Origin of the sequence: Rickettsiella grylli (assembly GCF_000168295.1) — a bacterium.
Taxonomy (GTDB): Bacteria; Pseudomonadota; Gammaproteobacteria; order Diplorickettsiales; family Diplorickettsiaceae; genus Aquirickettsiella; species Aquirickettsiella grylli.
The window spans coordinates 1-57,671 of record NZ_AAQJ02000001.1 but is presented as its reverse complement, the minus strand read 5'-3'; the positions used below and the strand labels follow the sequence as shown (position 1 = coordinate 57,671).

The 57,671-nt window shown below is 37.3% G+C and carries 62 protein-coding genes, 1 tRNA gene and 1 pseudogene (1 of these 64 running past the window's edge); 26 read left to right on the top strand and 38 right to left on the bottom strand.

The window, feature by feature from the left end:
* On the bottom strand, window positions 1-422 hold the beginning of the coding sequence (dapA, locus tag RICGR_RS00300) for a 4-hydroxy-tetrahydrodipicolinate synthase (RefSeq protein ID WP_006034661.1). Its footprint begins 466 nt before the window's first position; only the first 422 of its 888 coding nucleotides appear in the window; its start codon is at window positions 420-422; the stop codon falls past the left edge of the window.
* A 411-nt stretch (window positions 423-833) separates the two neighbouring features.
* On the opposite strand from dapA, the gene RICGR_RS00295 reads away from it, so the two are divergent.
* From RICGR_RS00295 to RICGR_RS07795, 4 genes are read left to right on the top strand one after another with little or no spacing between them, the layout of a single operon-like run.
* On the top strand, window positions 834-1,856 hold the full coding sequence (locus RICGR_RS00295; RefSeq protein ID WP_006034864.1) for an aminoglycoside phosphotransferase family protein: 1,023 nt from the start codon (window positions 834-836) through the stop codon (window positions 1,854-1,856).
* Window positions 1,853-2,527, top strand: a complete 675-nt coding sequence (gene murU, locus RICGR_RS00290; RefSeq protein ID WP_006035245.1) for an N-acetylmuramate alpha-1-phosphate uridylyltransferase MurU — start codon at window positions 1,853-1,855, stop codon at window positions 2,525-2,527. Before RICGR_RS00295 ends, murU begins: the two co-directional genes overlap by 4 nt.
* A 6-nt stretch (window positions 2,528-2,533) precedes the next feature.
* Complete coding sequence (locus tag RICGR_RS07800; RefSeq protein ID WP_050763943.1) at window positions 2,534-2,950, top strand: pyrroline-5-carboxylate reductase family protein; 417 nt, start codon at window positions 2,534-2,536, stop codon at window positions 2,948-2,950.
* 21 nt (window positions 2,951-2,971) lie between these two features.
* Window positions 2,972-3,352 carry a pyrroline-5-carboxylate reductase family protein gene (locus RICGR_RS07795; RefSeq protein WP_338049519.1) on the top strand — a complete coding sequence of 127 codons (381 nt, stop codon included), beginning with the start codon at window positions 2,972-2,974 and terminating at the stop codon, window positions 3,350-3,352.
* Between the two features lie 21 nt (window positions 3,353-3,373).
* Here RICGR_RS07795 and RICGR_RS00280 read toward each other — a convergent pair whose 3' ends face one another.
* Window positions 3,374-4,951, bottom strand: a complete 1,578-nt coding sequence (locus tag RICGR_RS00280) for a phosphoenolpyruvate carboxykinase (RefSeq protein WP_006035893.1) — start codon at window positions 4,949-4,951, stop codon at window positions 3,374-3,376.
* 82 nt (window positions 4,952-5,033) lie between these two features.
* Window positions 5,034-6,101 carry a hypothetical protein gene (locus RICGR_RS00275; RefSeq protein WP_006035597.1) on the bottom strand — a complete coding sequence of 356 codons (1,068 nt, stop codon included), beginning with the start codon at window positions 6,099-6,101 and terminating at the stop codon, window positions 5,034-5,036.
* A gap of 130 nt (window positions 6,102-6,231) precedes the next feature.
* Here RICGR_RS00275 and trpS point away from each other — a divergent pair, with 130 nt between their 5' ends.
* The gene (gene trpS / locus RICGR_RS00270) at window positions 6,232-7,329 is read left to right on the top strand and encodes a tryptophan--tRNA ligase (RefSeq protein ID WP_006035831.1); all 1,098 of its coding nucleotides are present in this window, start codon (window positions 6,232-6,234) and stop codon (window positions 7,327-7,329) included.
* A 4-nt stretch (window positions 7,330-7,333) separates the two neighbouring features.
* Here trpS and dcd read toward each other — a convergent pair whose 3' ends face one another.
* Both dcd and apbC read right to left on the bottom strand, forming a co-directional pair.
* Window positions 7,334-7,900: a dCTP deaminase gene (gene dcd, locus RICGR_RS00265; protein ID WP_006035424.1), complete on the bottom strand. Its 567-nt coding sequence runs from the start codon at window positions 7,898-7,900 to the stop codon at window positions 7,334-7,336.
* Between the two features lie 15 nt (window positions 7,901-7,915).
* Window positions 7,916-8,737: an iron-sulfur cluster carrier protein ApbC gene (apbC, locus tag RICGR_RS00260; RefSeq protein ID WP_006034990.1), complete on the bottom strand. Its 822-nt coding sequence runs from the start codon at window positions 8,735-8,737 to the stop codon at window positions 7,916-7,918.
* Between the two features lie 81 nt (window positions 8,738-8,818).
* Here apbC and metG point away from each other — a divergent pair, with 81 nt between their 5' ends.
* A complete protein-coding gene (gene metG / locus RICGR_RS00255; protein WP_006035957.1) occupies window positions 8,819-10,480 on the top strand; it encodes a methionine--tRNA ligase in 1,662 nt (553 codons plus the stop codon).
* A 29-nt stretch (window positions 10,481-10,509) separates the two neighbouring features.
* Window positions 10,510-11,163: an RnfABCDGE type electron transport complex subunit B gene (locus RICGR_RS00250; protein ID WP_006035786.1), complete on the top strand. Its 654-nt coding sequence runs from the start codon at window positions 10,510-10,512 to the stop codon at window positions 11,161-11,163.
* Here RICGR_RS00250 and RICGR_RS00245 read toward each other — a convergent pair.
* On the bottom strand, window positions 11,160-11,768 hold the full coding sequence (locus RICGR_RS00245; RefSeq protein ID WP_006035184.1) for a carbonic anhydrase: 609 nt from the start codon (window positions 11,766-11,768) through the stop codon (window positions 11,160-11,162). The two genes, RICGR_RS00250 and RICGR_RS00245, sit on opposite strands and share 4 nt — an antisense overlap.
* Window positions 11,769-11,980: 212 nt before the next feature.
* Window positions 11,981-12,056 (bottom strand) — tRNA-Glu (locus tag RICGR_RS00240).
* 136 nt (window positions 12,057-12,192) lie between these two features.
* Between RICGR_RS00240 and RICGR_RS00235 the strand changes: the two genes are divergently transcribed.
* Window positions 12,193-12,855 (top strand): class I SAM-dependent methyltransferase, encoded by a 663-nt coding sequence (locus tag RICGR_RS00235; RefSeq protein WP_006035005.1) that lies wholly within the window; start codon window positions 12,193-12,195, stop codon window positions 12,853-12,855.
* Window positions 12,856-12,873: 18 nt separating this feature from the next.
* Here RICGR_RS00235 and parE read toward each other — a convergent pair whose 3' ends face one another.
* The 7 genes from parE to RICGR_RS00200 form a co-directional block, all read right to left on the bottom strand.
* Window positions 12,874-14,766: a DNA topoisomerase IV subunit B gene (gene parE / locus RICGR_RS00230; protein ID WP_006034957.1), complete on the bottom strand. Its 1,893-nt coding sequence runs from the start codon at window positions 14,764-14,766 to the stop codon at window positions 12,874-12,876.
* Window positions 14,763-15,389: an NUDIX domain-containing protein gene (locus tag RICGR_RS00225; protein ID WP_006035108.1), complete on the bottom strand. Its 627-nt coding sequence runs from the start codon at window positions 15,387-15,389 to the stop codon at window positions 14,763-14,765. Before RICGR_RS00225 ends, parE begins: the two co-directional genes overlap by 4 nt.
* Before the next feature lie 168 nt (window positions 15,390-15,557).
* Window positions 15,558-17,669 (bottom strand): hypothetical protein, encoded by a 2,112-nt coding sequence (locus RICGR_RS00220; protein ID WP_006035509.1) that lies wholly within the window; start codon window positions 17,667-17,669, stop codon window positions 15,558-15,560.
* A gap of 124 nt (window positions 17,670-17,793) precedes the next feature.
* On the bottom strand, window positions 17,794-18,480 hold the full coding sequence (gene coaE, locus RICGR_RS00215; RefSeq protein ID WP_006035276.1) for a dephospho-CoA kinase: 687 nt from the start codon (window positions 18,478-18,480) through the stop codon (window positions 17,794-17,796).
* An 8-nt stretch (window positions 18,481-18,488) separates the two neighbouring features.
* Window positions 18,489-18,989: a protein-export chaperone SecB gene (secB, locus tag RICGR_RS00210; RefSeq protein WP_006034932.1), complete on the bottom strand. Its 501-nt coding sequence runs from the start codon at window positions 18,987-18,989 to the stop codon at window positions 18,489-18,491.
* Window positions 18,990-18,992: 3 nt separating this feature from the next.
* The gene (gene grxC / locus RICGR_RS00205) at window positions 18,993-19,250 is read right to left on the bottom strand and encodes a glutaredoxin 3 (RefSeq protein WP_006035515.1); all 258 of its coding nucleotides are present in this window, start codon (window positions 19,248-19,250) and stop codon (window positions 18,993-18,995) included.
* Between the two features lie 36 nt (window positions 19,251-19,286).
* Window positions 19,287-19,712 carry a rhodanese-like domain-containing protein gene (locus RICGR_RS00200; protein WP_006035798.1) on the bottom strand — a complete coding sequence of 142 codons (426 nt, stop codon included), beginning with the start codon at window positions 19,710-19,712 and terminating at the stop codon, window positions 19,287-19,289.
* A 114-nt stretch (window positions 19,713-19,826) separates the two neighbouring features.
* Between RICGR_RS00200 and pmbA the strand changes: the two genes are divergently transcribed.
* Window positions 19,827-21,188, top strand: coding sequence for a metalloprotease PmbA (pmbA, locus tag RICGR_RS00195; protein WP_006035519.1), 1,362 nt, complete (start codon window positions 19,827-19,829; stop codon window positions 21,186-21,188).
* A gap of 28 nt (window positions 21,189-21,216) precedes the next feature.
* Here pmbA and RICGR_RS00190 read toward each other — a convergent pair whose 3' ends face one another.
* Genes RICGR_RS00190 through RICGR_RS00180 form a run of 3 tightly spaced genes read right to left on the bottom strand, consistent with a single transcriptional unit; the run spans window position 21,217 to window position 22,808 of the window.
* Window positions 21,217-22,131: an N-acetylmuramoyl-L-alanine amidase-like domain-containing protein gene (locus RICGR_RS00190; RefSeq protein WP_006035006.1), complete on the bottom strand. Its 915-nt coding sequence runs from the start codon at window positions 22,129-22,131 to the stop codon at window positions 21,217-21,219.
* A gap of 7 nt (window positions 22,132-22,138) precedes the next feature.
* Entirely contained in the window at window positions 22,139-22,408 is a 270-nt protein-coding gene (locus RICGR_RS00185; protein WP_040615037.1) for an HPr family phosphocarrier protein, read from the bottom strand.
* A gap of 19 nt (window positions 22,409-22,427) precedes the next feature.
* Window positions 22,428-22,808 carry a HesB/IscA family protein gene (locus tag RICGR_RS00180; RefSeq protein ID WP_006035187.1) on the bottom strand — a complete coding sequence of 127 codons (381 nt, stop codon included), beginning with the start codon at window positions 22,806-22,808 and terminating at the stop codon, window positions 22,428-22,430.
* Window positions 22,809-23,159: 351 nt separating this feature from the next.
* Here RICGR_RS00180 and RICGR_RS00175 point away from each other — a divergent pair, with 351 nt between their 5' ends.
* The 3 genes from RICGR_RS00175 (at window position 23,160) to htpG (ending at window position 26,981) form a co-directional block, all read left to right on the top strand.
* Window positions 23,160-24,371: an amino acid permease gene (locus tag RICGR_RS00175; RefSeq protein ID WP_006035086.1), complete on the top strand. Its 1,212-nt coding sequence runs from the start codon at window positions 23,160-23,162 to the stop codon at window positions 24,369-24,371.
* 221 nt (window positions 24,372-24,592) lie between these two features.
* On the top strand, window positions 24,593-24,763 hold the full coding sequence (locus RICGR_RS07790) for a hypothetical protein (RefSeq protein WP_006035999.1): 171 nt from the start codon (window positions 24,593-24,595) through the stop codon (window positions 24,761-24,763).
* 271 nt (window positions 24,764-25,034) lie between these two features.
* Window positions 25,035-26,981, top strand: coding sequence for a molecular chaperone HtpG (gene htpG / locus RICGR_RS00170; protein WP_006035238.1), 1,947 nt, complete (start codon window positions 25,035-25,037; stop codon window positions 26,979-26,981).
* A gap of 67 nt (window positions 26,982-27,048) precedes the next feature.
* Here htpG and manD read toward each other — a convergent pair whose 3' ends face one another.
* The 5 genes from manD to RICGR_RS00145 form a co-directional block, all read right to left on the bottom strand.
* Window positions 27,049-28,257, bottom strand: a complete 1,209-nt coding sequence (gene manD / locus RICGR_RS00165) for a D-mannonate dehydratase ManD (RefSeq protein ID WP_006035499.1) — start codon at window positions 28,255-28,257, stop codon at window positions 27,049-27,051.
* Between the two features lie 62 nt (window positions 28,258-28,319).
* Window positions 28,320-29,108, bottom strand: coding sequence for an SDR family NAD(P)-dependent oxidoreductase (locus tag RICGR_RS00160; protein ID WP_006034652.1), 789 nt, complete (start codon window positions 29,106-29,108; stop codon window positions 28,320-28,322).
* Window positions 29,109-29,133: 25 nt separating this feature from the next.
* Complete coding sequence (locus RICGR_RS00155) at window positions 29,134-30,555, bottom strand: sugar porter family MFS transporter (protein ID WP_006035617.1); 1,422 nt, start codon at window positions 30,553-30,555, stop codon at window positions 29,134-29,136.
* Between the two features lie 102 nt (window positions 30,556-30,657).
* Window positions 30,658-31,521, bottom strand: coding sequence for an SMP-30/gluconolactonase/LRE family protein (locus tag RICGR_RS00150; RefSeq protein WP_006035865.1), 864 nt, complete (start codon window positions 31,519-31,521; stop codon window positions 30,658-30,660).
* A gap of 193 nt (window positions 31,522-31,714) precedes the next feature.
* Window positions 31,715-32,650, bottom strand: a complete 936-nt coding sequence (locus RICGR_RS00145) for a sugar kinase (protein ID WP_006035275.1) — start codon at window positions 32,648-32,650, stop codon at window positions 31,715-31,717.
* A 100-nt stretch (window positions 32,651-32,750) separates the two neighbouring features.
* Here RICGR_RS00145 and eda point away from each other — a divergent pair, with 100 nt between their 5' ends.
* Together eda and RICGR_RS00135 are read left to right on the top strand one after the other, a co-directional pair.
* Complete coding sequence (gene eda, locus RICGR_RS00140) at window positions 32,751-33,392, top strand: bifunctional 4-hydroxy-2-oxoglutarate aldolase/2-dehydro-3-deoxy-phosphogluconate aldolase (RefSeq protein ID WP_006035729.1); 642 nt, start codon at window positions 32,751-32,753, stop codon at window positions 33,390-33,392.
* A gap of 243 nt (window positions 33,393-33,635) precedes the next feature.
* Window positions 33,636-34,367, top strand: a complete 732-nt coding sequence (locus RICGR_RS00135) for a CADD family putative folate metabolism protein (RefSeq protein WP_006035132.1) — start codon at window positions 33,636-33,638, stop codon at window positions 34,365-34,367.
* Between the two features lie 92 nt (window positions 34,368-34,459).
* Here the strand turns inward: RICGR_RS00135 and murA are convergent, their stop codons facing one another.
* The 9 genes from murA to RICGR_RS00090 all read right to left on the bottom strand — a co-directional run bounded on the left by murA (window position 34,460) and on the right by RICGR_RS00090 (window position 40,743).
* On the bottom strand, window positions 34,460-35,722 hold the full coding sequence (gene murA, locus RICGR_RS00130) for a UDP-N-acetylglucosamine 1-carboxyvinyltransferase (protein ID WP_040615269.1): 1,263 nt from the start codon (window positions 35,720-35,722) through the stop codon (window positions 34,460-34,462).
* 136 nt (window positions 35,723-35,858) lie between these two features.
* Window positions 35,859-36,167, bottom strand: a complete 309-nt coding sequence (locus RICGR_RS07345) for an STAS domain-containing protein (RefSeq protein ID WP_006034997.1) — start codon at window positions 36,165-36,167, stop codon at window positions 35,859-35,861.
* Window positions 36,168-36,172: 5 nt separating this feature from the next.
* Window positions 36,173-36,781 (bottom strand): MlaC/ttg2D family ABC transporter substrate-binding protein, encoded by a 609-nt coding sequence (locus tag RICGR_RS00120; RefSeq protein ID WP_006035350.1) that lies wholly within the window; start codon window positions 36,779-36,781, stop codon window positions 36,173-36,175.
* Entirely contained in the window at window positions 36,778-37,248 is a 471-nt protein-coding gene (gene mlaD / locus RICGR_RS00115; RefSeq protein ID WP_006034756.1) for an outer membrane lipid asymmetry maintenance protein MlaD, read from the bottom strand. Before mlaD ends, RICGR_RS00120 begins: the two co-directional genes overlap by 4 nt.
* Complete coding sequence (gene mlaE, locus RICGR_RS00110) at window positions 37,249-38,031, bottom strand: lipid asymmetry maintenance ABC transporter permease subunit MlaE (RefSeq protein WP_040615265.1); 783 nt, start codon at window positions 38,029-38,031, stop codon at window positions 37,249-37,251.
* A gap of 10 nt (window positions 38,032-38,041) precedes the next feature.
* The gene (locus RICGR_RS00105; RefSeq protein WP_006035765.1) at window positions 38,042-38,833 is read right to left on the bottom strand and encodes an ATP-binding cassette domain-containing protein; all 792 of its coding nucleotides are present in this window, start codon (window positions 38,831-38,833) and stop codon (window positions 38,042-38,044) included.
* A gap of 1 nt (window position 38,834) precedes the next feature.
* On the bottom strand, window positions 38,835-39,512 hold the full coding sequence (locus RICGR_RS00100) for a thiol:disulfide interchange protein DsbA/DsbL (protein WP_006035097.1): 678 nt from the start codon (window positions 39,510-39,512) through the stop codon (window positions 38,835-38,837).
* Window positions 39,513-39,804: 292 nt separating this feature from the next.
* Window positions 39,805-39,963, bottom strand: a complete 159-nt coding sequence (locus RICGR_RS07785; protein ID WP_240992163.1) for a transposase — start codon at window positions 39,961-39,963, stop codon at window positions 39,805-39,807.
* A 243-nt stretch (window positions 39,964-40,206) separates the two neighbouring features.
* A complete protein-coding gene (locus tag RICGR_RS00090; RefSeq protein WP_081441646.1) occupies window positions 40,207-40,743 on the bottom strand; it encodes a thioesterase domain-containing protein in 537 nt (178 codons plus the stop codon).
* 5 nt (window positions 40,744-40,748) lie between these two features.
* Between RICGR_RS00090 and RICGR_RS08005 the strand changes: the two genes are divergently transcribed.
* From RICGR_RS08005 to RICGR_RS00060, 8 genes are all read left to right on the top strand, one after another.
* Window positions 40,749-41,093: a VUT family protein gene (locus RICGR_RS08005; protein WP_040615035.1), complete on the top strand. Its 345-nt coding sequence runs from the start codon at window positions 40,749-40,751 to the stop codon at window positions 41,091-41,093.
* Window positions 41,087-41,494, top strand: a complete 408-nt coding sequence (locus RICGR_RS08100; RefSeq protein WP_081441645.1) for a VUT family protein — start codon at window positions 41,087-41,089, stop codon at window positions 41,492-41,494. Before RICGR_RS08005 ends, RICGR_RS08100 begins: the two co-directional genes overlap by 7 nt.
* A complete protein-coding gene (locus RICGR_RS00075; RefSeq protein WP_006035460.1) occupies window positions 41,475-42,092 on the top strand; it encodes a DUF1045 domain-containing protein in 618 nt (205 codons plus the stop codon). The genes RICGR_RS08100 and RICGR_RS00075 overlap by 20 nt, the downstream gene beginning before the upstream one ends.
* The gene (locus RICGR_RS00070; protein WP_050763939.1) at window positions 42,089-42,511 is read left to right on the top strand and encodes a GrpB family protein; all 423 of its coding nucleotides are present in this window, start codon (window positions 42,089-42,091) and stop codon (window positions 42,509-42,511) included. Before RICGR_RS00075 ends, RICGR_RS00070 begins: the two co-directional genes overlap by 4 nt.
* Before the next feature lie 74 nt (window positions 42,512-42,585).
* Complete coding sequence (locus RICGR_RS07340) at window positions 42,586-42,822, top strand: hypothetical protein (protein WP_006035606.1); 237 nt, start codon at window positions 42,586-42,588, stop codon at window positions 42,820-42,822.
* The gene (locus RICGR_RS08095) at window positions 42,792-42,977 is read left to right on the top strand and encodes a GrpB family protein (RefSeq protein ID WP_081441718.1); all 186 of its coding nucleotides are present in this window, start codon (window positions 42,792-42,794) and stop codon (window positions 42,975-42,977) included. The genes RICGR_RS07340 and RICGR_RS08095 overlap by 31 nt, the downstream gene beginning before the upstream one ends.
* Window positions 42,978-43,070: 93 nt before the next feature.
* Window positions 43,071-43,319: a hypothetical protein gene (locus RICGR_RS00065; protein ID WP_040615032.1), complete on the top strand. Its 249-nt coding sequence runs from the start codon at window positions 43,071-43,073 to the stop codon at window positions 43,317-43,319.
* A gap of 138 nt (window positions 43,320-43,457) precedes the next feature.
* Entirely contained in the window at window positions 43,458-44,681 is a 1,224-nt protein-coding gene (locus tag RICGR_RS00060; RefSeq protein WP_006034850.1) for an IS256 family transposase, read from the top strand.
* A gap of 103 nt (window positions 44,682-44,784) precedes the next feature.
* Here the strand turns inward: RICGR_RS00060 and RICGR_RS00055 are convergent, their stop codons facing one another.
* The 6 genes from RICGR_RS00055 to RICGR_RS07775 form a co-directional block, all read right to left on the bottom strand.
* Window positions 44,785-45,327, bottom strand: coding sequence for an Hpt domain-containing protein (locus RICGR_RS00055; RefSeq protein WP_040615031.1), 543 nt, complete (start codon window positions 45,325-45,327; stop codon window positions 44,785-44,787).
* Window positions 45,288-45,623 (bottom strand): response regulator, encoded by a 336-nt coding sequence (locus tag RICGR_RS00050; protein ID WP_040615030.1) that lies wholly within the window; start codon window positions 45,621-45,623, stop codon window positions 45,288-45,290. Before RICGR_RS00050 ends, RICGR_RS00055 begins: the two co-directional genes overlap by 40 nt.
* 21 nt (window positions 45,624-45,644) lie before the next feature.
* The gene (locus tag RICGR_RS00045; protein ID WP_006034785.1) at window positions 45,645-46,865 is read right to left on the bottom strand and encodes an IS256 family transposase; all 1,221 of its coding nucleotides are present in this window, start codon (window positions 46,863-46,865) and stop codon (window positions 45,645-45,647) included.
* Between the two features lie 437 nt (window positions 46,866-47,302).
* Window positions 47,303-50,239, bottom strand: a complete 2,937-nt coding sequence (locus tag RICGR_RS00040) for an inverse autotransporter beta-barrel domain-containing protein (RefSeq protein WP_006035127.1) — start codon at window positions 50,237-50,239, stop codon at window positions 47,303-47,305.
* A 206-nt stretch (window positions 50,240-50,445) separates the two neighbouring features.
* Window positions 50,446-53,082: a beta strand repeat-containing protein gene (locus tag RICGR_RS00035; protein ID WP_006034817.1), complete on the bottom strand. Its 2,637-nt coding sequence runs from the start codon at window positions 53,080-53,082 to the stop codon at window positions 50,446-50,448.
* Window positions 53,060-53,962, bottom strand: coding sequence for an inverse autotransporter beta-barrel domain-containing protein (locus RICGR_RS07775; RefSeq protein WP_006035246.1), 903 nt, complete (start codon window positions 53,960-53,962; stop codon window positions 53,060-53,062). Before RICGR_RS07775 ends, RICGR_RS00035 begins: the two co-directional genes overlap by 23 nt.
* A gap of 851 nt (window positions 53,963-54,813) precedes the next feature.
* On the opposite strand from RICGR_RS07775, the gene RICGR_RS00025 reads away from it, so the two are divergent.
* A complete protein-coding gene (locus RICGR_RS00025; RefSeq protein WP_006035382.1) occupies window positions 54,814-56,151 on the top strand; it encodes a hypothetical protein in 1,338 nt (445 codons plus the stop codon).
* 34 nt (window positions 56,152-56,185) lie between these two features.
* Here the strand turns inward: RICGR_RS00025 and RICGR_RS00020 are convergent.
* Window positions 56,186-56,491: pseudogene (locus tag RICGR_RS00020) on the bottom strand (integrase core domain-containing protein); the annotation flags it as partial.
* Between the two features lie 69 nt (window positions 56,492-56,560).
* Between RICGR_RS00020 and RICGR_RS00015 the strand changes: the two are divergent.
* From RICGR_RS00015 to RICGR_RS08090, 3 genes are all read left to right on the top strand, one after another.
* Window positions 56,561-56,863, top strand: a complete 303-nt coding sequence (locus RICGR_RS00015; protein ID WP_006035826.1) for a transposase — start codon at window positions 56,561-56,563, stop codon at window positions 56,861-56,863.
* Entirely contained in the window at window positions 56,863-57,471 is a 609-nt protein-coding gene (locus RICGR_RS00010; RefSeq protein WP_006035121.1) for a DDE-type integrase/transposase/recombinase, read from the top strand. Before RICGR_RS00015 ends, RICGR_RS00010 begins: the two co-directional genes overlap by 1 nt.
* Before the next feature lie 73 nt (window positions 57,472-57,544).
* Window positions 57,545-57,671, top strand: a 127-nt coding sequence (locus RICGR_RS08090; RefSeq protein WP_040615021.1) for a transposase, incomplete at its 3' end; no start/stop codon positions are given.

The window sequence follows — 57,671 nt, the reverse complement described above, 5'->3', positions numbered from 1 at the left end:
TTGGGTACATTATAAAGAATGATTGGGATAGGTACTTTGTTTGCTATCACACTAAAATGCTTGTAAAGCCCATCCTGTGTAGGACAGTTATAATAGGGCGTGACTAACAAACAGGCATTAACACCCGCTTTCATCGCTAATTGTGTCTTTTCAATCGTGTTTTGTGTCGATTGAGTTCCTGTGCCTGCAATAATGGGAACATGTCGATGCGTGTTTTGATTGGCTTGTTCAACAACCGTTTTAATCACATTAACGTGCTCTTCTGAAGTGAGCGTTGAAGCTTCCCCAGTGGTTCCCATAACAACAATACCATCGGTGCCTTGTGCAATATGCCAATCGACTAGCTTACGTAAGCTTGCATAATCTATAGAGCCACTTTCTTGCATGGGCGTAACCAATGCGACTATACTGCCATGGAACATCGTTTTTTTCCTCGTTATCAATACGATAGAGACTTCCGAAGATAGTTTTCAATTGCCGACAAAATATAACAGGCTGAAAAAATAAATTCACCCCTTTCTAATGGGAGTTCTTTTTAAACATCCATGAACAGAGAATTTTGTGCTATTTGTTCCCTATTTTTATAAGCGCCAATCATCAAACTAAAAATTCCTGAAAGAATTATTAAGTATAGAGGATACTCACAATCTATACTACATTGGGATTGGTAGATTAGCCCGTTCATTCCGGTGTAAGATAGCACTCGAAAATAAAAAACTGATTTTCCTTTCTACTTTCTAAAGACTAGTGAGCCTCTTCCAGAGAATTTTTAGTACTAAACAGTAACGATAATCTTTAGAATGACATTATTCAAGTGAAGAATAGGGGTATATATGTCTATTTTTGAACAATCGCCACAATTAACACCGTTAAAAAATTGGTTGAAAGAATCGTGCGCTCTGGCATGCTCCACTTTTAAATTACAACCTTTGGCAAATGACGCGAGCTTTCGCCAATATTTTCGTTTGCAACAAGATGATATGAGTCGCATTGTCATGATAGCACCTCCTGATAAAGAAAATATTATCGCTTTTGTTACGATTGCGAGAAATTTTGCGCGTCAAGGAATTTATACGCCAGAAATACTTGCCTATAATCTTAAACAAGGCTTTATGTTGCTAAGCGATTTAGGAAATAATTTATACTTAGATAGACTCAACCCCAAGACCGTTGACGATTTATATCATCGAGCGCTTTCAGTTATTTATCAAATTCAGATTTGTCACCCTAAATTTCCAAATGACAAATCGCTCGGTCTGTTTAATGAAAAACTGATTCGATTCGAATTAGGGTTGTTCATTGATTGGTTCATCAAAAAACATTTAGGGCTAACCCTAACCCCTGAAATCAATGCTATATTAGAAAATACGTTTAAAATTTTGATAAACGCTCTTCTTGAACAACCTCAAGTGTGTATTCATCGTGATTATCATTCGCGCAATTTGGTTTTATTAGAAAATAAAAATGTGGGGGTTTTAGATTTTCAAGACGCATTATATGGACCCATTACTTATGATGTGGCTTCATTATTGCGTGATGCTTATGTTGATTGGCCCACTTGTCATGTTTATCAATGGGCTTTAAAATTTTACACTACCCTCAACATAAAACATCAATTTTCTAAAGAAAAATTCATTCGCTGGTTTGATCTCACGAGTCTTCAACGACATTTAAAAATATTGGGTATTTTTTCACGACTTAATTATCGAGATAACAAGCCCCATTATCTATCCACAGTAACGCGCTTGTTCAATTATATGAATAAGACATGCGAAAACTATGCTGAACTTTTACCGTTTAAAACATTATTACAAACAAAAATTCAACCAAAACTTTATGAGAAAGAAAAAAAATGAAAGCGATGATACTTGCTGCGGGTCGTGGTTCACGGCTGCGTCCTTTAACTGATAAAAAGCCTAAGCCCTTGATTTCGGTGAATAACCAACCACTTATTGTTCATCAAGTCATGAAACTAGCTAACATCGGCATAAAAACGATAGTCGTTAATGTTTCTTATCAAGCTAAACAAATTATCGAAACCTTAGGCGATGGAAAAGCGTATGGCGTTAACATTGAATATTCTTTTGAACCGACTGCGCTGGAAACAGGTGGGGGAATTTGTCAAGCATTAACCCTTTTAGGAAGGGATCCCTTTATGGTAATAAGCGCTGATATTTGGACCGATTTCCCCTTAAAAAAACTGTTATCTCATCGTTTAGAGACTGGTGCGCTCGCCCATCTTATTTTAGTTGATAATCCACGTTTTCATCCTCAAGGCGATTTTCACCTTACTCACACGGGTTTACTCGATTTAAATCCCTCCAATAAGTTAACCTTCGCTAATCTTGGAATTTACCATCCGAATCTATTTCAAGGGAAATCAGGCATTTTTCCATTATCATCACTTCTGTATCAATCGATTGCAGAAAAAAAAATAACGGGAGAATATTACAAAGGTTTATGGTTTAACATAGGAACACCCACTGAATTAGAACATCTCAATGACTATTTGAGGCAAAAGAAGTAACGAAATATGCAAAACTTAACGATCAGTTTCATTGGTGCCGGTAATATGGCCACTAGCATTATCAACGGTTTATTGAAAAAAAACTTCCCTGCCAAAAACATATGGGCTACGAATAATAATAGTGAGCAATTAAATCAACTAAAAAGCTTAAATATTAATCTGACCACCGATAATAAAACCGCAGTACGCCGATCAACAGTTGTCGTTCTCGCTGTAAAGCCACAAATTTTAAAATCGGTTGCCCTTGAAATCGCAAAATGTATGCAAGAAAGAAATCCTCTCGTTATTTCAATTGCAGTAGGTATTCGTTTAAATCATTTAGAAAATTACCTACTTAATCAAAATTTAGCCCTGATCCGTTGTATGCCTAATACACCTGCTTTAATTGGCTGTGCAGCAACTGCTTTATTTGCAAATCCATAGTGTTCTCTCTCTCAAAAGAAAATCGCTGAATTTATTTTCAATGCCATTGGTACGGTCGTTTGGTTAAGTAACGAAGAACAGGTTGATCTTGTTGCTGCTTTAACGGGAAGTGGTCCTGCTTATTTCTTTTTATGGATGGAAACCTTAGAAAATGCCGCAAATGAATTAGGTTTATCTAAAGAAATGGCTCACGCACTCACGTTGCAAACTGCTTTAGGTTCTGCTCGGATGGCCATTGAAACTAAAAAAAATTTAACCCAATTAAGACAGCAGGTAACCTCACCGGGCGGGACAACTGAAAAGGCCATAGAAAGTTTAAACGCTGCGCACTTAGACGACATTATAAAAAAAGCGCTTACAGCGGCTCAAAATCGCGCAAAAGAACTTGCTCAAACTTTTTAATAATGAACCAAAAATTCTTCTTTATTCTTTATAGGGAGTCGGTCCGGCATTTCGAATCGTTAAACTGACATCAAACTGTTTAAAATTATTAACAAATTTATTGATGAGCTCATGCGCTTTATGATCATATTCTGCGGGATCTTTCCATGTCTTTTTAGGATTTAATAGATTGCTCGCTATACCTGGCAACGCGTTAGGAATAGCCAAATCAAACCCTGGCAATCGTTCGGATTCTGACTTGGAAATCTCATCATTTAAAATAGCCTTTATAACAGCACGGGTGACAGGAATAGAAAAGCGTTGTCCTCCACTCACCCCATAAGCTCCTCCCGTCCAACCTGTATTGACTAAATAAACTTTCGCATGACTCTCTTTTAACCGTTTAATTAATAGTTCAGCATAGACTTTTGCAGGTCGTGGAAAAAAAGGTGCGCCAAAACAGGTGCTAAATGTTGTTTTGATAGGTTCAGTTTGACCCACTTCCGTACTCCCAACTAATGCCGTGTAACCGCTTAGAAAGTAATAGGCTGCCTGTTCATGATTCAAATAAGCAACAGGGGGCAATACACCATACAAATCACAACACAAAAAAATGATAGCGTCTGGCGCGCGATCAACTCGGTTGGGAAAAACCCGTGAGTCAATAAAATCTAAAGGATAAGCGACGCGTGTATTTTGAGTCCGTGTTGAATCGTTATAATTGGGTTCTAACGTTTTAGGGTTAAGCACCACGTTTTCCATGACGGCCCCATGACGAATCGCTTTCCAGATTAAAGGTTCGCGTTCCTTGGATAAATCAATGCATTTGGCATAACAACCGCCCTCAAAATTAAACACACCTGTTTTACTCCAGCCGTGTTCATCATCACCAATCAAAAAACGGCTGGGATCAGCAGACAACGTGGTTTTCCCCGTTCCCGATAAACCAAAAAATAAAGCCACATCCCCTTTTTCGCCAACATTAGCAGAGCAATGCATCGGTAAAACATCAACGTGAGGCAGTAAATAATTCATAACCGAAAACATGGCCTTTTTGATTTCGCCCGCATAACGATGTCCACATAATAAAACCCTACGCTGAGCTAAATGGATGATTAAAGCGGCGTCACTATTAACGCCATCTCGTTCTGGGTCTGTTTTCAACCCTGGAAGACTTAAAATGGTCCACTCCGGATGAGCAACTTTTCCATAAAAATGAGCTGGACGAATAAAAAGCTGTCGTGCAAATAAGTTATGCCACGCGTATTCTGTTATTACTTTAACGGGTAAAAAATAAGTAGGATCAGCACCCACTTGTAAATTAGAAATAAACAAATCGATTTTTTTCGCATATTGTTCGGCACGTTGCCACAAAACATGGAAACGATCTTCTGAAAAAGCTTGGTTAATAGAATCCCAATCAATATTATTTTCACTTGTGGGTTCTGTGACAATAAATTTATCTTTAGGGGATCGCCCTGTCCGTTGGCCAGTAACAACCGATAAAGCACCATTCGCAGCGATGACCCCTTCTCTTCGCTCTACGGCATAATTAATTAACGCATCAACTGGTAAATCGATAAAAAGCCTCGATGAATTTTTAGATTGAACCGCTGACATAGCCTACGCTCCTTAGCTTACAGATGTCGAAATGTTAACACAGATGAAAAAGCAATAATATTCCAAAAAATATTTTTTAACGTTAAGGACGCATTCTATAGGGGAAGCTATTCTGTGGCTCATAGACTTCAAAAGATGAAAATAAGAACGTTTTTTTTTGCGGAATAACAATTGGAGAAGAAATTAAATGAATAATTATATTAAACAATATTAATATAAAGTCTCGATACGCCTTCAATATCAATTCATTCATTTTATTCCGATGCGATTTTTCAAAAAAACTCGGTAATGCACAAGGGAAATCTAAAGACAATAATTTAGAAAATGTAAATTTTGATGATTTCGGATGCAAATCATGAAATTGAGATTGTATTTTAAAGCTTACATCTTCTTCAGATAATTTTTTTATATTAATTTCCATCGATTTTGGATCTAAAGTAATCGTATGCTTTACGGTAAACTCTATTAGATTTTCACCTTGTTCCGTGCCAAAAACAAAAGGCATTGCTTTTTGATCAATGGGACGCAAACCTATTTTTTGACGGTTGTTTTCCCCCAGCTTTGTTCTAATATAGTTTTGAATATAAACAATTTTTTCTTTTTCAGATGGGTCTAAATCAAAAGATAACAATTCTCCCGCTTGAGCAAAAACCTTCTGTAACATATCGACGGGCAAAAAACCTAATTTTTTTACACTAAATTTCTCTGTAACGACCAATTTCTCAGAACCAAACTCACAGATAATATGATGTTTATGCCCTTGATTAACGTTTGGGGTAAAACCCAATGAATTGATATGGAATGTTAAAAACTGCCTCGCCGTATAAAACATTCCCCCTTGATGAAAATTCTGCAATAATAATCGCTTAAATTTTTCATTCAGCTTTCCTATTCTAAATAAAAAAACTTCGTCCGGATCAGGACCTATCCCTGTTTTTCTTTGTAATAATTGGGCATCGGTATTGAAATCCTGATCGTGCTTTATATAAGACCATTCGCCTGACTCATCTTTAATGGTTAAGCCATACATCCTTTTCAAATCTTCGACAACTTGTACGCGATCTTCTACATGACTTGGGTAGGCAAACTCTTGTAATGCGTTAAGCCATTCAGTTTCAAAACTTAATTCGAGTAATTGACCTTTTAACATCGGATGACCGTTATTTTTTTTTAGGTTAAAGGTTGTAAACTGTTAATCTATTCTCTCTCTATAAATATACACTAAAAAGTGTAAATTAATCATGTTATATTAGCAAAATAATCTTAATTTTAAATTAATTATGGCTATAATCCGTTCTAAACCTCGTTTGCTGACAGGCGACACCCCCACAGGGAGGCTCCATCTTGGTCATTGGGTAGGATCTTTAGCTTTGCGTGTGGACTTGCAAAAAACTTATGACTGTTATTTCATTATCGCTAATGTTCATGCATTTACCACACGCGCCGAATCTCCTGAAGAAATCCGTCAAAATACGTTTGACATCGCCTTAGATTATCTTGCTTCTGGCATCGATCCAACACAAAGTCATATTTTTATTCAGTCAGAAATTCCGGCTATAGCTGAACTCACTTCCTTTTTTAGTATGCTCATTTCTTTTCCCAGAGTCATGCGTAATCCAACCATAAAAGAGGAAATTCGGCAAAAAAACCTAGGCGATAACTATCCGTTTGGTTTCTTACTTTATCCTATAGGGCAAGTCGCAGATATTCTTAGTTTTCGACCTAACATTGTGCCTGTGGGGGAAGATCAAATAGCGCACTTAGAATTAGCCCGTGAAGCTGCACGTCGTTTTAACCAAATTTATTGCGGTGTCGATCCACACACAAAAGATGAAGATTATATCGCTAAAGGGGGGTTATTCCCTATTATTCAAGCAAAACTTAGCCCTGTACGTCGATTAGTTGGAACAGGCCCTCCGAATGCAGAAGGGGTATTGCCCAAAATGAGTAAATCGTTAAACAATGCCATTTATCTGAGTGATGACGTTGACACCATTAAGAAAAAGGTAATGGGCATGTATACCGACCCCAACCGGTTGCGCGCAACTGATAAAGGAACTATAGAAAATAATCCTTTATGGATATTTCATGATGTTTTTAACCCTGATAAAAAATGGGTTAGCGAAGCAAAAGATAAATATCGAAAAGGTCAAATCAAGGATGTGGAATGCAAACGCGTACTCGTCGACAGAATCGTCGAACTGACTCAACCCATACGTGAACGTAGAAAACGCTATGAAAAGGATCCCGGTGCGGTTTTACACATTTTAAAACAAGGGACCGCACAAGCCAATCAAATTGCAGAAGAAACACTGAGTAAAGCTAAAGCATGTATGAAACAAGATTATTTTAAACGGTTGGTCACATTAATCGAATAAAACACTAGGTGACCGGCAACGTTACTCCACGCTGACCTTGATATTTGCCCCGACGATCGCAATAGGATACTTGGCAAACCTCGTCAGACTCTAAAAATAGCATCTGTGCTACGCCCTCATTGGCGTATATTTTAGCGGGTAGAGGCGTCGTATTGGAAAACTCAAGTGTAACCTGGCCTTCCCATTCGGGCTCCAACGGAGTGACATTGACGATAATTCCGCAACGTGCATACGTTGATTTACCGACACAAATAGTAAGAATATTCCTTGGAATCCGAAAATATTCGACCGTATGTGCTAAAGCAAAAGAATTAGGCGGGATAATACAAACATCATTTTTTACATCAACAAAACTATCTTCTGAAAAATTTTTAGGATCAACAATCGCAGAATTAATATTCGTAAACACGCGAAACGCGTTAGCACAACGCACATCGTATCCATAACTGGAAACACCATAAGAAATAATGCGCCCATCCCCCGTTTGGCGCATTTGATGAGGTTCGAAAGGCGTTATCATTCTATATTCTTTTGCCATACGGCAAATCCATGCATCAGATTTAATCGACATATTTATTTCCTAATACTATTCTTTATCGATAACTATTTTCGGAAATCGAAAAGTTTTTGTTTTTGGATGGTTCAGTTGTTCTGTTATTTCGCGTGCTATCTTTCGATAAATATCAGCAATAGCACCTTGTGGCTCTGCAAGAAAAATAGGTGTCCCGACATCCGCTTGCTCGCGAATTTTTCCGTCTAAAGGTAAAGTACCGAGCAACCTCATATCATAGGCTTTAGCAAGCCGCTCCCCTCCACCATGGCCAAAAATAGGTTCTTTATGACCGCAATTTCTACAGGCATACATACACATATTTTCAACAATGCCTAACAAAGGTACTTTAACCTTGTTAAACATCCCGATGGCCTTGCGTACATCCAACAACGCAATATCCTGCGGCGTTGTCACAATGACAGCGCCTGATAAAGGGATTTTTTGGGTTAAGGTTAGTTGGATATCTCCTGTGCCGGGTGGCAAATCAACGACCAAATAATCAAGATTATTCCAGTGCGTATCATTTAATAATTGCTGTAAGGCCCCTGTCGCCATAGGACCACGCCAAATCATGGGGGTACTCGCATCAATTAAATAGCCAATTGACATTGATTGTAGACCGTGCGCATAAACCGGTTCCAAGGTTTTACCATCTTTGCTTGTTGGCTTCTCGTTAACCCCTAACATTTGCGGCTGATTAGGACCATAGATATCCGCATCCAGGATCCCAACATTTTTATTTTCTACTTCAGCAAGCGCTAAGGCTAAATTAACAGCGGTCGTTGATTTTCCAACACCTCCTTTTCCGGAAGCGATAGCAATAATATGTTTGATTTTATTAGCACGACTTAACATAATATTTAAGAAAATTATAACTTGACGCCACTGCTCGCAAAAAGGCAGAATTTGATACTCAATAATACGCAAAAGATGAGTATGCAGCAAACACCTCGAAAATTATTAGTCACAAGTGCCCTACCGTATGCCAATGGTCCTTTACATATCGGTCATTTATTAGAACATATTCAAGCGGACATATGGGTCCGTTTTCAAAAAATCAGGGGGCATCATTGTATTTTTATATCCGGAGAAGATGCGCATGGGACACCCATCATGCTCGCAGCACAGCAACGCAACATAAGCCCGGAAGCTTTAGTGCGCGAAATAGCCGATGCACATCAACACGATCTTACAGATTTTTTTATTGAATTTGATAATTTTTATACCACGCATTCTCCAGAAAATGAAGCATTAACGCGTTTCATTTACCAACGTATGAAAGAGAAAGGAAACATCTATAAAAAAAGGATCAAACAAGCTTACGATCCCTCAGCGAAAATGTTTTTACCTGACCGTTATGTTAAGGGCGCGTGTCCTTGTTGTAAAGCACTTGATCAATATGGTGACAATTGCGAAGTTTGTGGTTCTACTTATTCTCCATTGGATCTTCTTGATCCTAAATCGATTATTACAGGAACGAGCCCTGTTGTAAAAGAATCTGAACATTATTTTTTTCGACTTTCCGACTATACCGAGTTTTTACATCAATGGATCACACAAGAGGATCATCTTGCTGATGAAATCAGCAATAAACTTTTAGAATGGTTTAAAGAAGGCTTACACGATCTCGACATTTCACGTGACGCTCCTTACTTTGGTTTTAAAATTCCAGGAACAGAAAATAAATTTTTTTATGTCTGGATCGACGCACCAATAGGCTATATGGCAAGTTTTAAAAATCTCTGTTCGCGCCATAGCGATTTACATTTCGATGAATATTGGTCTTGCCCCACAACGACTGAGCTCTATCATTTCATCGGTAAAGATATTATTAATTTTCATGCTATCTTTTGGCCTGCAATATTAAAAAGTGCAAATTTTCGTTCGCCTACGGCGATTTTTGTGCATGGTTACGTAACGGTTAATGGACAAAAAATGTCAAAATCTCGCGGAACCTTTATTTCTGCACGACACTACCTTAACCATCTCGATCCTGAATATCTGCGATATTATTATGCAACCAAACTGAGTCGAAAGACAGAAGATATTGATTTTAATTTACACGATTTTATTCAAAAAATTAATTCAGATTTGATCGGAAAATTAGTCAATATTGCAAGTCGGTGTGCAAGCTTTATTAATAAAAAATTTGCGCATCAATTATCTAAAAATCTATTAAATCCTGCACTCATGGAAACGTTTATTCGTCAAGGCGATGAAATTTCAAGTCATTATGAAGCACTGAATTACAATCGCGCGATGAAACTTATTATGGAATTAGCGGACAAAGCAAATCAAATGATTGATGCTGAAAAACCGTGGCTACTCATTAAAAATCCAAATTCAGTCGAACGTGCTCATGCGGTCTGTAGTTTAGGGTTAAATCTTTTTAGAATTTTAATACTTTATTTAAAACCCGTACTTCCAATGACCGCCAAAAAAGTAGAACGTTTCTTAAATATCCCAACCTTGACGTGGAATCAACGAGAAAAAGGATTATTCGATCATAGAATAAACACGTTTACTCCTTTATTACAACGTATTCCTGAAGAAGTTATTGTTACTATGCAAAAAATGAATTCGATTACTGCACATTAAATTTTATTTACATTTATCTTCATTTAATAATGGACACAACATCGTTCGTTCTCTCAAAAAAAGATTTAAAAAAACACATTAAAGAAATCGATGCTTTATTACCACAAACGCAATGTGGGCAATGTCACTATTCGGATTGCTATTCTTACGCCAAAGCCATTGCAGCAAACAAAGCAGAAATAAATCAATGCCCGCCCGGCGGAGTAAAAACCTTACACGCTTTAGCGAGCTTATTAAAAAAAGAGGCCGGACCGTTTGTAGAAGAAATGCGTAAGCACGAAAGACCGGCCATGACTGCGCGCATACGTGAGTCGGAATGTATTGGTTGTACCAAATGCATTCAAGCTTGCCCTGTTGATGCAATTGTAGGTGCTGCGAAACAATTGCATGTTGTATTAAAACAAGAATGCACCGGTTGTGGACTTTGTATTGCGCCTTGCCCAGTAGACTGTATTGATCTGTTCACATTACAGCAATCCCCGTATAACCCTCAACAAGCACGACAACGTTACGTTGCAAAAAAATACCGCCTTCATTCAGTACATCATCAAACATTCATAAAAAAAACATCCCACCCTAACGAAGAAATGGCTTATATTCATGCTGCAATTAAACGAGTTAAGGAAAAAAAACAGCGTTTAATGAAAAACAAAACAATGATTATAAGCGAACATGAACATTAAACGTCTAATGCTTGATAGATATGATCGCGGCGTGAATAAGTAAACATTTGGCCTGTCTTAATATCAAAAAACCAACGATAAATCGTTAATGTTTGAGCGTCTACTTTTTCTTTTATCCAAGGAAAAGTCATACAGTTTTCATAGGATCGTGTCAACGATAATTTTGCAATCTCCTCTGGATTTCTTATCTGATTATCTGGAAGCTTTATTGAAGAAACCCATTTGCTTATAAAATCATTTTTGGATAAATGTTCTCTATTTAAAAGGGCGTCTATTCCACCGCATTGACTATGCCCCAATAAAATAAGATGTTTAATATTCAACACTCGAATTCCGAATTCTAAAGCAGCACTTGTGCCATGCAACGCTTCATCTTTTTGATAGGGTGGAACTATATTCGCAACATTACGCATCACAAATAAATCACCAGGATTACATTGTAATATTAATGCGGGATCAACGCGCGAATCACAACACGCAACAATCATTGTCTGAGGCTTTTGGCCCGAATCTGCTAAATACCGCATAACGGCATTATCACCAATAACATATTTTTTTCGAAAAACACGATAGCCCTGTAATAGTTTATCGAATAAATGTGCCATAGCTTGCTTCTCGCTTACTCTTTATTTGAGACTTGTTTTATTATCAATATAGGTTTTTCATTATTTTTAAATAAAAATATATCATAAAAAACAAATAAGAGCCTTAAGGGTCGCGTCATTACGGCAAATGGTACGCGTTCACTATAAATGAAAACTAACTGTAGTGTTTATAGATATATCTCACTCAATGAAATGAGCGAGATAAAATAATATGGCGTCCCCAAGGGGAGTCGAACCCCTGTTACCGCCGTGAAAGGGCGATGTCCTAGGCCTCTAGACGATGGGGACCTAACGGTTTAAGGTCCGCTATTTTGGCTGCGCTTGGCTAGAATGTCAATAATAAAATAAATCGATACTACAATACTTAACTTTTACGCTATAGTGAAATATACCGATTCAGCAACTAAAAAATAAGTAAGCCATTATGTCAAACCAAACACTCCATCTCAACGAGAAACTCTATCACTACCTCTTATCTATTTCTTTACATGAGCCTACTTCTTTAAAATCACTTCGAGAAGCAACATGCCACTTGGCTTCTCATGGCATGCAAATTTCGCCTGAGCAAGGTCAATTCATGCGATTTTTAATTGAGCTCATTGGTGCTACAAAAACATTGGAACTCGGTGTTTATACGGGTTATAGTGCTTTAGCGGTTGCATTAACCTTACCGGAAACTGGAAAAATTATCGCGTGTGATATCAATAAAGAAACAACTTCTATAGCACAACATTTTTGGCGGAAAGCAGGCGTTGCACATAAAATTGATCTGAAATTAGCGCCCGCATTAGAAACGTTAGACAATTTAATCCAACAAGGGCAGTCAAATCGTTTTGATTTTATCTTTATTGATGCGGATAAACTCAATTATTTAAATTACTACGAACGTTCGTTTCTGCTGCTTCGGCCTGGCGGCCTCATGCTCATTGATAACGTGCTTTGGAGTGGTAAGGTGGCAGATTCCACCTTTCATGATAAACAAACGCGCGCTATTCGAGCATTTAATCAAGCCATTTACCAGGATAAACGAATTAGCATGTGCTTAATTCCCATCAGTGATGGTCTTACTTTAATTCGAAAACGTTAGTGATTTTATAGAGTTTATTTATATCGTCGCAATATCCCCCTTTTTTTCTAACCAAATTTTACGATCACCCGAACGTTTTTTCGCGAGTAAGAGATCCATTAAGGAAAATGTTTTTTGTGGATGATCAATGATAAGCTGAACTAACCGTCGCGTATCAGGCGCCATCGTTGTTTCCCGCAATTGCATCGGATTCATTTCACCGAGTCCTTTAAATCGTTGTATACTTATTTTTCCTTTGTTTTCAGCGATTAATCTATCCAAAATAATTTGTTTTTCTTCATCATCTAAGGCATAAAAAACTTCTTTACCTCTATCAATACGATAAAGCGGTGGCATCGCTATATAAATATGTCCTGCTTCTATTAATGCGCTAAAATGTTTTAAAAATAAACCACAGAGTAACGTCGCGATATGCAAACCATCCGAATCAGCGTCCGCTAAAATGCAAATTTTACCATAACGTAACCCTGATAAATCTTTTGATCCTGGATCGATTCCTATGGCGACAGCAATATCGTGTATTTCTTGCGATCCTAATACGTGGTTACTCGTCACTTCCCACGTATTTAATATTTTTCCACGCAATGGCATAATCGCTTGAAATGCTCTATCGCGCGCTTGTTTTGCTGAGCCGCCTGCAGAATCACCTTCAACTAAAAATAATTCGGTACGATTCAAATCGGTTTCTGTACAGTCAGCTAATTTACCTGGTAATACTGCACCGCCTAAAACTTTTTTCCGTGCGACGTGTTTACTGCGTTGACGTTTTTGTGCATGAGCTATCATTAATTCCGCTAAATTTTCAGCTTCAGCCACATGTTGATTAAGCCACAAACTAAACGCGTCTTTTATTACACCGGAAACAAACAGTGCCGATTGGCGAGAAGTAAGCCTTTCTTTAGTTTGGCCAGAAAATTGAGGCTCTAATAATTTTACAGAGAGTATGTAATGACATCCTTCCCACACATCTTCAGGTGCTAATTTTAAACCACGCGGTAATAAATCACGTAACTCGCAAAACTCCCTCATGGCTTCCAGTAAGCCGGTCCGCAAACCATTAACGTGCGTTCCTCCTTGAACGGTTGGCACTAAATTAACATAACTTTCCATTAACCCATCGCCACTTTCTAAAAGCCAACATAATGCCCAATCAACTTCCTCTATTTCCGTTGCAAAGTGCCCATGAAAAGGTTCCTTGGGAATACGTTCAACCTGTCTTAAACTATCTTTTAGATAGCTAAGAACGCCGTCCACATAAAACCATTTGTCTTTTTTATTCGCTTGCTTATCTGTAAAGCGAACCGTTAAACCAGGACAAAGCACCGCTTTCGCCCGCAAACTATGTTTTAAACGACTGACTGAAAATTTTTCATTATCAAAATAGCGTTTATCCGGCCAAAAACGCAAAGACGTCCCTGATGTTGCAGTCTCCATTTTACCTATTTTTTTTAAATTAGATTTTTTATTTCCTTGTTCAAATTGCATTTGATAAATAAATCCATCTCGCCGAATAGTCACTTGCAGACGATGTGATAATGCGTTAACAACAGATACACCGACTCCATGTAGCCCTCCGGAAAAGCGATAATTTTTATGATTAAACTTACCCCCCGCATGCAGTCTTGTCAGAATAAGCTCTACGCCCGTCACTTTTTCTTCAGGATGAACATCAACCGGCATTCCACGACCATCGTCACTCACTTCTAAAGAATTGTCTACATGTAACACTACATCAATATGTCGTGCATAACCGGCAATGGCTTCATCAACACTATTATCAATCACTTCCTGTGCTAAATGATTCGGGCGAGACGTATCGCTATACATACCCGGCCGGCGCTTTACTGGATCAAGACCGCTGAGTACCTCTATCGCTTCGGCAGTATATTTTTTTGGAGAAGATTTTGTCATAAATTACTGTTTTTTAAAAAAGCTTTCCTCATCTTTTGTTCATTATGTTGTAACCACTGTAATGCAATAATAGTCGAACTATTATTAAATTTTCCTTGATTGAGTAAATGATAAGCCACGTTTAAATTTAAAACACAGACACGAATGTCCTCACCTTCATCCGTTAAGCCATGGATTCCCTTTGCACATTGGGCATCCACTTGTCCACAAAAAAGATAAACACGCTCTGAACTGGCTCCTGGGCTTACCCAATAGTCGCAAATAGGGTATAAATTATTTATTTCTAGACCTGTTTCTTCTTTTGTTTCACGACGGGCTACTTGCTCTAAAGGTTCATTTTTATCAATGACACCAGCTACTATTTCAATTAACCACGGATTCCCGGTTTTACCTGCAATACCTACACGAAATTGTTCAATTAAAACCAATTGATCACGATGAATGTCAACCAATAGAATACCCACCGCTTCGCCTCTTTCAAAGATTTCACGGGTTTGTGTTGCACTCCAATTTCCATTAAATAAACGAAATTTTACTTTCCATTGTTCAAGCTGAAAATGTCCTTGATAAACGACTTTTTTTTTCAAAATTTTGACATCTGAGCCATCAAATTTTGAATTCATAGCGATATCTCAGTTACGATTACAGGTATAACTATACCTGAAAGTGGTCAATCTGCATAAACGAGTTAAAATTTTTCCAAGAGAAATTCAGATATGACAATCGCTAAGCCAGGCTCAGAAAGTGTTCACATTTAATAGTATAGATGAAGTTTACGAGTGCGATAGGACCTAATTCCTTACTAAACTAAACGCATTTCTAACCATCTTTAAAGTGGTCGCGTCTGTTGAATGAGTTTTCGACAAAAAGTTACGCCGTTTATTAAAAATACTTATCCAGGTTTTGGGTTGTTCAAAAAAACGATTAACAGAATAAGGATAACCATTTATGTTTGGTTTAAAATTTTCCAATTTATTTTTTATTTTTTTAGGATTTTGAATCAAAATATCGGTAAAAGATTTACCTTCTTTCAAATCCAATACCACGTCATTGAATACCTCTTTCGACATTAATTGTCTTAAACACGTTTGTTTTTCAGTTGCTGTTTTTTTATCCATCCACGTAGTTTGTAGCCGTTTTTCAGCATTTTGCAATATCATTCTAGGCCGTTGAACTTCCCGCCATTCCTCGGATAGTTCACAGATGATAAAGGGCTCCTCTTCTCCATCCTCAGCTTTATGCGTATGCACTTCAAAGCTTTTTTTCATAGACGTCAAAAACGATGAGTCTCCATTGTGAGGATTTTTAAATATCCAATCCCAACAGGCTCCTGGGAGTAACAAGGGGAAAAAAATGAGATTTAATAAGGGTAATTCAAATGTATTTTTTAAGATTTCAAAAAAATCAGTCTTATTTCTATCGTTTTTAAAACCCCAATAAACAGTTCCCATCAACAAAAGAAGCGGAGAAAAAAGGACTTGTAAAGGTAATTGTAATAAGTTTTGATGATCATGATCATCTTTCATCTGATCAGTGTGGTCCTCATCTTGTGTCGTTAAGAAACTAAAATCCTGTAACCCTTCTGATACTGTACATACGCCGGCCACTAGAAGAGGCGGAACATTGAAAAAACGATCCGTTGTTAAACCAACACTGATTAAATGCCCTACAAAAATAAACGATTGTATGGGTGATATAATTAATTGAGCGAGAATACGAAAAGGATTTAAAAATTGTATCCAAGTCTCTTCTTGTTTAGTCTTTTTTAAATTATTTTTTATATTCACGCAACTTGATATAATCGTTTTAAGAGGATGTTTTGCGCGTTCAACCATCGAAAAAAATATTTTTTTACACGTATCAATGGTTTGAAAAGTGGTACTAAAGGCATAAATTAAATCCGTTGAAAAACTAATAGGGATTAAAATTGCACTCGCACAATAAGCTACAAAAGTAGGTAATTTGGGCACTAATAATTTTACTCCTTTCTGCATCGCTATCCAACACGTGCCACCGGAAGCTGCGGTTGCAAACACCGTTAAACCAATAACCCCTATTACCACGATAGATAAGCTTGCTAAACGTAATAAATAAGCGCTTATTGGTTCTTTGTCTTTTCTTTTAAATAATCGAAATGTTTTAATACAGGCTTCGCTAATCAAATCATTTTTTACAATATCAGTCATAACATAATAAAGTAAAAACGTTGCGCCTATTGCTGCAAATAAAGCAACCGGCCATATAATAGCGGAAAGCGCCATTGCCGATAATGACCATGCTAAACCCACTGTTATGGCTTCTTGTACTGCAAAAGCAGTTACAAATCCTGAAACAATACCAACTATAATACTGATTGCCCAAAAAAAACGTAGAAATGCGACGCTTTTTTTAGCTGATTTTAATTCATGTAAACTGACTTCTCTCAATTCTTTGCTAATATAGGATGTTACGGTATGTTCAGGCTCTTTTAATTGTTGATAAAAAAATGTCTTCAGCTCTTCCAATCTTTTTTTAGCTTCTTTTACATCCTCCCCGTCTACATTCGATTTATTTTTTAATGCTTTATATTTTTTTCTTTGAGCGCAATAATCCTTTAAAAAATCACATGTGTATTTATTTTGAAAAGAAGAGATTTCTACATATTTATTTAACTCCCAAAATAACAAATGTTTATCAGCATTCGATGTCAATAATTTTAATCGTGCTAAACCTTTAAAAATACTAACTCCAAAAACTTTTCCTTCAATAACGCCTGAAAGGAAAAAAGCGAATATGGCAGGGATAGTATAGGGATAAATAACCCATAATCCGGAAAAACTTAAAAATCCAGTGGATAAAACTGTCCCTATTGTTAGAAACAGAGCAATCGCATAGCGTAAAGCTTTGGTTTTTTTTATATACATGTTGTCCTCTCACGCTAAATATCAAAAAAACACTTTTTAGGACGGATTCCATTCAAAATAAAAAATGTAACTTATTCTAATAGAGCTAACTTAAATAAAAATTAAATGAAATTAAGAATCATTCCTATTTAAACGTGAGATAATAGCGAAGAACATTTGAATCATCAAGAGAATTTTTAGAGGTCATTGAACAGGAAAGATATTTTTTATGCAGTGCGCTCGCCGCATTATAAAGACTTTTCAAATCTGATTCATTATAAATAATATCATCCGCTTGTTTAATGGCTTCTCGAGATGATATTTGTGCATTTAAAATAGAATCAATCTGGTCTTTTTCAAGAAAATCACGTTCCTTAGCGCGTTGAATCTGTAGATTCCGTGTGGTAGTCACCAACAAAATACGATTAAGTTCAATATAATTTTCTGTCAACGGTTTTTTCTTCAGTAAATGAGACGTTCTCCCTTCCAATAATAAAGGTATTACTGCAAGACAATAAGCGCCTGTCGTTTTTTTTATTTTTTCTCTTACTTTCCAGTAAATTAAAGGGTGCAATAATTCTTCGAGCCATTCACGATCGTCGATCTGATTAAAAATAATGGTTCGTAAATGATCACGATCAATTTTGTTGTTTTTTTTTAATAGGTTATGCCCAAAACGTGAAACGAGCTTCTCGCGAATAGTGGCGTCATGATCAACAAGTTCACGACCAATTTGATCTGCATCGACAATATTTATACCAAATTCTGCAAAATAACGAGCGACAGTGGATTTACCACTGGCTATTCCGCCTGTTAATGCAACTGTAAACACGTTAAAAATTAAGGTGTAGTCACTGAATTGGACGTGTTTTCCTTTTGCCCACCCTCTTTATTTTTTTGCTCTTGCATTTGTTGCGCATACAACGCTTCAAAATTAACCGGTGCTAAATAGAGAGGAGGAAACCCTGCTCGACCCACTAAATCCGAAACGGCTTCCCGAGCATATGGAAATAAAATGGTTGGACAAGTAATGTTCTTAACCTGATGAATTTGTACGTCATTAAATCCTTTTAATGTAAAAAGACCCGATTGCTTTACTTCAACTAAGAATAAAGTCTTACCGTTTGATGTTGCTGTCACCGTAATTTTTAAAACAACTTCATGTTCATCAGTTCCTATGACCGCAGTATCCATAGTAAACTGCAAATTTAATTCTGGTTTCCATTCTTCTTTAAAGGCTTGTGGAGAATGTGGCGTCTCTAAAGACAGATCTTTCACATAAACCCGCTGGATAATAAATTCAGGCTGCTCAGCTTGGGTATGGGAAGGTTGATTATTCATAAATTACTCGGTTTTTAATAAGGTATCTAACTCTCCGGAGGTCGCTAATTTTGATAACTCTTCAAACCCTCCGATAGACTTATTGTTAATAAATATTTGCGGAACGGATCGCCGATTGCTTAATTTTACCATTTCTTGCAATTTTTCAGGATTTTTATCGACTTGGATTTCCTCAAATTGAACGCCTTTTTTAGTAAACAATTCCTTGGCATCCGCGCAATATGGACAGTCCGGCTTCGTATAGATTACTACTTTTTGCATAAAAAACTCCTCTTCAAGTACTTAAAAACTAAATCTTTATCCTTTAATGAGAGGTAAAGCCGCGTTCTGCCAACTCATTATTCCGCCTTTAAGATGGTAACATTTTAAAAATCCGGCATTCTTTAACAATCGACCTAGTTTATGATGCGATTGTCCCGGCTTATAATTAATGATAATAGGCCTTTCTCGATAAGGTTCTAAATCACTTAATTTCGATTTAAGCTCAGAAAAAGGGATATTAATGGATTTTGCAATATGTCCCTTTTTATAGCTCAGCGCATCACGAACATCTAAAAAAATAGCATCCTCTCTGTTGATCTTGAAAATAGCTTCTTGAACGCTAAGCGGGAGTGTGCCTGTTAGTTTAGCATGTAATTCGAAGGTTAATAATAATACTAAAATAACACAAAATGCTAACCAAAGCTCCCAGTGTCGTAAACCAAATTCAATAAATTGTTGCATTTTTATGGTGACCTTATCCTACCGAGCCAGTCTATGAACCCAATGATTAGCTAGTCTAGCGAAATTTAACACGTATCGCTATACTCTTTTACACTTTAATTTCGAGAGTGAGTTATGCAGACGCAATTAAAACATGAACATCCCTTAGAATTAATCAATAAGCAAGCAGACTATAAAAATCAGCTTATTGAATTGATGAGTAGGGCAAAAAAACGCGGTGTTACTCAGGTCGAAGCACATATTCATCATGACACGGGGTTTTCAATCAGCATTCGCAACCAAGACGTTGAAACGATCGAGCATAATCGAAATAAAAGTTTAGGGGTCACTGTTTACTTTGGTTACAAAAAAGGCTCTGCAAGTACTTCGGATTTTAGTTCGCAAGCGATTGAAAATACGGTAGAAGCTGCTTGCCATATCGCACGTTTTACAACAGAAGACCCTTTTAATGGTTTAGCGGAATCTCATTTTTTAGAAAAAAACCCGCTCGATCTAGATCTTTATCATCCGTGGTCGATTGATCCTCAACACGCGATTGCATTAGGAAAAACGTGTGAAGCGAAGGCAATGGCTATCGACAATCGATTAACTTCAGAAAACGTTGTTTTGTCGACTCAAGAGGCTATTCATGTTTATGGGAATAGTAATGGATTTTTGGCAGGATATCCTAGCTCTCTACACACCATTTCTTGTCATCTCATCGCAAAAGATAAAATGGGCATGCAGCGTGATGGGAGTTACACGCTTAGTCGTGACCCAAACCAATTACAATCATTTGAAAAATTAGCCGAGGAAGCCGCTAACACGACTCTAAAACGACTTAATGCACGACGATTAAGCACGTGTCATGCGCCCATCCTTTTTCACTCAGAAATTGCCAACCACGTGATTAGTGCTTTTCTTAATGCAATCTCAGGTGGAAACCTTTATCGAAAAGCTTCTTTCTTAGTCGATTACCTTGGAAAATCTGTATTTGATAAAAAAATTTCTATCTACGAAAAACCCCATTTACTGAATGCGTTAGGAAGTACACCATTTGATGACGAAGGCGTCTGCACGTCTGATCGTGTTTTAGTGAACGAAGGAATATTGCAAGGTTACTTGCTAAACAGTTATTCAGCAAGAAAATTAGGTTTACAAACCACTGGAAATGCGGGTGGATTTCATAATATTCTATTAAAAACGAGTCAATTTGAACTGAATGATCTCATCAAACAAATGGGAAAGGGCTTATTAGTTACCGAAGTGATGGGGCAAGGTATCAATTTAGTAACGGGGGATTATTCTCGAGGAGCAGCCGGTTATTGGGTAGAGAACGGGGAAATACAATATCCTGTTGAAGAAGTGACTATCGCTGGTAATTTAAAAGATATGTTTCAAAATATCATAGCCATAGGAAATGATATTAATTATAAAAGCTCTATTCAAACAGGATCCATTTTTATTGAAAATATGATGATTGCAGGAACTTTATAACGATAGATTGATTATTGCTTAAAATGTATCACCTCTCATTTTTTTCGGTGATAGACCATACGCTAATGCCTTTTAACGTACCCAGTGGTAAATAGGTTCTTAAATAATCAGGGAAAAGAACATCTAATACTCTTCCCGCCTTGGATGAAGCCATACGACAATAAAGTTGGCCATTTTTCCAAATAGCGAAACTCATATGCAGTACATTCATAGAAGTTCCTATTCGAGCGCTTAGATAGGAATCATGACCCACAAAAAAAATTAAACTTCCAGAAGGTATTCGTTGTCTTAAATTGGAATGTTGAAGTAAATCATAAACAGGAATAAATGATATGCTCGCCGTTTTACTTCCATAAAAAGCCCGAGCTTCTCTTTTTAATTGACGTAATCGCGTTTCTTTTTCGTGGTCACTTAAATAGGGGATTTGAATTCTATTAATAGTTAATCTTCGATACCAATTCCGTAAATTTATTTGTGCTTTACTTGTTTGCGTTTTTTGACCTGCAATTGAATAATTCAACTCTCGGATATAGCCATTTCTTTTATTATTTGGGATCCAATCTGCACTAGGGAAGTGGTTACGTCGTGTAAAACTAACCTGTCCTTGATTGTAACGAATTCGATTCATTTTATTTCTAAAATCAGAAAGATTTTTGGCTAACGCGAGTGCCATAACCGTATCAACATACGTTTCACAATCAAAATAATCAAAGCGATATAAAGGACTTTGATCATATCGGCCATTAACTCCCTCACCGAGAGCACCTTCCAAATACGGGGTATTTAATAAAGCAGCGCTTTGAATTTCAATTCGTTGTTGAATACGGTAATTATGGTTCAAAAAAATGAATTGATTAACCGTTTCATCACGTGCTTGTGCGGCTGTTAAACTTAAAGGAATAATCAATAAAAAAAAAATACTTTTGCCAAAAAAAATCGGCATTGAACGATCATCCTTCTTCACCAAACCTGTCAGTAACCAATTTTTCTAATACGGTTAAAGCGGCTGCTTCATCTTCTCCTTGAACAATAACTTCAACAGGACTCCCTTGTCGGGCTGTAAGCCCCATAACTTCTAAAATACTCTTTCCGTCTACTTGTTTTCCATTACATCTCAGCGTAATTTGACTAATAAAACATCTAGCGATTTTAACCCACTTCATCGAAGCGCGTGCATGTAATCCCAGCTTGTTATTTATCGTAATAATTTTATATCTCATAAGTGAGGGATTTAACCCTCTATTTTTCCTCTATACTAAAGCTTTCACCGCATCCACATGAAGCGATTTGATTTGGATTTATAAATTTCAACTTTCCAGTAAGTCCTTTTTGTACGTAATCAATATGCGTCCCTTTAAGCATCGGAAAGCTTATCGGTTCAACAAAAACCACTAAATCACTGTCAATAGGAAATTGCAGATCCCCAGGAGGAGAACTCGTTATATAATCCACTACATAAGAAAAACCAGAGCACCCTGAACGTTTAACACTTAAACGGAAAGATTTTTCACCTAACCTTCCCAAGATTTTTTTAATGTGTTTAATCGCTGAAGGGGTAAAATAAAGCTTATCATCCGCGCTCTCCGCGGGGTTATAGGTAGAGACATTTAATTGTGGCATAAGTTCCATATTACCACCGAATAAGTTCAGTAACAAAATAGTTGATTAAAACGCTTTCTGCCTAAAAACAATATAGCAAATTTTGTAGTTATTTCACCTACAAGATGGGCAATCCCCGCATCCTCAGCAAGAAACTGCCGCTCACTGCTATCGCCAAACTCGGGTCAAACTCAAACTCGGGCAAAAAATTTTTAATCGAATTTAAGCGATCATTCGCCACCCACGTATGGGGTTATAATTTTATCATCTGACTCTAAAGATAAATTTTTTACTTGTGTGATAAAAAGGTTTGTTGTACGTTAAACTTTAGATATTAAGACTAAATTCTCATTTGCAATTTTTTCGCCCTCTATGTTCAACAAAATAGACACTCAGCTTCTTGGAGGCATTTTACTGATTATAGGTACAGCAATAGGGGGTGGAATGTTAGCTTTACCTATTGCCACAGCCGAAGCAGGATTCATAAATTCTTTACTCCTTTTATTGCTATGCTGGTTTATTATGACCGCCAGCGCTTTTTTAATCCTTGAAGTTAATCTATGGCTTCCCGCAAATACAAATATTATTTCCATGTCACGGATACTATTAGGTCGCTTTGGGGAATCCGTCGCCTGGATCAGTTATCTTTTATTATTTTACTCTGTTCTTGCAGCTTATATGGCAGGTGGTGGAGATTTTCTCGGTGGTTTAATGCTTAATTTAGGTATTAAGGTACCTCATTGGTTGTCTATTCTGCTATTTGTAAGCATTTTAAGTTACGTCGTTTATAAGGGCATTCATTATGTAGACTACGTAAATCGCGGTTTAATGTTGAGTAAACTGAGCATTTATATTTTATTGATTCTATTTATTATTCCTTACGTTTCAGGCATTAAATTAAAAAATGGAAATCTACTCTACTTAACAAGTGGTGCAACGGTCATGATAACTTCATTCACTTTTGCAAATATAATACCTAGTCTTCGCGTTTATTTTAAAAATGACATTCCCAAATTACGAAAAGCTATTTTAATAGGTAGTTTAATCCCGCTCTTTTGTTATTTATTTTGGAATTTATGTATTATGGGCGTTATTGCTCGGGAAGGAAAGAATGGATTAATTCATATGTTACATTCAAAAAACTCAACCAGTGAGTTTGTTATGCAATTAAGTCATACCTTAAATAATCAGCTTATTACTTATATGGCACGAATTTTTACTTCTATTTGCCTAGCCACTTCATTTTTGGCAAGTGGTTTAAGTTTATCTGATTTTTTGGCGGATGGTCTGCGTCTCTCTAAACGGGGAAAAAGTGGAATTATTGTTTATCTCGCTACATTTTTGCCGCCTTTAACCATCGTCTTATTTTATCCAGGCGCTTTCATCGGTGCATTAAGTTATGCTGGAATTTACTGCGCAATACTTTTTATTTTGCTTCCTTCTTTAATGGTTTGGCATGGGCGTTATAGAAAAAACCCTTTAGCGAAAGGATTTAAAGTAAAAGGTGGAAAACCATTACTGTTAGGACTCGGTATTGCCGGTGTTTTATTTATTAGTAATGGCATTCAACTTGCATTAACCTAGGCGCTAAACTTACAACGCGTTCTGTAAATCGCTTATAGAGATTGAATTGCATCTTTCTTATCCAAGCACTTACAACCCTTTCCTCTTGACCCGCTACCGCTTTTCTCGCTAAAAGTCCACTATTAATAAGTAAATCAATTAATAGAAGTTAAATTTTAAAGCGTTTATTAAAAAATTTTATACGTTTATTAGAAATTTCAACAATTTAATGGGGGACTACTATGATAATAGATGGTGTATTAGTGGGTGTCGTTTTAGCAGGGTTGGAACTCGGTGTCGCTTGGATATTGGCTTGTGTCATTAATCACGAACCTTCATCTGAAAAAAAAGAGGAAAAAGAACCACCTCTACCCTTTTCAGCAAATTTTGCGAATTTCGCTGATTTAAAATAAAATAGAAGCACATCGCTCTGCTGACTCGATTTAGAAGATTTAGAATTTTAAAAATAGACGAACTAAACCTCTGAAGACTTATCAATGTTTTCAGAGGTTTTTTCGTAAAATGTTTTTATTTTCACTTTTTTTCATTTAAAAATTTTTTCAATAAACCTCATTTTCTATTTTATATTTTCTTGTTTTTTCGAATTTTCAACTTGAAATTGAGAAAATTGTCCTTATATTACGTCTACAAACTCGCTATTTAGTAAAATGAGGCATTGGATTTATGACAACCGTTTCTGAAAAAAAAACATTGCGCTTTAAAACAGAAAGTATGCAATTATTAAGTTTAATGATAGATAAAATTTATAAAAATAAAGAAATTTTTTTACGCGAGCTCATTTCAAACGCACATGATGCCATTGAAAAACTACGTTTTAAGGCTTTATCCAATCCTCAAATTTATGAAGAAGACCCTAACCCCCAAATTACTTTGATTACGGATAAAGAGAAACGGACCATTTCGCTCATCGATAATGGAGTAGGCATGACGTGGGATGAGGTTATTTCTAATCTGGGTACCATTGCTAAATCAGGCACTAAAGAATTTTTAGATTCTCTAACAGGGGACGCCCACCACGATACTCAGCTTATTGGCCAATTTGGTGTTGGATTTTATTCAGCATTTATGGTTGCGAATAAAGTTACTGTGAAAACTCGCGCCGCTGGAAAATTGCCTGAAGAGGGTGTTGCTTGGGAATATAATCGAGAATCTAATGATGGTTATACGATTGAAACAATAACTAAACCTCATCGAGGAACAGAGATCATCTTGCATCTAAAGAAAGAGAAAGATATCGACGAATTTTTAGAAGATTGGCGATTACAAGGCATTATTACTAAATATTCTGATCATATTAATTTCCCTATTAGTATGAAAAAAAATGCTAAAGAGAAAGAAGTTTCTGATCCAAAAGAAAATCAATCCGGTGAATCGGTTGAAAAAGAAACCCTTTGGGAAACCGTGAACACGGGAACTGCCCTCTGGACTTTACCGAAAGATAAAATTACTGATGAAGACTATAAGAAATTTTATACTTATCTCACGCAGAATCAAGAGGATCCTTTTAGCTGGATCCATAACAAAATAGAAGGGAATCAAGAATATACGACTTTACTTTATTTACCGCTTCAAGCTGATCCTTTTGACTTTTGGACACAAGAAAAACCACGCGGGTTAAAACTTTATATTAAGCGTGTATTTATTATGGATGACGCAGAACAATTTTTACCGCGTTATTTGCGCTTCGTAAAAGGAATTGTTGATAGCAATGATCTCCCGTTAAATATTTCTCGAGAAGTTTTGCAAAATAATAAGCAGGTAGACAATATTCGTTCAGCGATCACCAAGCGCATAATAGAAACACTGAATCATCTTTCTAAAGAACAAACTGAAAAATATTTACAATTTTGGAAAGCGTTCGGCAATATTTTAAAAGAAGGTTTTTCTGAGGATTTTATAAATCGTGATTCATTGGCTAAACTTTTAAGATTTAGTTCAACGCATCTCAATAAAAGTGAGCAAACCATTAGTTTAGAAGACTATGTGGCACGAATGAAACCACAGCAAGACAAAATTTACTACATCACTGCAGAAAATTTCGCAGCGGCAAGCCATAGTCCTAATTTAGAAATTTTTCGTAAAAAAGAAATTGAGGTATTGCTGCTTCATGATCGTATTGATGAATGGTTAGTTGCTCATTTAACTGAATTTAAAGGTAAACAATTACAATCGGTTTCAAAAGATTCCGATATTTCAGGGATCACTGAAGAAAAAAATGAAGAGCGGAAAAAGCAATGTGAAGAAGAATTTGGATCCTTATTAAAACATATTCATGAAATACTGAAGGATAAAGTTAAAGAAGTTCGTATTTCACAACGCTTGACCGATTCTCCTGCATGTATAGTAAAAGAACAAAATGCATTAAATAGTCAAATGAGACGTATGTTAGAAGCGACGGGTCAAAAAATTCCAGAAAGTAAACCCATTTTTGAGCTTAATATTCAGCATCAATTTATACAAGATTTGAAAGATGAACAAGATGATGCTCGTTTAGCAGAATGGTCTCATTTACTTTTAAACCAGGCCATACTTGCTGAGGGTGAACCATTGGATGATCCTGCCGGATTCGTAAAAACATTAAATAATATATTAATGATAAATAAACAATAATATTATTTTTGTTTTACTAACCACTATAAGCCTCTTTAAAGAGGCTTATTTTCAAACTAACACGGATTTACCAATTAAATAACGTTCCATCTATTTTTCGATTAATGGGCAGATAGGCGCGTTCATAAGGGTATTTTTTTGCCAATTTTTCATTAAAATCTACACCTAAACCCGGTTGTTCACCAGGATATAAATAACCTCTATCAAAGTGATAATGATGGGGAAATACCTCGTTGGTCTTCTCGGTGTGACGCATATATTCCTGTATACCAAAATTATTAATTGAAATATCAAAATGTAGCGCGGCCGCCATTGTAATCGGTGAAACGTCTGTTGGACCATGACATCCTGTTTTTATATGGTAAATTTCTGCCATTGCTGCTATTTTTTTTAAATGTGATATTCCACCCCCATGAACAACAGACATACGAATATAATCAATAAGTTGTTCGGTAAATAATAGATGCGTATCCCATATTGTGTTAAATACTTCGCCTACCGCAAGTGGTGTTGTTGTATGCTGACGTATAATTCGAAAACCTTCCTGTAACTCTGCAGGCACAGTGTCCTCCAACCAAAAAAGATGGTAGGGCTCTAATTCTTTTCCTAGACGGGCCGCTTCAATAGGGGTTAAACGATGATGGACATCATGAAGGAAATGGATATCATTACCATAGGTCTTACGCAACGCTTTAAATAATTTAGGCACATAATTGAGATATTTTTCGGTGGACCATATATATTCTTGTGGTAATCCTTTCGTTGCAGGTTCATAATACATTTTATCTTTAGATACCCCATAACTATTCGGTAAGCCAGGCACTCCGGTTTGGGCCCGTATGGCTAAGTACCCCATATCGATATAATTTCCAACTTGAGAAAGTGTATCTGTAATATTTTTCCCATTCGCATGTCCATACACCATCACTCCTTGACGACTTTTTCCACCTAACAAATTATAAAGTGGTGTATTTAATGATTTTCCTTTGATATCCCATAGCGCCATGTCGATAGCCGCAATAGCAGCCATTGTTACAGGTCCACGGCGCCAATAAGCACCGCGGTAAAAAAACTGCCAAATATCTTCAATTTGCGCGGGATCTCGACCTATTAAGCACGGAATAAGATCGTCTAAATACGCTTTAACCGCTAACTCACGCCCATTTAAGGTGGCATCACCAAGACCATATAATCCTTCTTCATTGGTAACCAATTTTAACGTCACGAAGTTACGATCAGGGCACGTCATAAACACTTGAGCATCTTGAATCTTCATAATGAAACCTCGAAGAAAATCGCATTTTATATTTTTGAAATAGATCCAATTTTTTTCTTAACTTATTGTATTATCAACTCATTTAAACGATTGCGTCCAATAATGGGATATTGTTCAACTTCATAGACCGCACCGCTCACGGGCGCGGACTGATCGGCAAGCCAAAATACAATGTGGGACGCTACATTATGAGGTGATAATAAACGGCCACTCGGCGCATACATTTTTGGAATCTTTTCCTGCCAGTTTTCAGGTAAGCCTTCTTTTCGTTTTAAACAAACCTCCTGATCAGTCGGTGTCCATCCCACATTTAATTGGTTCACTCGAATAAATTCAGGCCCTAAACTATCCGCTAAATTACGGGTCATTGTCATGAGGGCACCTTTAGAAGCAGAATAAATCAAAAGATCAGGCTGACCGGTATAAGCGTTAATAGAGCCTATATTCACTATCGTTCCCCCTTTTTTCTGACGACGGAAAACGTCTACAGCCGCTTTGCATAAAAATAAAGGCGCATAGAAATTGACTCGCATTATTTGCTCACACATTTTTAAACAAACGGTGTCAATATTATTTCGTGGATAAATACCGGCATTATTGACGAGACCATCTAAACGACCAAATTTTTTTACCGTTTCTTTGACTAAATAAGAATAAGCATGCTCCTCCATTAAATCAGCTAACAAAAACCTGCTTGATTCTCCCAGTTCGTGAACTAATTTTTTAGCACAATTTTCCTTACGACCATGGATCATAACTTTAGCGCCTTCAGCAACACACCGTCGTGCCGCCTCAGCACCAATTCCGTTCGTCGATCCAGTCATTAAAATAACTTTATTTTTCAACATCATTTAAAATCTCTCATATTTTTCTGATTTAGAAAAAAGCAACGGTTTTTTTTAGTTTTTCAAATAAAGAAGAAAGGCGTAGCGCTGCACCTAATTCACGACTAGGACGTCCTAAACGTAAATTATTTTCAATTTGTTCTAAAGAACAATTTTTTGTTTCTGGAACAATAAAATAAACAAAAATCCAGCCTAATATACATAAAAATGAATAGAGCCAAAACGTGTAACTCGTCCCTATCCATTCGATCAACGTCAAAAACGTTAACGATACTAACAGGTTAAAACCCCAGCTCATCGAAATCGCTAAACTCGCTCCCACTCCACGAATATTTAATGGAAAAATTTCCGAAATAATTAACCACATTATAGGGCCTAAGCTCATTGCAAAACTAGCAATGTAAAGAATCATGCTGGCTACAGCAACCCAACGTAGTTGGGTAAATCCAGGGAGATAAAAAGCTAATCCTAAACTCACTAAACTTATAAACATCCCTAAAAGGCCATACAATAACAAAGGACGACGCCCCCATCTATCAATCAGCGGTAATGCGACAAGCGTAAATAATACATTAATTATTCCAATACCGAGTGTTGCTAAAATAGCGTTGCTCGCGTATTTAAAACCTGCTAGTTGTAAAATAGTTGGCGCATAATACACAATGGCATTAATTCCCGTAACTTGTTGAAAAAAACTTAAGCCTAAACTAATAAAGAGAATAGGTCGTAACCATTTTGCCAATAATTGACGATGTGTCCCTTTTTCAATGGCCACTGTTTGACAGATTTCGTCAAATTCTTTAGTAATGTTTTCATTATGCCGTAAATATTGTAAAACTGTACGTGCTTTTTGATTCCAACCCTTTAAAATCATCCATCGTGGACTTTCAGGCAAATACAGCGTCCCTAAAAATAAAATAATCGCGGGAATAACTCCTAAACCAAACATCCAAGGCCATCCACCTGAAACAGAAAAATAATAATTAATCATATAAGAAAAAACGATACCGATAGTAATGGCTAACTGATTTAAAGAAACCAACAACCCCCGAATACGTTTTGGGGCAATCTCCGCTAAATAAAGAGGGGCCGTAAAAGAACCGATACCGATAGCAAGTCCCAATACTATTCTGCCTATCATTAAAAAAGTTAAATTAGGTGAAAACGCTGTAATTAAAGATCCTAAGATAAACGTCATTGAAGTAAATAGAAGTATTTTACGTCGACCAAATAAATCACTGACTCGACCACTGACGCCCGAACCGATTAAAGCACCCAACAAAACAGCACTAACAACGCACTCAATTTGAAAATTCGTTAAAAAAAAATCTTTTTTAATAAATAAAATAGCGCCCGAAATAATTCCTGTATCATAGCCAAATAACAATCCTGCTAAAGCGGCAAATCCAGAAATTGTATAAACCAACCCATTAGGATTTGATATTTTTATCATAAATAATCTCTTTTTTAAGTCTATTCATACTTTTGCTAATAAAAATTACTGATAAAAATGAAAATTTTTTATGACAGCATTTTTATAAGAATCCAATCTCATTTAAGCGCAGTAACCAGGTTCGGGTAAGCCTTTTATGCCGGTTTCTATCGAAAAAATCATTCCTGATTGCGGCGCATCAGCCAGTTGAGATGCACTTAAACCAATCGAAGCCGATGTCACATACAAAGTTGTTAAATCAGGGCCCCCGAAACAACAGCTCGTGGGTCTAGGGATCGGCATAGGGATAATACTGTCTATTTCACCCGTTGAGGTATAACGCGTGATTTGCCAACCATCCCAATGACAGCTCCAAAGATAACCTTGACTATCAACGGTAAGTCCATCCGGGAAACCCTCTTCTTGTGGGATCTGCGCAAATACCTGCATTTGGCCTAAACTTCCACGTCGCTTATCAAACTCATATTGATAAATTTGGCGAGAAGGCGAATCACAAATATACATCACACTATTGTCCAAATTCCACGCAATGCCATTACTCACCGTAAATCCTTTCAGCATCTCTACTACATTCCCTTTATTCAGACAATACAACGCACCAATCGGTTCTTGTTCTTTAACATCTTTCGTACCTGCCCAAAACCGTCCTTGTCTATCACATTTGCCATCATTGAACATCACCTTTTTCATCTTATGCAAAGGTAAAGCAATCGTTTGAGTTGATCCCGTGTTTGTATCAATCGTTGCAAAACGATCCCTCAATGCGGCTATTAAACCACCTTGCGCGGACCATGCAATTGAACCTATTTCGCTGGGCATTATAAACTTATTGATACTGTTATCCGCATTTAATCGATACAACGTCGCAGCAACGATATCTACCCAATATAAACATTTTTCCACGGGATGCCAGAGAGGACCTTCACCTAATGTCATCGTGTGTTGACAAACGATGTTAACCTTCATAAATTTCACCCTCTTCATCGATAGATCGTTTCGTGTTTATATTTTTCCGATCGTTATCCATAACCATCTAATCATCCAAAAAAATTTATAAATTATGATTCAATAGTCCATTTCCTACATTTTAATAACCGTGATTATCAAATCTACGGACGTCATTTCGATGAGCAATACAATAATTTACTTCCTGCATCACTCAAAATAAAGAAGGCATTAAACTTTGAGGAATAATCGCGCCAGGATGTGTTATAACCCGCGCCGCTAATTGATGACCATATAAACTCGCATGGATGGGATCAAACCCTAAAAAACGTGATGCTAAATAAGCACTATTAAAAGAATCTCCTGCGGCTGTCGTATCGACGATTCGACTCACTGGACACGCGGGAACACGTTGTTGCCCCTCTGTCGTTGCAACTAAAGCAGGATCAGAACCACATTTAATCACTATTTCAGTGATCCCATATTTCAACAATCGTTGAACACATGCTTCGGGATTTGTATCACCAAAGATTAATTGTTCATCTATAAACGTTGTTAAAGCAATATCAACAAATTTTAAAAAATCTTGAGTCACTTTTTTCGCAGACTCAGGATTCGTCCATAATGAAGGTCTATAGTTACTATCGAAAATAATTGTCGCCCCTCTTTGTTTTGCTTTTTCGACAATACAAAGTAAATATTTTCTGCTCATTTCATCGAGTATAGCCAAACTAATTCCTGAAAAATATAAATAATCCATTTCTATCAATTGCCGAGATAAATCATTTCGATTGTTTCCTTTAAATAAATCCCGTGCAGCTGAATTTGATCGGTAAAAATAAAATGTTCTTTCGCCATTATTATCAGTCCGAATTAAATAAAGTCCAGGCAATTTATTCTCTATACGACAAATTAAATTCGTTTGAAGACCTTTTTTTTTCCAATCCAATAACATCGCTTCACTATAGAAATCTTGACCTAAAGCGGTTATGTAGTGCACTTTATAGGCTTGATTTTGTAATAATCGACATAAATAAATTGAAAAGTTTAACGTATCTCCCGCATACGAAAGTGATAATAACGTAGGTGTTTGGTGCGATAATTCCAACATGGCCTCACCAATTGCGCCAATATGTTTCATTTTAGACATAAACAAACGTATTCAGATTAAATTTTTCAGTTCGATCTTTATCCATATTTGATTCGCATAAAAGACGAAGGTATTATGCATATCATTTTATAGGTTTTTGATGTTTACATTAATTGATATTCTAAACCAGAATCGCATTATACCGGTTATTGTAATGGATAACATAGAACATGCAATTCCTTTAGCGGAAACTTTGCTGGAATCTGGATTTAACGTTTTAGAAATTACCTTACGCACTGCTTGCGCTTTAGCAGCTATCGAGAAAATAAATACGCAGTTTCCAGAAGCTATCGTCGGAGCGGGTACGATCATTGAGACCAAACAATTTTCTCAGATAAAATCGGTTGGAGCAAAATTCGCAGTAAGCCCAGGTTTAAGCAAACCATTGGTTCTTGAAGCCGAAAAACAAAACATACCTTATATGCCCGGCATTGTGACGTTAAGCGAAGCCATGTTGGCCTATCAACTCAAATTAAATTATCTTAAATTTTATCCTGCAGAAAGTATGGGCGGTATCAAAACCTTACGCGCCATTACAGAAATTTTACCTTTGCATTTTTGCCCTACCGGTGGTTTAAATGCAAACAATTTTATTCATTATTTGACTCTACCCGCTGTGCGCTGCGTGGCGGGCACCTGGATAGCGCCTCGTAAACTGATTGCAAAGAGCTTGTTCGATGAAATAGCGATAAACGCCCATCAAACACAAAAAATATTAAGAAAACTCGTTTTTAACCCATAAAAGTGGAATCGCAGACGTTAAACTAAATTATTCATCAATGAACGGCTTACATGATGTAAATTTTATAATCAAATCTTTATGCTCTTTTTTAAAATTTGCGTTTTTGAATATTCCAGCTATTTAATAAAGGCTTCAAGCATTTAGGCTTAAAAAAACGGTAATATTAAGACATAAACTTGGTTTTAGTTCTGAGATTAAATTCGGTATAATAGCGTACTCTGAACCAAATAAGGAGAAAGGCATATGACGATGCAAACCGTGGACACTACATTTAATGATATTTTACAAAATAATTATATGCAGCAACTGGATAGACAGCTTAACGAAAACCACTTATTGAAACATCCATTCTATCAAGCCTGGTCTGCTGGTAAATTATCGCTAAATAATCTTTGTGATTATGCGTGTCAATATTATCACCATGTGAATGTTTTTCCTCGGTATATTAGTGCCACACATAGTCATTGTCAGGACCCTACGGCACGAAAAGTATTATTAGATAATTTAAATGACGAAGAAGGAATGAATGGTCTTGATAGTCACCCCGTTTTATGGCTACAATTTACTCAAGGCCTGGGGCTAGCCGATGAGACAGTGACGGGTAGTGCGCTTTTCCCAGAAACGAAACAATTTATCGATGAATTTATGGCGCTATCGCGCTCATCTTATGCAGAAGGTTTAGGTGCTTTATACGCCTATGAGCGACAAATCCCACAAACAGCTGCCAGTAAAATTACTGGGTTAAAACAGTTTTACAACATTTCCGATGAAACGACGCTGAAATTTTTTTTAGTTCACCGTGAAGCGGATGTAGAACATTCCGAAGCAACGAAAACTTTAATAAAAAAATTATCTACAAAAGAAAAAATAATTGCAGAAAAAGCTGCAAAAAAAATAGCTCAATCTATTTGGAATATGTTAAGCGGCATCCAATCACGAACAATGACGACCCTGTGTGAAGCGACCATTGTTTGATAGCGCATTTTATTGAAATTTAATTAGAAAGTTTATTGGTTTTATAGTTGCATTATATATTTAGCTGATAAACTTCTCTAATTGATAGTCGTTTAATGCGATATTCGGCAGATTCTTCCGCCTAATTGCGATAGTTTTTCTTCAATGCACTCATAACCTCTGTCGATGTGATAAATTCTGTTGACCGTTGTTTCACCTTGAGCCGTTAAACCTGCCAAAACTAAACTTGCCGAAGCCCGTAAATCGGTAGCCATTACTTCTGCTCCCATTAACTTATCAACTCCTTTACAAATGGCAATATTACCTTTCAAAGTAATATCAGCCCCCATACGACGCATCTCTTGAACGTGCATGAAACGGTTCTCAAAAACCGTTTCTGTGATCATTCCAGTGCCCTCAGCAATAATATTCAGTGCCATAATTTGTGCTTGTGCATCTGTTGGGAAAGCAGGATAGGGTGCTGTACTCACATTAACCGCTTTTGGACGTTTATTGCGCATATCAAGTTCAATCCAATGATCACCTATCGCAATTTCTGCACCCGCTTGACGTAACGTGTCGATAACAGCTTCTAACGTGTTGGCTTGAATATCTTTCAATCGAATAAACCCTTGGGTACACGCAACAGCAATTAAATAGGTTGCCGCTTCAATCCGATCCGGTAAAATTCGATAATAACCACCGGTGAGTTGTTCAACACCTTCAATAGAAATGGTATCTGTTCCTGCATTGCTAATATTTGCACCAATACTATTTAAAAAATTTGCTAAATCCACCACTTCCGGTTCACGTGCAGCATTTTTTATAATTGTTTTACCTTTGGCAAGTATTGCCGCCATCATTAAATTTTCAGTTCCAGTCACGGTAATAGTATCTAATTCGATAAACGCCCCTTGTAAACGTCCTTTCGTTTTGGCCTTGATATAACCATTTTTTATATCAATTTTAGCGCCCATCGCTTCAAGCCCTTGTATATGCAAGTTAACTGGGCGCGTGCCAATCGCGCAACCACCAGGAAGAGAAACAATAGCTTCGCCACATCGAGCCAGTAAAGCGCCTAATACTAAGATAGAAGCACGCATTTTACGTACTAATGAATAAGGAGCATAGGAGTCCGTTAAATCACGAGCGCGCACCTCTAAACTCATCCGTTCACCAATGGTAAATTGCGCACCCATGCCACTTAAAAGTTCTACCATTGTAGTCACATCTTGCAAATGGGGGACATTAAATAAGGTAATCGGTTCTTCGGATAACAAACACGCTGCTAAAATGGGCAACGTTGCATTTTTCGCACCAGAAATTCGAACTTCACCTTGTAATGGGACGCCACCCTTAATAATTAGTTTATCCACCATTTATCTCTCTACTCTATTTTTATATCTCACAATGCCTGCTTCCCGAATATATACTTTTTAATAACAAAAACCCCAAATGAAATCAGCATTATTGCAGCTCATTAAGACTGAGATTATTGAGCACTGCCTTACATCATGTGCTTTTTATCGGTAATATTTTTTCTAAGTCAGATACGCGGATAATAGCAAGCATTTGTTCAGGTAAAGCCACAAAGTGAACTTTTTGATCACGCTGACTTAACATTCGTGTCCATGCAATCAATAACGCCACCCCACTACTATCACTTTGGGTAACTTTCTCTAAGTTAAAAATAAGTAACGACGATTTGTCGTTTTCTAAGAGACTTTTGCTGAACTGCCATAGATGAGGAACGGTATGAATCGTTAAAGCGCCTATTAATGCGTAATAATCTTTTTTAAACTGAAAAAAAGAAGTTTTCATTAAAATTAATAATTTTGGCTATTATGTTGAGTCAGTTTATTAATAAGTCCTTCGATACCACTTTGTTGCAGCTCTCCAACAAATTGTGAACGAAAGCTTTCAATTATACTGATACCATCAACACTAAAATCATAAAGCATCCATTGTCCACCTTCTCGCATTAAACGATAACTGAGGTTAATAGGCGGCCCTGATTCACGAACAATCGCGCTATTAACCTGTACGCGAGATTGATTATTGTAATCCCCTCTTATTGGAAAAAAATTAACTTTTTCATTCGTATACTGCGCTAATGCGCTTGAATACGTACGGATAAGCAATGTAACAAATTGTTGAGCAAACACTTGCCTTTGATAAGGTGTCGCTTGAAACCACGCTTCACGTCCTAACGCTCTGCTCGACATACTCATGATATCCACATGGGGTAACAAAATTTGGTTCACTATTCCGTAAACAACCTGGGGCTTCGTTTTCAGTGTCGCTCGATTCCGTTGTAACGATGAAATTAATTGGTTAGACGTATTTTGCAACAAATCGACGGGTGAAGAAATAGCCCATGCGATTGGGTCGACAAGCATTAATAATCCAAAAACTATACTTATTATCTTTTTCATTTTTTTCCTCCCGAATTTTTTAAACTAAATAGGAATTGACCAATCAGATCCTCTAAAATTAATGCGGGATGTGTATCTTGAATAATATCGTTATTATTTAGAAATTTATGTGCAAACCCCGGTGTTAGATTAATATAATTTGCACCTAATAATCCTTGAGTTAAAATACTTGCTGAGGTATCAATGGGTAATTGTTTATACCTGGAATCGATTCTCATGGTTACAATTGCTTTAAATTTGAGATCATCCAGTTTTATTGCGCTGACTTCTCCCACATGAACACCCGCTAAAGAGACTGGCGAACGCATTTTTAATCCCCCTATGTTATCAAAAGCAGCTGTTACATTATAACCACCTCTACCAATTGTGCTACTTAATCCACTGACCTTAAATGCTAAAAATAATAAAGCAAGTACGCCAAACAACATAAAGAAACCAACCCAAATTTCGATTACTCTCTCACGCACTTACCAGCCTCCCATCATGACAGCAGTTAATACAAAATCCAAACCGAGTATAGCCAGAGAAGAATAAACAACGGTATGCGTTGTTGCGCGTCCAACACCCTGTGGCGTAGGTATCGTATCATATCCCTGAAATACGGCTATCCAGGTCACTACACCACCAAAAACAATACTTTTTATAATCCCATTGATTATATCGTCATGGAAATTAACCGCCGATTGCATCGCACTCCAAAAGGTCCCCCCGTCAACACCCAACCAAACAACACCGACTAAATACCCCCCCCAAATAGCAACCGTACTAAAAATAATCATCAGAAATGGCATGCTTATAAAGCCACCCCAAAAACGGGGAGAAATAACACGCCACAGTGGATCGATACCCATCATTTCCATACTTGCAAGCTGTTCGGTTGACTTCATTAAACCAATTTCTGCAGTCAACGCTGAACCCGCACGGCCTGCAAATAATAATGCCGTAATAACAGGTCCTAATTCTCGCACCACGCTTAAGGCAACTAATTGGCCTAATTGTTGGCTGGCGCCAAACTTATTTAAGGTATTATAACCTTGTAATCCAACGACCATGCCAATAAATAACCCCGATATGACCATGATGATTAACGACAATACACCTATAAAATATAATTGTTCTATGAGCAAAGGAAAGCTTTTTCTAAAACGTGGCTTACGAATCAACAATTGAGTTAAAAAAAGGGTTGCGCGGCCAAAATTTACCAGTAGTCGTAAGCCACGCTGACCCAATTGCTGTAACTTCTCAAGTATCAACATAGCGCTAATGCAACAAATCTTGGGCATAATCGAGCGCAGCGTAATGAAAGGGAACTACGCCATCCGGTAAACCCTTTAAAAATTGTTGAACCTCTGGATCTTTATCGCTGTGTATCTTTTCAGGGGGACCATAACCAATTATTTTCCCATTCGCTATCACATAAATATAATCTGCAATATTAAATGTCTCTTTTACATCATGGGATACTAAAATGGTTGTAATACCTAACGCTGTATTGAGATTTGAAATGAGCTTAACAATCACACCTCGAGCAATCGGATCAAGACCTGTAAAAGGCTCATCATACATAATAAGTTCCGGATCGAGTGCAATTGCCCGTGCTAAAGCAACGCGCCGCGCCATACCTCCTGAAAGTTGACTGGACATAAGATCCTTAGCACCACGTAAACCGACGGATTGCAGTTTCATCAGTACAATATCATGGATCATAAAATCAGGCAGATGAGTATGCTCTTTTAATGGAAAAGCAACATTTTCCTGAACAGTAAGATTGGTAAATAACGCGCCGCTCTGGAACAAAATACCCATTTTACGACGCAAAGCATATAATTCTGTACGCGATAGTTGATGAACCCATTTCCCATCAACAATAATATTGCCTCGTTGAGGTTTTAACTGCCCGCCTATTAATCGTAATAATGTTGTCTTTCCACAACCACTGGGTCCCATAATTGCGGTTATTTTCCCTCGGGGAATACTCAATTCAATATCAGAAAAAATAACACGCTCATTCCGTTTAAAAAATAAACCCTGAATCGTTACGAAATCACTCAAGTTATTCGTCCCCTTTCCTCACTTTTTCTATCAAATAATCAGTAACCTGAAGAAAACGGGTAGGATTTCCGCCAACCATACTCGGATCAACTTTATACCGATTATCAATCACTAATGTCGGTGCTGCAAGAATTTTATTTTTTTGCATCAACGTATCACTTCTCAATAGCTGTGCATCAATACCTGGAGAAAAACTAGCTATACTTTCAAATGTATGTTGTTTAATCCCTTGTTTTATAAAAAACGCTTCTTGAAGTTTAGGGTTCGATAAATCTTGCCCTTCGACATGAATAGCTTTAAATAGTGCAGGCGTCAATTTTTTTTCGACGCCTAACATTTTTGCAATATAATAAGCGCGCGCTAAACTACGCCACATGGGTTGAAATACTATCGGTATACGTTCAAATTTTACATACTTTGGTTTGTTTGCAAGCCACTTCTCTAATATTGGCTCAAAATGGTAACAGGCGGAACAGGCGTAACTAAAATATTCAACGACTTGAACCTGGGCTTTGGGAGTAAATTTAGGCACAATTTCTGAGGTAGAAATAACTTCATAATCCTTACCCGCTTTAAAATTTAATGACGAAGTCGGCTTAGAATTATTACTCATTTTTCCACAAGCACTCAAACTGATTAATAAAGCTAAAAACAGGCTATGTAAACCTAATCTACGCATACAGCCCCTCTTACAATAAAAGTACAAAAAAGCAAACCTTATTCAAAACCATTATTTTAGTTTACCTCGGTAAAGAACTTTTCAATAGAAGCCGAGAACCCAGGTTATTACAGTAGATAAACTATTTTAATACGTTTTGTAGAAAATTAGCGCCAAAATGACAAAGCATAACACAGCTTATCAAAAAACGTTAAGAAGAGAATATTATCGGCTTAAAAAAAGCTATTGGGGTGGCTAAACCGATTTTCTGATGAAAGCTCATGTTATACGCGATATGAACTCAGAATAAAAATCATTTAGCTTTTGTCCAACGTTCATGGTCTAAACTGAATGAAGCATACATCCTTTTTAATTGAAGATTTTCATCTTCCAGCTGTTTTAAGCGCTTAAGTTCCGTAACGCTCATACCCGCATAGTTTGCTCTCCAAGCAAAGTACGTGCTTTGGCCCATTCCCTATTTTTGGCATAAATCTGCTATTGGAACACCCGCTTCTCCTTCCTTTAATAGTGTTACTATTTGGGTTTCGGTAAATTTTTTCTTCTTCATTTAGAATCTCCGTCTGGTTAATTAATTTAACAGAAACTCTATTTAGCTCTTGCGGTATTTAGGGGAGACTTACCATTACTCATCACTGTGAAAATTAATGAATTTATTTGGTTTCTTAGGAGCTTTGTTTCTCGATTTTGTATTTTACTAAAAATCAATTTCGGCAAGCGCTTGTTTGAAGGCTTTAGCTAAGGATTTATGGTGTGGTGGAAAATGCATTGTAAAATGATCACCTGATACAAGATATACCGTTGGGACAGATTTACAATGGTAATCCCAATTATTATAAACAGATTCCAGAGGTTTTATTACTCCCATCGTTTGCTTTGCTTTAAATAACGTTAATTTAATATCTGATATATTAGGTAAAATATGCTTCACTAGCAGTTGTTGTCTATGCCAATGTAAATCTAAAAGTAATTCTGGTAAATCTTCACGAGAAAACTGCTTATCGAGGCTTTTAAGCTGATTTATTAAGTTTTGACTAAACCATTCGCGATTGTCATTAGCTTCTTTAGGATATTTAGCCCAACCATCAATAAGACCAACAAAAGCAAGTTTTTCATCTTGGTTGGCTAATTGCCTGGCCATTTCTACCACTGCATTAGCACCGAAAGACGAACCGGCAATAAGGTAAGGGCCTTTGCTGAAATAATATCGGGGCTTTGAAAAGTAAGCTTTTATGTGGCATGAATATTCTTAATATCTCTCAAGGACTACAACGATTTAAACTTTTTCACTTACTGGCGATTACCTCTATTACCATTCAGTTAGCGTGTAATTGTATTGTAGGTAAATTAACAGTATTTTTTTACGGATTCCTTCCTGCAAGTGCTTTAGTTTACCCTATTTGTTATGCATTAGGTGATATCATTGCTGACGTCTATGGTTATAGCCTATCTCGTGAACTCATCTGGCTTAATATTTATGCACAGCTTTTGTTTGGGGTTATTGTTAATTTGACTTTATTCTTACCCTCGCCAGATTTTTGGTCATTTCACGAGCATTATAAGGCTGTCTTGGTACTATATTAAAAAATGAAATTGGCAGTGCATTTGCTGTTTTTATAAGTGCTTTTATTAACGCATATTTATTTTCAACGTTTAAAATTAAAATGTACGGTAAGAAATTTTGGCTTCGTAGTTTGTTTGCTTCAATAATTAGCGAAGGATTATTAGTGACCATTGCTTATTTGTGTACTTTTTCAACTCTTTATTCCTTAAATAAAATCATAATAGCAATTGGGATAGCGTGGGCTGTAAAATTTATTTTCGTTATTATATTAATGATCCCATCGATGTTGTTTAGAAATTACTTAATTAAGAAAGAAGGTATTGATTGGTACGATAAAGACATTAATTACAACCCTTTTATATGGGGACATTGTGTGAATGTAAAAAGTGAAGTGGCAAATAATGACTATATCAAAACATGATTGCGATGAACTCACTATTGCGTTAATACCAAGCAATGAAATAGTAAAAGAAGCAATTCGGCTTAATAATCAGCTTGAACAGGCATTAGAAGATATTCCCAATAAACAAAATCTTATCCACATCAGTCTTTTTCAAGGTCGGTTTCGTTGTTCGCAGCTAGAAAAAATAGGTATAACGTTAGATAATCTCACTAAACCTCTTGATCCTTTTAAATTAGAGCTTGATGCTGAATTAAAGGAATCATGTACGAATTTATTTTGGAATATCAAAGAAAATGTGCAATTACTTAGATTACATACGGATATTTTAAAAGCGGTTTCACCGTATCGTGAAGGTATATTACCAGTTTTTAAAGATTGCTATACGCAACTTAGTCAGGCCCAACAACAATTAATTGATCGTTACGGCACACCACACGTGTTACAGAACTTTAATCCACATATAACAGTATATTATAATGTAGATCATAAGAAAATAAATTGTGTTGCAATTAAGCCTCAACCATCGTACTTAAATTTTTCTGCAACCCAGCTTATTGTTGGTCATATTGGCTATGACGGTAATCTTGAAAAAATCTACAAGAAATTCCAGTTATGATTGATCTAAAAGAAAAAATAAAGCTTGTTGAGCTAACGGAATACAATCCAGAATGGCCAAAAATATTTGCCGATGCCGCAAATGAGATTAAATCAATTCTGAAAGAAAACTGTGTCCAAATTCATTATATTGGTAGCACAGCCATACCCAATATTTATGCCAAACCCATCATTGATATTTCCCCCGTTGTCAAAGACATAAGTTTAGTAGATCCATTAAATCATGAATTTGAAAAGCGAGGCTACGTTTGTATGGGAGAATACGGTATTTCTGACCGTCGTTTTTATTCGAAGTCTAAAACTAAAAGAACACATCATATTCACTTATTTGAGCAAGGGTCTCCTGAAATTAAGCGCCATTTATTATTTAGGGGTTTCATGGTTGCGCATGAGGAATATATACGCAGGCTTATTCACTGATAAAACAGTCATTAGCCGAAGTATTTTCTGAAGATATAGAAAACTATGACAATGGAAAAAGTTCCTTTATCCAGATGATCGATTATAAGACCGGCTCGGCAAAAGCTGAACAATTAGAGGCGAAAGATAATATTATTATTGAACATACCATTCTAAATGGGCCTAAATTAGCGGAAGCTGCAATAAACGCAATTAAAAGGGTTTCAAGTCAATTATCATATGTTTCAATAGAACATTTGGGTAGCACTGTGCGGTACCAGGGCTTTCAAGCAAGCCAGTCATCGATATTTTTATTGCTGTCGAATCCATAGAAGAAGCTAAGCAATGGATTAAGCTACTTGAGACGTTAGCTTATATTTTTTGGGCTGAGAACCTAAGTAAATCTCACTTGCGATTTTTTAAAGGAATGCCTCCCTTTGGAGCAAAAAGAACTCATCATGTTCATATTATCGGGAACAGTAAGTAGTGATAAAACGGAACATCGAATTTTATTTAGAGGTATCTTGTAAACCTCCCAAACTTCCCCCAGTTTTTAAATAGAGTAGTTTTTGTTTAGGGATTGAAATCAGTAATTTACCAAAAAACTCTATTTAATGGTTGGGGTATTTTACGGGAGGGTTACCCTCGTTATTCAGAAAAATATATTTCATCAAACCGGGAATTATTAAATACAATGAAAAGTGATGATGCTCATGATTTGGGATATCGAGTGGGGTTTAGAGATGGTTTTGAAGTAAAGAAATTTAAGAAGCAAGCAACAAATCTTTTTAGAGATAAACTAAAAAGATTTATTCCTTATATAAAATAATTATAGAATAGGAGAACAATTAACGCCACACAAACCTATCGAATCGGCTGTAACAAATGGAGCCTGTAAATAAGGTCTATGGGAGTATTCAAGGAACTGTGTCAACGCTAAACTAAATTAAGAATTTTAGGAGTTGACATGAAACAAGCGATACTGAGTAAAGAATTTGAAGCTGAAGCGATAGCCCGACTAAAATCAGGAGAATCGTTAACAGGAAAAGACGGAATATTAACGCCGTTAATAAAACAAATTATCGAAGCGTCGTTAGAAGGTGAATTAGAATCCCATTTATTATCAGAATCGAAAACGCCTGAGTTATCGAACCGACGCAATGGAAAAACAAGTAAAGTATTAAAAACGGAGACAGAAAGTTTTGAGCTGGAAACACCCCGAGACCGTCTAGGAACGTTTGAACCGCAAATGGTAAAAAAACGTCAAACGGTTTTAAACGAATCCTTGGATAACAAAATACTATCGCTGTATGCACTTGGGATGAGCTATGAGGCGATCCAAGACCATCTGGCGGATATGTATGGTCTTGAGGTTTCAGCGGCTAAAATAAGCCTGATAAGCGATAAGTTAATGCCGGTTATAACGGAATGGCGAAATAGACCGCTAGAATCTGTGTACCCGATCGTATTTCTCGATGCCATGCATTTTAAGGTACGTATTGAAGGTAAAGTCAGTAGCCGTGCTTTTTATTCGGTTTTAGGGGTTAACAACCAGGGTCGTAAAGAAATTTTAGGGCTGTATCTTTCTGAAAATGAAGGTTCTCGTTTCTGGTTAAGTGTCTTAAATGATTTACGTGCTCGGGGAGTTGAGGATATTCTCATTGCCAGCATCGATGGATTAAAAGGTTTTCCCGAAGCCATTGCTGAGGTTTTCCCCCAGACAGAAATTCAGCTTTGTGTGATTCATCAAATCCGTCATTCATTAAAGTATGTGACCAGCAAAGATCAAAAATCCTTTATGGCTGATTTAAAATTGGTTTATCGTGCGAGTTCCAAGGACTTAGCCGAGCATCACCTATTAGAACTCGATGAAAAATGGGGTAAAAAATATCCTGCTGTGATTAAGTCTTGGCAAACTCAATGGGATAAGCTTTCCCAGTATTTTAAGTATCCTGAAGAATTAAGGCGTATTATCTACACAACCAACATTATTGAAGGGTTTCACCGGCAAGTACGCAAATATACAAAAAATAAAGGGGCTTTTACCAGTGAAAATGCCTTACTTAAATTAATTTACTGTGCCTGTCAAAAAATACTAGAAAAGTGGTGCCAGCCCCTGCATAATTGGGCTTTAATTGCTTCTCAACTGCAGATATTTTTTGATGGCAGGCTAAATTTACAGTTACGATAAATTATTAATGACACAGTTTGGTGAACACTCTCAGGTCTATAGCTAATTTACACAAAATAACTTGCATACTCACGTTCTTTTTGTTTTTAGGTGTTTATAGCGATTATTTAAACTGTTTATGTTTATGACTACATACCGCTTTAACCGCTTCCATTTCTTGCACTAACTGGTGATACAAGGTCTTCAGGTATTCTTTCTTACTCGTTGACCAATAATCATTAAAATTTTTACACGCTTGTTCCAATCGCTTAGCACCATAATAAACAGCACCGCCTTGCCATTTGTGTGCAGTCGCTTGAATGCTTTCCCAATCTTCTGATTGATACCCGGCTGCGAGTTTTACTAAATCTTCACTTAAACCTGTTATCATCAATTGTTGACATTCTTCAATGACTTTTTCATCCCGTAAGATCTTTTTTATTTCATCAAAATCTATTACTGCGCCTCTGATCATAAAACGTGTTGATGCGGTGGGCTCATCGGAGGATTCATTCTGCATAAATGTGGTTAATAACTCTTGAACCGTTTCTTTTTTTAAGGGTTTATGAATAACGGCATTCATACCCGCATCGAGACATTCCTGTTTTCTTTCCCCAATATGCGCCGTTAAACCAACGATAGGAATCGTCGCATGGTTTTTTTCCATTGGTTGAGACGTATACAGTGGGTCAAGGCGATTCCATCTGTATCAGGCAATCCAATATCCATGAGGATCAATTGATACACATTTTTTTGTAACCGTTCCATGGCTGTTTTACCATCCGGCGCAATATCAATGGTACAGTTAAATTCTGACAGAACACCGGCGGCGGCTTTCGCTGCTAAAACGTTATCTTCTACTAGCAAAATTTTACTGTTACCTATTTCTTCAGATGAAATCGGTGTGACACGCGTTGTTGTAACTGCTTTATTCGATTTTCCATAATCCGGGAGAGTGTTCACAAAACTGTGTCATTAATAATTTTATCGTAACTGTAAATTTAATCTGCCATCAAAAAATATCTGTAGTTGAGAGGCAATTAAGGCCCAATTATGCAGGGGCTGGTACCACTTTTCTAGTATTTTTTGACAGGCACAGTAAATTAATTTAAGTAAGGCATTTTCACTAGTAAAAGCGCCTTTATTTTTGGTATATTTACGCACTTGCCGATGAAACCCCTCCACTATATTCGTTGTGTAAACAATACGTCGTAGCTCTTCTGGGTACTTAAAATACTGAGACAAACGCTCCCATTGAGTTTGCCAAGACTTAATCACAGCAGGGTATTTTTTACCCCATTTTTCATCAAGCTCCAATAGGCGATGCTCGGCTAAATCCTTGGAGCTCGCACGATAAACCAATTTTAAATCAGCCATAAAGGATTTTTGATCTTTGCTGGTCACGTACTTTAATGAGTTACGGATTTGATGAATCACACAAAGCTGAATTTCTGTCTGGGGGAAAACCTCAGCAATGGCTTCAGGAAAACCCTTTAATCCGTCAATGCTAGCAATGAGAATATCCTCAACTCCGCGAGCGCACAAATCATTTAAAACGTGTAGCCAGAAACGAGAACCTTCATTTTCAGAAAGATACAGCCCTAAAATTTCTTTACGACCCTGATTGTTAACACCCAAAACCGAATAAAAAGCACGACTACTGACTTTTCCTTCAATACGCACCTTAAAATGCATGGCATCGAGAAATACGATGGGATACACAGATTCTAACGGTCTATTTCGCCATTCCGTTATAACCGGCATTAATTTATCGCTTATCAAGCTAATTTTAGCGGCTGAAACCTCAAGACCATACATATCCGCCAGATGTTCTTGGATCGCCTCATAGCTCATCCCAAGTGCATACAATGACAGTATTTTGTTATCTAAGGACTCGTTTAAAACCGTTTGACGTTTCTTAACCATTTGTGGTTCAAACGTTCCTAAACGGTCTCGGGGTGTTTCTAGCTCAAAACTTTCTGTCCCCGTTTTTAATAACTTACTGGTTTTTCCATTGCGTCGATTTGAGATATCCGTTGCTTTAGATTCTGATAAATGAGCGTCTATTTCCCCCTCTAACGATGCTTCGATAATTTGTTTTATTAACGGCGTTAATATTCCATCTTTTCCTGTTAACGATTCTCCTGATTTTAGCCGTGCTATCGCTTCAGCTTCAAATTCTTTACTGAGTATGGCTTGTTTCATGTCAACTCCTAAAATTGTTGATTTAGTTTAGCGTTGACACAGTTAATTGAATACTCCCCTTTATTTTAAGAAAAAAATGAATTTATTATTTACAGATTTACTCCTTTCTTATTTTATAACATTGAAGCTTTACGTTTAATCTTCAATGGCAATAATCATCAATGTTTTTATCGAAATAAATGTGTATAGAGCAATTGTTTACTTTCTGTTAAGTAAGAAACAAAGCAATGATTATAAAGTTGTAGTAAATAAATGAAATCTTTTACTTCTTTGTGCTGAAGCAATTAATATCTCTAGAACCTATAATCATTTGTCTATCCCACCGTATTACGACCGCTACCGCTATAGTTAGAAGGTGGTCAGACCTCTTCTACAATAAAAAGCCCTCTAAACATGAAGAAGAGGTTTTATTTATTCTGTTTTTATTCTGCTCTCTTTTAACAATTTACTGATCGTCCATTTAGCGTACAGGTGTTATTAGTTGATGTTATGGGGCCACCCCGTGGAACAACTGGGCCGCTGCGCCCCTCACTAGTAGTATTGCCGCCCTTCACATTGATTTTTGATCCTTCTATAGTAAACACGCCGCTTGTACGTTCAGTTGTAGTCGCCCCCCGAGAGGTGCCAGTAGTCGGGCTCGACACATTTATAATTAAATCTTTTGCTCTCACCGCACCAGATCCAGCCCGGTTCTTGGCTATCCCATTAAGTTCTGCATTAGGAGGAATACCAGGCCCAGTAACATCAATCCTAGTGCCACTTATGTTAATAGTACTAGTTCCTGGACCAGAAATAATCGCACTTGCGCGATTATTTCCCACAGTAAAATGACCTCCAGTAACTGTAACCTGACTTCTATCTTGAACCTCTAATGCTCGGTTGGGCGCCGTGATTATGGTATTGGTTAACTCACCCTTACTCGTTTGTTTGAACCAAGCGCCTCTCCCACCTCCGCTTTCCACTTGTATTTGTGTTCCATTCATTTTAATAACAGCAGGGCCATCTGCTGAAAGCCCTAATGCTTGTCCTGCTGGAGCATTTGCCATCAGTTTGCTACTGCCTATGTTAACCTCTCCAGCACTTGTTTTGGAAAATGCAGTAATATTAGTATCTCCCATAGCACTTATAATATTTTCGTCACCTAGTGTGAAAGTTCCTGTTCCTTCATCAGAAATTCCTATTGTACCTTCACCTCCTATTGCATCCACTGAAAAGTTATCCGCCAACGTGATATCACTAGTGGATCCACTGTTTCTTGAAATTCCCAAAATTCCAGAAGAACCAACTGCATTTACTGTGATTGAACCTGCACCTGTTAGTTCAATAGGTCCACTTCCTCCGACGTCAAGTCCTCGCGTTCTATTACCCCCCGACACATTAATCTTTGTTCCCTTGAGTTCGACGTTGCCGCTACTCGTGCTCGTGGTTGAAAACCCTGTGGCCGCGGCTTGTCCATTTCCATCTACCGTGATTGTGCCTGCCTCTGTTTTAATAGCACCACTTCCTGAGGAAAGAACTCCTTGAGCTGAAGTACCACCGATCACTTCAATTTTAGGATTTCTAGCTGTGTAACTTCCCTCTCCCTCGGTGAGTACCCCAATAGGATTGGTTTGGCCATCGACCTTAATTTGTGTTTCATCCAACATTACAGGGGCAACGCTGCTTGTAAGCGTATGAATTCCTATGGCTTGACCGCCAGTCGATTTCACATTAATTGCACTGCCTCCACTAAAGTTGACTGCACCGCTACCACCACTTGAATAACCAACCGCACTGCCCGTCGCATCTACATTAATTGAACTTGCTCCACTGACAGTCACTTCGCCCTCTCCAGTAGAACTCACTCCAACCAAACCATCTTCTCCTGTTACATTAACTGAGCTTTGATTAGTAAGATTAATAAGTCCACTACCCGTTGACTCAATACCTGAAACAGTACCATTGATCTCACTCGCATTACTGATCAAGCTAGTAGCCTCAGAAAATCTTACTCCTGTAGAACCAAAAACCTTACTTTTGTCTAACGTTGTTTGTGCACTGCCTGTCAGCTCTACTCCGGTCACGTATGGAGCTTCTGCACTTCCAATCTCGCTGCCATTAATCAATACGTTACCGTTTGGAGCACCACTGATGCCGATGGGGGTACTAGGCGTCGGAGCAAGTTTCATATTATTTACACTATTATTGCCTTCCATGATAAGTCCTCCACTCAGCGTAGAAATCGGAGTCCCTGGATACGAAGTAAGACTTTGTCCGGCCCTGATCGTGACCGGGTTGCTTCCTCCAGGAACATCTAACGCCGTGTATGTCCCTCCCAAAAAGTACATCTTCGTGTTTGGAAGATAACCGGATAAGGTTTGCGTAGCTTCGTTAGTTAGATCAGTGGGGCCACAAGGATTCTCATAGGTACAATTACCCAAGGTCAAACCCACCCCGCCATTATTAGGCGTACCGGTTTGGCTAAAAAAAGCATTAATTCCTGGAATTTCTCCATCGCCCCCATCACCTATCGTACGTACTAGCTTTCTTTTCATTTGACTCGGAAACGCCGCCGAACCCCCTAATTCAGCTAAATTACGCTCTAATGGATCAGTGATTCGTTCTTCTATGGAAGGATCGCTACGATGGACGTGCGTACCTCCCAATTCAACCCCTAACCCTAAAGAACCCACACTACGCCGTAACTTATCGTACGTATAACTAGCAAAAACTTTCACATTTCGGTTCGCCCAATATTCTAAGCCCACTGCTCCACCTAAAATATTTTTTGTTTCTGCTGGACTAAAAAAATAACTACCTACAAAAGCTTTTAAAGGTGTTTTAGGAAAGAGTTGGTAACCCAGTTTCACATCACCACCATTTCCCACATTTTGGGTTACATCAAATAGGTTATAAACTGCCGAATGGCCACGAAATCTAACAAACTCTAAATCAGTTCCAACAACTTTACTCCGATTATCCATAACAAAATACCCATTAAGATGGGCATCCCAACGAGAACCTAAGGCTTCTATCCCTGGATTCATTGTCCATATACGCACATTATTATCCATTCGATTATATTCACCAAAAAGATAACCACCTAATATCGCTGAACCATTTTGAATCCAGCGATACCCTAACCCTAAATCTCCATGACCTTCCCAATTACTTCCTGAAGTTAATGCAGGATCAATATAAAAGTTATGCTGAGCATCTCCTACTAAAGGCAGCATCGCATCAGCCTGACCCACAACATATTTCGTACTACCATAAACGTTTCCCGAAAAACGAGCCGGTATAGGTAGAACTTCTGCATTCGCTTTTAAAAGTATTGAACTAAATCCTATTGCAAGGGTAATAAAACAACATTTGTTTATACCTTTACTTTTCATTAGGAGCTCCTTTACATAGCAAGAGGGACAAAGTCCTGATAAATCAATCCACCAAAGGCTAACTGATTTTTATAAACATTATTAATAGTGAATAGTAGCCTTATTTAATAGTATGATTGAAAAAATTTATCAACTATTAGCTGATTTGTCCTAGTTATAAAGAAGACTGCAAAACATAAATTTGTTTCTGACTATTCTGTTTAAACTTAAGAGTTACAATTTACTGATCGTCCATTTAGCGTACAGGTGTTATTAGTTGATGTTATGGGGCCACCCCGTGGAACAACTGGGCCGCTGGGCCCCTCACTAGTATTGCCGCCCTTCACATTGATTTTTGATCCTTCTATAGTAAACACGCCGCTTGTACGTTCAGTTGTAGTCGCCCCCCGAGAGGTGCCAGTAGTCGGGCTCGACACATTTATAATTAAATCTTTTGCTCTCACCGCACCAGATCCAGCCCGGTTCTTGGCTATCCCATTAAGTTCTGCATTAGGAGGAATACCAGCCCCAGTAACATCAATCCTAGTGCCACTTATGTTAATAGTACTAGTTCCTGGACCAGAAATAATCGCACTTGCGCGATTATTTCCCACAGTAAAATGACCTCCAGTAACTGTAACCTGACTTCTATCTTGAACCTCTAATGCTCGGTTGGGCGCCGTGATTATGGTATTGGTTAACTCACCCTTACTCGTTTGTTTGAACCAAGCGCCTCTCCCACCTCCGCTTTCCACTTGTATTTGTGTTCCATTCATTTTAATAACAGCAGGGCCATCTGCTGAAAGCCCTAATGCTTGTCCTGCTGGAGCATTTGCCATCAGTTTGCTACTGCCTATGTTAACCTCTCCAGCACTTGTTTTGGAAAATGCAGTAATATTAGTATCTCCCATAGCACTTATAATATTTTCGTCACCTAGTGTGAAAGTTCCTGTTCCTTCATCAGAAATTCCTATTGTACCTTCACCTCCTATTGCATCCACTGAAAAGTTATCCGCCAACGTGATATCACTAGTGGATCCACTGTTTCTTGAAATTCCCAAAATTCCAGAAGAACCAACTGCATTTACTGTGATTGAACCTGCACCTGTTAGTTCAATAGGTCCACTTCCTCCGACGTCAAGTCCTCGCGTTCTATTACCCCCCGACACATTAATCTTTGTTCCCTTGAGTTCGACGTTGCCGCTACTCGTGCTCGTGGTTGAAAACCCTGTGGCCGCGGCTTGTCCATTTCCATCTACCGTGATTGTGCCTGCCTCTGTTTTAATAGCACCACTTCCTGAGGAAAGAACTCCTTGAGCTGAAGTACCACCGATCACTTCAATTTTAGGATTTCTAGCTGTGTAACTTCCCTCTCCCTCGGTGAGTACCCCAATAGGATTGGTTTGGCCATCGACCTTAATTTGTGTTTCATCCAACATTACAGGGGCAACGCTGCTTGTAAGCGTATGAATTCCTATGGCTTGACCGCCAGTCGATTTCACATTAATTGCACTGCCTCCACTAAAGTTGACTGCACCGCTACCACCACTTGAATAACCAACCGCACTGCCCGTCGCATCTACATTAATTGAACTTGCTCCACTGACAGTCACTTCGCCCTCTCCAGTAGAACTCACTCCAACCAAACCATCTTCTCCTGTTACATTAACTGAGCTTTGACCTGTTAGTTCAATAGGTCCACTTCCTCCGACGTCAAGTCCTCGCGTTCTATCACCCCCCGACACATTAATCTTTGTTCCCTTGAGTTCGACGTTGCCGCTACTCGTGCTCGTGGTTGAAAACCCTGTGGCCGCGGCTTGTCCATTTCCATCTACCGTGATTGTGCCTGCCTCTGTTTTAATAGCACCACTTCCTGAGGAAAGAACTCCTTGAGCTGAAGCACCACCGATCACTTCAATTTTAGGATTTCTAGCTGTGTAACTTCCTTCTCCCTCGGTGAGTACCCCAATAGGACTGGTTTGGCCATCGACCTTAATTTGTGTTTCATCCAACATTACAGGGGCAACGCTGCTTGTAAGCGTATGAATTCCTATGGCTTGACCGCCAGTCGATTTCACATTAATTGCACTGCCTCCACTAAAGTTGACTGCACCGCTACCACCACTTGAATAACCAACCGCACTGCCCGTCGCATCTACATTAATTGAACTTGCTCCACTGACAGTCACTTCGCCCTCTCCAGTAGAACTCACTCCAACCAAACCATCTTCTCCTGTTACATTAACTGAGCTTTGATTAGTAAGATTAATAAGTCCACTACCCGTTGACTCAATACCTGAAACAGTACCATTGATCTCACTCGCATTACTGATCAAGCTAGTAGCCTCAGAAAATCTTACTCCTGTAGAACCAAAAACCTTACTTTTGTCTAACGTTGTTTGTGCACTGCCTGTCAGCTCTACTCCGGTCACGTATGGAGCTTCTGCACTTCCAATCTCGCTGCCATTAATCAATACGTTACCGTTTGGAGCACCACTGATGCCGATGGGGGTACTAGGCGTCGGAGCAAGTTTCATATTATTTACACTATTATTGCCTTCCATGATAAGTCCTCCACTCAGCGTAGAAATCGGAGTCCCTGGATACGAAGTAAGACTTTGTCCGGCCCTGATCGTGACCGGGTTGCTTCCTCCAGGAACATCTAACGCCGTGTATGTCCCTCCCAAAAAGTACATCTTCGTGTTTGGAAGATAACCGGATAAGGTTTGCGTAGCTTCGTTAGTTAGATCAGTGGGGCCACAAGGATTCTCATAGGTACAATTACCCAAGGTCAAACCCACCCCGCCATTATTAGGCGTACCGGTTTGGCTAAAAAAAGCATTAATTCCTGGAATTTTCTCCATCGCCCCCATCACCTATCGTACGTACTAGCTTTCTTTTCATTTGACTCGGAAACGCCGCCGAACCCCCTAATTCAGCTAAATTACGCTCTAATGGATCAGTGATTCGTTCTTCTATGGAAGGATCGCTACGATGGACGTGCGTACCTCCCAATTCAACCCCTAACCCTAAAGAACCCACACTACGCCGTAACTTATCGTACGTATAACTAGCAAAAACTTTCACATTTCGGTTCGCCCAATATTCTAAGCCCACTGCTCCACCTAAAATATTTTTTGTTTCTGCTGGACTAAAAAAATAACTACCTACAAAAGCTTTTAAAGGTGTTTTAGGAAAGAGTTGGTAACCCAGTTTCACATCACCACCATTTCCCACATTTTGGGTTACATCAAATAGGTTATAAACTGCCGAATGGCCACGAAATCTAACAAACTCTAAATCAGTTCCAACAACTTTACTCCGATTATCCATAACAAAATACCCATTAAGATGGGCATCCCAACGAGAACCTAAGGCTTCTATCCCTGGATTCATTGTCCATATACGCACATTATTATCCATTCGATTATATTCACCAAAAAGATAACCACCTAATATCGCTGAACCATTTTGAATCCAGCGATACCCTAACCCTAAATCTCCATGACCTTCCCAATTACTTCCTGAAGTTAATGCAGGATCAATATAAAAGTTATGCTGAGCATCTCCTACTAAAGGCAGCATCGCATCAGCCTGACCCACAACATATTTCGTACTACCATAAACGTTTCCCGAAAAACGAGCCGGTATAGGTAGAACTTCTGCATTCGCTTTTAAAAGTATTGAACTAAATCCTATTGCAAGGGTAATAAAACAACATTTGTTTATACCTTTACTTTTCATTAGGAGCTCCTTTACATAGCAAGAGGGACAAAGTCCTGATAAATCAATCCACCAAAGGCTAACTGATTACTAAATATAAAACTGTTTTTAATTTAGTTGCCAATTAAAAATTACAATAGAACTATTTATTAATGATTAATTCATTATTGAATTTCTTAGAGAAATATATTGAGGGAATATTAAGAGATAAAATGAAAGCTTATAAAATAAACCGCAAAATTACAGAAAAAATAAACTTAGACTTAATAGGGTCGATGCTAATTGAAAAAATTTAGCAACACAAAGCAAACACTACCCAAAGCACCGTTGAACGTCATGGATGTTGAATTACACGACATTTTGGGTACCGAAAATGTAATATTCTCACGCGCTGTAATCTAATTGTATCGTACATCTTATTCTTAATTCCATTATGTTATTATAAAAAATGAGAAACAAAATCACTATCAAAAACGATTGAATCAACTTAACGCTATTTCTCTTATTAAGCATCGTCCTAACTCCACATTTAAATATTACTGTATGCTAAGATTCAATTTATTTAAACTTTGTGCATAACTATAGGATTCTATTTTTTAGCAGTAATTTCTGTAGCTAAAAATGCTACAGAAAAAATCATTATAAAATTTTACATAAAAAAATGTAATAGAAATTATAACGCGATATGTTAGGATATAATTTAAATTAATAAGATCAAATTTAATATATTGACTTTTTCGGATCAGTGGATCAATATTTACGGTCAATAAAAATTCTAAGTCATTACAACTCTTCTCACAATTAAAACATTCTAAAGATAATAATTAAAAATAGATTCTTTTTTAATTTTCATTAAATGGGTTAATTTAGTTATGCCAGAGACAAGCTTGGATGAGTTTAAAGTTTCAGAAGTTACTTGGGGAGAAATAAAAAAAGTTATTAAAGAAACAAATGTGGAATTATTTAATTGTATTCAAAAAATAAAACTTCAAAAGAAACCAAATTTTATTAAGGTAGTTTACCCCTATGGCTCTACTTTAGTAAATAATGGTGAACTTAGTGTATACAGTTACGTTAAAAAAACAAATGTGTCTATCAGTTTAGTAAATAGCTCTTTAAAAGATAAACTTTCCTACGCCAGTGTTCCATTGGGTTTACTCCTAAATAAAGCAATAGAGGTTTATTGTCCCTTTAACAAAAACCGTGTCATTCCTTTAAAATTATTAATGCCCGGACAATTATTTGGCTTACAAGAGATTATGCAAACTATTTACGATTATAAAGAAAAACCAAATTTTAGTATTAATAGTGGCGCCCGTTCCATATTTTTAGTGCCTAAAATAGCTAATAAAGGCGGGTATAGTAGGCTTAAAAAATATCTAAATATGCAGTTAGATCCTCCTATTTCTTTATCTGATCATTGGGGTATTTTTACATCTATTAGTAACCATCCGAATTATATTAACCAATGGAATAACCAGGTGTTATTTTTTACTAAAAGCTGGTTTGAAGAAGTTAATTGCACTAACCCTAACTGGTTTCCTTTTTTTAACTTTTTATCTAAAGCTTATCATAATCAATTAACTCCGGGGTATAGTAATTTTTACAATTTTGAACTGACATGGCAAGAATTTATGACTGCTATTGGTTGTAGAAATTTAAAGCCTCGCCCCTATATATTAAGTACTGCAAAACATTTGCTTGCTATAGCTGTCGGTTTATTACCTGGTTTTTCTTCAGCGAATTTAGAACAAATTATTGCACCAACTAAAATTCTTAAGGAAATTTTTATTGATATTTATAAGCTAAAATACTTACCTACTATAATGCATCCATCCTATTTTAATATTCAAAAAAATACCCCTCTTTACTATTCGCTATCCTTTCCTTCGATTTTAGAAGGGTTACCTATGAACAAGGAACCTCGAGATATTTTAACCGATCAGCGAGAGCTAAAAATTTTATTTGATACAATAAAGAATAATTCTTCTCATTACAAACAAAAATTTCCACGAATATGTCAGTTGTTTGATACCGTAAACTACAACTTTTATCATAACAATATCGATGCCTATAAAGAAATAGGTATTGCGTTAGAAATAACAAAAGGAGCTTCAGACTTACTTTGGGATCAATCTCTATTTCCAAATAAAGATTTTTGCTACACTTCGAGTTTTTTAAATGGCTGCATAAAAATCTCTAAAAAATAAGCTTAAGAAAATAACTAAGGTTGACAGCCTAATTTTAACAAGAAAGTTTAATTTTTAGAATTTCATAAGGAGTTTTACCTTTTAAAGAACCATGAGGTCGTTGGTAATTATAAAAATTTTCCCATTCACGAATTTTTTTATCTAAATCGACGTCGTTTTTATAGTTAAGCATTTGATAAAACTCTTCTTTATCAATCCCATGCGAACGCTCTACTTTACCATTGAGATGAGGCATGGCTGGTTTAATATAAACATGCCTCATGCTTAAATCTTCGACATGCCAATGGAATTTGGCTTGAAATTCATGGCCATTATCCGTTTGAATGGTATGGATACGGTAAGTCTCCCCTATACTGCCGCAAGTAAGAAATAGAGTTTCTGTTAAATTAATAACCAGCGGAGATTCTAAATGAAGAAGAAAAAATTTACCGAAACGCAAATAGTCACGATATTAAAAGAAGGGGAAGCGGGTATTCCGATTACCGATTTATGCCGAAAATATGGAATGGGCCAAAGCACGTACTTTGCTTGGAGATCAAAATATGCGGGTATGAGTGTTACGGAACTTAAACGCTTAAAACAGCTGGAAGATGAAAATCTTCGATTAAAAAGGATGTATGCTTCATTAAGTTTAGACCATGAACTTTTAAGGGAGGTCCTCGAAAAAAAGTTAGGCGTGGATGTCAGCGAAGAATTATTGCGCAAGAATTAGTGGCGGCCAAACAAATTAGCATCAATCGTGCTTGCCGTGTAGCTCGAATTAATCGTATAAATTTCGATTACAAATCGAGGCTAACTCAAGCCAATGAAGCCATTAAAGCATTATTAAAACAATTATCGACTGAACATCCACGGTATGGATTTAAAAAGCTATTTCAAATGATAAAGGCCCAAGGTTATATGATAAATCATAAAAGAGTTTATCGCTTGTATTGCGAATTACGATTAAATCTCAAACGAAAGAATAAAAAGCGATTGCCTTCTCGCTTAAAGCAATCGCTTAGGCAGCCGATGTACTTAAATGAATGTTGGTCATTAGATTTTATGAGCGATGCTTTATTTACTGGAAAACGCTTACCTACAGTCAACGTCATTGATAATTATAACCGCGAAGGATTGGGTATTGAAATTGGATTCTCAATGCCTGCACAGCGTGTGACACGATGGCTTGATACTATTACCGCTATCAAAGGTTATCCCAACGTTATTCGGGTAGATAATGGCCCAGAGAACTTGTCAAAACACTTTCTTAGTTGGGCAAAGCAACATCAAGTGATTGTTCAATATATACAGCCTGGAAAAACTGCTCAAAATGCTTAGGTAACCCTCCCGTAAAATACCCCAACCATTAAATAGAGTTTTTTGGTAAATTACTGACCAGGAGAGTTAACAAATGAAGAAGAAAAAGTTTAGTGAATCACAAATTATCACCGTGCTGAAAGAGTATGGAGCGGGAGTTCCAGCGGTTGAATTAGCCCGTAAATATGGAATTGGAGAAAGCACAATTTATACGTGGCAAA

Bases quoted from the DNA above. Each gene is read 5' to 3' on its own strand.
- dcd (WP_006035424.1), bottom strand. From the start codon at position 7,900: ATGTCGATTAAATCTGATGCATGGATTTGCCGTATGGCAAAAGAATAT.
- RICGR_RS00135 (WP_006035132.1), top strand. From the start codon at position 33,636: ATGACGATGCAAACCGTGGACACTACATTTAATGATATTTTACAAAAT.
- RICGR_RS00160 (WP_006034652.1), bottom strand. From the start codon at position 29,108: ATGATGTTGAAAAATAAAGTTATTTTAATGACTGGATCGACGAACGGA.
- secB (WP_006034932.1), bottom strand. From the start codon at position 18,989: ATGAATAATCAACCTTCCCATACCCAAGCTGAGCAGCCTGAATTTATT.
- RICGR_RS07775 (WP_006035246.1), bottom strand. From the start codon at position 53,962: ATGAAAAGTAAAGGTATAAACAAATGTTGTTTTATTACCCTTGCAATA.
- RICGR_RS07790 (WP_006035999.1), top strand. From the start codon at position 24,593: ATGATAATAGATGGTGTATTAGTGGGTGTCGTTTTAGCAGGGTTGGAA.
- RICGR_RS00190 (WP_006035006.1), bottom strand. From the start codon at position 22,131: ATGCCGATTTTTTTTGGCAAAAGTATTTTTTTTTTATTGATTATTCCT.
- RICGR_RS00245 (WP_006035184.1), bottom strand. From the start codon at position 11,768: ATGGCACATTTATTCGATAAACTATTACAGGGCTATCGTGTTTTTCGA.
- htpG (WP_006035238.1), top strand. From the start codon at position 25,035: ATGACAACCGTTTCTGAAAAAAAAACATTGCGCTTTAAAACAGAAAGT.
- RICGR_RS00070 (WP_050763939.1), top strand. From the start codon at position 42,089: ATGATTGATCTAAAAGAAAAAATAAAGCTTGTTGAGCTAACGGAATAC.
- RICGR_RS00180 (WP_006035187.1), bottom strand. From the start codon at position 22,808: ATGCCACAATTAAATGTCTCTACCTATAACCCCGCGGAGAGCGCGGAT.
- grxC (WP_006035515.1), bottom strand. From the start codon at position 19,250: ATGCAAAAAGTAGTAATCTATACGAAGCCGGACTGTCCATATTGCGCG.
- RICGR_RS00015 (WP_006035826.1), top strand. From the start codon at position 56,561: ATGAAGAAGAAAAAATTTACCGAAACGCAAATAGTCACGATATTAAAA.
- trpS (WP_006035831.1), top strand. From the start codon at position 6,232: ATGGCTATAATCCGTTCTAAACCTCGTTTGCTGACAGGCGACACCCCC.
- parE (WP_006034957.1), bottom strand. From the start codon at position 14,766: ATGACAAAATCTTCTCCAAAAAAATATACTGCCGAAGCGATAGAGGTA.
- RICGR_RS00225 (WP_006035108.1), bottom strand. From the start codon at position 15,389: ATGAATTCAAAATTTGATGGCTCAGATGTCAAAATTTTGAAAAAAAAA.
- RICGR_RS00175 (WP_006035086.1), top strand. From the start codon at position 23,160: ATGTTCAACAAAATAGACACTCAGCTTCTTGGAGGCATTTTACTGATT.
- RICGR_RS00055 (WP_040615031.1), bottom strand. From the start codon at position 45,327: ATGGAAAAAAACCATGCGACGATTCCTATCGTTGGTTTAACGGCGCAT.
- RICGR_RS00280 (WP_006035893.1), bottom strand. From the start codon at position 4,951: ATGTCAGCGGTTCAATCTAAAAATTCATCGAGGCTTTTTATCGATTTA.
- RICGR_RS00220 (WP_006035509.1), bottom strand. From the start codon at position 17,669: ATGTATATAAAAAAAACCAAAGCTTTACGCTATGCGATTGCTCTGTTT.
- RICGR_RS00040 (WP_006035127.1), bottom strand. From the start codon at position 50,239: ATGAAAAGTAAAGGTATAAACAAATGTTGTTTTATTACCCTTGCAATA.
- murU (WP_006035245.1), top strand. From the start codon at position 1,853: ATGAAAGCGATGATACTTGCTGCGGGTCGTGGTTCACGGCTGCGTCCT.
- eda (WP_006035729.1), top strand. From the start codon at position 32,751: ATGTTTACATTAATTGATATTCTAAACCAGAATCGCATTATACCGGTT.
- RICGR_RS08005 (WP_040615035.1), top strand. From the start codon at position 40,749: ATGAATATTCTTAATATCTCTCAAGGACTACAACGATTTAAACTTTTT.
- pmbA (WP_006035519.1), top strand. From the start codon at position 19,827: ATGCAGACGCAATTAAAACATGAACATCCCTTAGAATTAATCAATAAG.
- RICGR_RS07340 (WP_006035606.1), top strand. From the start codon at position 42,586: ATGATCGATTATAAGACCGGCTCGGCAAAAGCTGAACAATTAGAGGCG.
- manD (WP_006035499.1), bottom strand. From the start codon at position 28,257: ATGAAGATTCAAGATGCTCAAGTGTTTATGACGTGCCCTGATCGTAAC.
- RICGR_RS00235 (WP_006035005.1), top strand. From the start codon at position 12,193: ATGTCAAACCAAACACTCCATCTCAACGAGAAACTCTATCACTACCTC.
- RICGR_RS00035 (WP_006034817.1), bottom strand. From the start codon at position 53,082: ATGGAGAAAATTCCAGGAATTAATGCTTTTTTTAGCCAAACCGGTACG.
- RICGR_RS00120 (WP_006035350.1), bottom strand. From the start codon at position 36,781: ATGAAAAAGATAATAAGTATAGTTTTTGGATTATTAATGCTTGTCGAC.
- RICGR_RS00295 (WP_006034864.1), top strand. From the start codon at position 834: ATGTCTATTTTTGAACAATCGCCACAATTAACACCGTTAAAAAATTGG.
- RICGR_RS00155 (WP_006035617.1), bottom strand. From the start codon at position 30,555: ATGATAAAAATATCAAATCCTAATGGGTTGGTTTATACAATTTCTGGA.
- RICGR_RS00100 (WP_006035097.1), bottom strand. From the start codon at position 39,512: ATGCGTAGATTAGGTTTACATAGCCTGTTTTTAGCTTTATTAATCAGT.
- metG (WP_006035957.1), top strand. From the start codon at position 8,819: ATGCAGCAAACACCTCGAAAATTATTAGTCACAAGTGCCCTACCGTAT.
- RICGR_RS07345 (WP_006034997.1), bottom strand. From the start codon at position 36,167: ATGAAAACTTCTTTTTTTCAGTTTAAAAAAGATTATTACGCATTAATA.
- RICGR_RS07800 (WP_050763943.1), top strand. From the start codon at position 2,534: ATGCAAAACTTAACGATCAGTTTCATTGGTGCCGGTAATATGGCCACT.
- RICGR_RS00075 (WP_006035460.1), top strand. From the start codon at position 41,475: ATGACTATATCAAAACATGATTGCGATGAACTCACTATTGCGTTAATA.
- RICGR_RS00060 (WP_006034850.1), top strand. From the start codon at position 43,458: ATGAAACAAGCGATACTGAGTAAAGAATTTGAAGCTGAAGCGATAGCC.
- RICGR_RS00200 (WP_006035798.1), bottom strand. From the start codon at position 19,712: ATGCAACAATTTATTGAATTTGGTTTACGACACTGGGAGCTTTGGTTA.
- RICGR_RS00145 (WP_006035275.1), bottom strand. From the start codon at position 32,650: ATGTCTAAAATGAAACATATTGGCGCAATTGGTGAGGCCATGTTGGAA.
- RICGR_RS07785 (WP_240992163.1), bottom strand. From the start codon at position 39,963: ATGGGCCAAAGCACGTACTTTGCTTGGAGAGCAAACTATGCGGGTATG.
- apbC (WP_006034990.1), bottom strand. From the start codon at position 8,737: ATGTTAAGTCGTGCTAATAAAATCAAACATATTATTGCTATCGCTTCC.
- RICGR_RS00250 (WP_006035786.1), top strand. From the start codon at position 10,510: ATGGACACAACATCGTTCGTTCTCTCAAAAAAAGATTTAAAAAAACAC.
- RICGR_RS00185 (WP_040615037.1), bottom strand. From the start codon at position 22,408: ATGAGATATAAAATTATTACGATAAATAACAAGCTGGGATTACATGCA.
- RICGR_RS00275 (WP_006035597.1), bottom strand. From the start codon at position 6,101: ATGTTAAAAGGTCAATTACTCGAATTAAGTTTTGAAACTGAATGGCTT.
- RICGR_RS00150 (WP_006035865.1), bottom strand. From the start codon at position 31,521: ATGAAGGTTAACATCGTTTGTCAACACACGATGACATTAGGTGAAGGT.
- RICGR_RS00025 (WP_006035382.1), top strand. From the start codon at position 54,814: ATGCCAGAGACAAGCTTGGATGAGTTTAAAGTTTCAGAAGTTACTTGG.
- RICGR_RS00045 (WP_006034785.1), bottom strand. From the start codon at position 46,865: ATGAAACAAGCCATACTCAGTAAAGAATTTGAAGCTGAAGCGATAGCA.